The following is a 57,671-nucleotide window of genomic DNA, read 5'->3' as shown; positions in this document are numbered from 1 at the left end:
GCGTAAATCAAAGCAGCTACTACAATATTTAGAGCGGCGATGACTCCACCTTGCCAACTAGCGGTTGCGATAACAGCACCGATAATTGGTGGTGTTACCCAAGGCGGCATACTTGTACATGCCGGCATGAAGCCTGATACCGTAGCAAAGTACGCAATACTTACACTGACCATTGGAGCCAAGATGTAAGGTACGAACAAGATTGGATTAAGCACTAATGGTAAACCAAAGGCTAATGGTTCATTGATGTTGAAAATACCTGGTGCTGTTGCTAGTGAAGCAACTGACATATAAGGTTTATTCTTACGTCCAACGATAAAGATAGCAATTAGTAAACCGATTGTTACACCAGTACCACCCATGTTAACAAATGAGTCCATAAATGGTTTGTTAACGATATAAGGAATTTCCTTACCAGCCTTTAAAGCAGCAGCGTTAGCTTGAATAGCTGGAGCATTGATTGTTTGCATGAATGGTTCGATCATGTTGGCACCATGAAGACCAAAGAACCATAAGAATGGTGTGATGAAAGCAATCAATAGGGCAGTTGGATAACTATTAGCCATACCCATAAATGGTACTTGAACGGCCTTATAGAAGGCTGTAACTACGTTTTCGATGTGCATTGCATTTAGTAGCATTGTAACGAAAGCGAAGATTGTAACAGTGAAGATAGCTGGCAATAAAGCCGCGAAGGATTTAGAAACAGCAGGTGGAACTCCATCGGGCATTTTGATGTTGAACTTATCTACGCCAGATAAGCGTTTGAAGATTTCTGTTGAAATCAAACCAACGATCAAAGCGATGAAAAGACCAGCTGAATCCATTCCTTGAGCCCCTCCGACTGCAAAGAATGAAGCTAGTGAAACGATACCGGCAGAAATACTGTCAATATCATAAGTCTTAGCCAAGTTATGAGCGACAAGGAATGAAATTAGAATAGAAAGAATTGCAAAAGTACCATTCCAGATATTTCCCCCGAGAAGTGTCCAGACATAAGAATCGCCCAATTTTTCACTGAAAATTCCATTCATAAAGCTTTGGAATCCAGGAATTGGCAAGTTATTGATCAATACGGCAAAAGCACCAACGATCATTAGTGGCATTGTATATGCGAAAGCATCACGAATGGCAATTAAATGACGTTGATTACCAATTTTAGTAGCAACTGGTAAAAAATGCTTTTCCATGAAAGCAATAAATTTTTTCATTGTTAACCCCCCTTTTTTGAGTATGTTTAATTTATACCATTTTAATGTAAGGGGTTACAACGATATTTGTAACAACTTTTAGTTATCTTTGGCACGTGATAATGAAGAAGTTCTACGAATTAATTTTTCAATAAGGAACATAGCGGGAGTCTGAGAAGTCACATTATCGCTGTCAATCATTTGTTCCGTAGCGTAATAAGTTAAAACGTATTGACTCATTTTGGCAATTGTTGAAGTGGGATTATTTGTAATTGCGATTACCGGAATACCTTGTTTGATGAAGTTAGCAACGTATTTGATCATTACATGATTTTCCCCAGAAACAGAACAGACAATTAAGCAGTAATCATCGGCCTCATCTGGATTAGTTTTAATAATTGGATTATCAATTGGTTCCCGAATCAACAACGACATATTGATCAAACTAGAATAGGTGACTGAACCAAATTCGGCAAGGATACGAGAGGTCCCGGCTCCAATCCAGAGCACGTGCTTACAGTTGACTAAAATTTCAGCTACTTCGTCGATTTTATGGCTGTTATCATTGCTATCGGTTTCCGTAATGGATTGAATAATTTCGTTGGTATCTAAATCGGTTGGATAAGTTTTGGTAAAATTCTTGTTGCCCATGTGTAATTTGAGGCGTGTTTTGAATTCAGACCAACCCACGCATTCAAATTTTTGACAGAAACGCTGGATACTGGCAGTGCTACAATAAGTTTCATCCGCCAGGTCACGAATCCGCATGTAAATAACGTTGTCCATATTTTTAACGATGAATCGATAAATAATCATATCAGTTTCGGTGAGATCAGGAGTGTAATCAAGAAATAACATTTTTTCTACCAGCTTTACATTCGATTAAAAGTTAAATTGTACCTATTAATATAGTACCTTATTCTGTGATGTCATTTTTCGAAATCAACGAAATTATTATGCGATTGCTCACAGTCATTTTAAATCTCTACTATGGTTTATTGAGGGGATTTTTACTTAAGTTTGATTAAATATGTCACCCTCCGCAACAAGTCCGATTGGTCTGGAACGCTGTGGACACTGATTTGAGCCAATTGAAAATCACAATTGTCTCAAATACAGGTCTTTTACTAAGTGGGAAACCCACCAAGTAAAATTTCACGGCTGAGACCAATCGGACTTGTTACTCCAGGTTAAATAGAGGTCCTATTTAATATTCATTTCTCTAAATTTGAAAAATAGCGTCTATTTAGAATTCCACGATTTTTTTGAGAAAATTCTAAGTAGGCGCTATTAAATTCCAAATTCAAAAATTTTATATTGACTGGAATTAAGAGAGAATCATTGGAAGTCATCGGATTCAATCTTTTTTTTCAAAATAATACTTTTATCATGTCGAAAGGCACTAGGACTCATTCCATAGAATTTGTGGAATGCCTTACTAAAGTTGAAAGGATCTTTATAGCCTACAGAGTAAGATATTTCAGCAATTCCATAGTTACTATTCAAAAGGAGTAAACGGCTTTTTTTCATACGTAACTCTAAAATGAAATTTTGTGGAGACTTGTCGATGGTTTCTTTGAAAATACGATGTAAATAAGTACGGTTTATATCTAAATTTTCAGCTAACTGATTAATAGAAATATCGGTATCGTAATTACTTTCAATAAATTGACAAGCTTGTTTGAAGATCTGATTTTTAGTTGAAATACGATTGTTTTGTTTAGGGTATTCGCTAATTAGTAAATAAAGTAGTTTGTACGTTTCCGCGAGCATTAGTAAATCATTTGGAAATAGATCTGAATTATGAGAGAGGACTGATAAATGTAAGAATTGATCAATGAATTTTGAATTCTTTTTTAAAGTTAATGTGTAATTATCCATTAAAGTACTTCTACGCAAGTAGTCATCCACTTGTGTACCGCTTAAACCAATCCAAATATATTCCCATGGATCATTTTTATCAGAAAAGTAACTAACAGGGATTCCGCGGGGAATAATAAAACAATCATTCTTTGATAAATGGTAAGTATGGCCTTTAATTTGAAAGTCGCCGTGACCACTTAGGATGTAATGTAAAACGTAATTGTTCTTAATAGTAAATTTATTTGTGGCACCATCACCCATAGCCTGACCACAGAAATCAAAATTAACCTCGAATTGAACTTTGTTAAATTCAAAAAAATTTAATTGATTACCATGCATAATTTATTCCTCAAAGATTTTTGTCTACATTTTACCATGTATTGTCTACATCTAACAATTTCTAATCGTTAGTGGTGTTGGTACAATCAATTTATAAAGTTAAGCGCTTACAAATAAGGAGTATTAAGAATATGACAGATAAACAATTTTTTTGGGGCAATTCAGTCTCAAGTATGCAAACTGAAGGAGCCTGGAATGAGGACGGTAAAGGAATGTCGGTTTACGATATCCGAGAGGCCGGTGAAAATAGGTCAGACTGGAGAGTAGCCACTGACGATTATCATCGTTATAAAGAGGATTTTGATTATATGCAAGACTTGGGAATGAACATGTATAGATTCCAAATCTCATGGTCACGAGTAAATCCTAATGGTGATGGTGACTTTAATCAAAAGGGTATCCAATTTTACGACGACTTTATTGATGGACTTTTGGAACGTGGTATTACGCCAATGATATGCTTGTATCATTTTGACATGCCATTACATCTGGCTAAGAAATATAATGGCTTTGTCAGTCGAGAAGTTATGGAAGCGTTTGTCCGTTTCGCTAAAAGGATGATTGATCATTTCTCCGGAAAAGTGAAGTATTGGTTAACTTTTAACGAACAAAATCTATTTCATATGAGTGGAGCCTTTCAGGGAGCTGGATATCTAGATGGTGACCGAAGTTTAACGGAGTTATATAAGATTCAACATCATATGATGTTAGCTCATGCAATTATTTCAAATTATATTCATGAAAATACAGATGCACAAATCGGTGGTATGTTGGCGTATATGGAAATATACCCAGCCACAAGTAAACCTAAGGATGTTTTTTACGCCGAGAAGGCAGATGAATTTTACAACAAAAATCTATTACGATGTTTTTCTGAAGGTGAATACTCAGATGAAGTTCTTAAAGAAATGGGACGTTTTGGAATAAAAGATGTTATTAGAGATGGTGATTTAGATATTATGTCTCGAATGAAAAGTGATTGGATTGCCTTTAGTTACTATCAATCAGCAGTTTTAAATGCTGATGAATTAAACGATGATATTCCAGTATCTAAATACATGGATATTGGCTCAGTGAGGAATCCTTATTTGAAGGCAACTGAGTGGAATTGGCAAATTGATCCAATGGGATTTAGAACAGCTTTAGTCAAATTGCATTCGCAAACTGGTTTGCCTATTTTTCCGATTGAGAACGGAATTGGCGTAATTGAGAAGTGGGATGGAGAAAATCCAATTGATGATCTTTATAGAATTGAATATCATCACGATCATATTAAGGCAATGCAAGATGCAATGAATATAGATGGAGTACCAATCTTGGGATACCTTGGTTGGGGTTTAATTGATATTCTCAGTTCTCAAGGAGATATGCGTAAGCGTTATGGAGTTGTTTATGTAAATCGTGATAATCATGATTTAAAGGATTTAAAACGAGTTCCAAAGCGTAGCTACTATTGGTTAAAGAAAGTTATTAGTTCAAATGGAAAAGATTTAGAAATTGAAAATTAAAGGAGGAATTGAAGATGCTCGAAAAAAATTCTGCTGCTGATAGAAGTTCTAAATTTCAGGACAAAATGGTAGAAATTGGTGCTAAAGTTGGAAATCAGATTCATCTTCGTTCATTACGTGATGGAATGTCAGTTTTAATGCCATTATTCATTCTTGCTGGTCTTGGAGTATTAATAAATTTTGTTGTGATTCCTTATAGTGTTGGTGGTTTGAAAGGAATATTAAATATCTCTAATCCCGATGCGGTAATTGCTAAAATGCAAATATGGGGATCTACTATTTCTAGAGGTACTTTGGATGTTACTGGGCTATTGATGGCACCTTGTATTGGCTATGCAATGGCTAAGAATCGTGGGTTTTCCAATCCGCTCTCGGCTTCGGTTATAGCTTTGGTTTCATTGATTACATTATTGCCTTTAACTGTTAGCATTGTTCCTAACGGTAAGAAGATTGCTGTTGATATTGGTGGTGTTTTAACTACTAATGACCTTGGGTCTAAGGCCATGATTGCAGGAATTATCGTAGGTTTATTGTCAGCTGAGATATTTGTTAAATTAACTAAAATCAAAAAGATGAAAGTTAACTTAGGACCAGGAGTACCACCTATGGTTGCTGAAGCTTTCTCAAGTATGTTTCCAGCAATGATAACGATTAGTATTTTTGCTTTGATTTCTGCTATTTTACAAGGTTTTTTCAATACAGATTTAATTACTTTAATTGTAACGGTGATTCAAACACCATTGCGTTCTATTACAACCAGTTTGGCAGGCTACTTGTTCCTTTATTCATCAGGTAATTTATTATTCACAATAGGAATTCATCAATCAGTTATTACAGGAACATTCACTGATCCATTTCTCTTGATTAACCAAAATGAAAACATGGCAGCATTTGCTAGTCATGGACATGTTCCTAATATTATTACAACGGCCTTCCAAATTGTTTACCCACAAATGGGTGGTACTGGCGCAACAATTTCATTACTTTTAGCAATTTTTCTATTTTCAAGATATAAGGCCAGTCGTGATTTGGGTAAATTGGCACTAGCACCAGGAATGTTTGAAATTAATGAACCAATTATCTTTGGTTTCCCAATTATTTATAATTTACCAATGATCATTCCATTTATTCTTCTACCTATTTTTAATGCATTAGTGGGTTACTTTGCTACAAGTATTGGTTTAGTATCTAAGACAGTAGTAATGGTTCCATGGGTAACACCTCCAATTATTAGTGGCTTTTTAGCAACGGCTGGTGACTGGCGGACACCTATTTTACAGGTAATTTTGATTGTGGCTGGTGCCTTCATTTATCTTCCATTTATGCGAGTTAGTGAGGCTGTTTCGATGAAGTTAGCTCAGGAAAAACAGGAGAAAGAAGATCTAGAAAAGGCAGTAGTTGAATAAAAAGCAAAATGTAGAAGGGATACTGACAATGGCAATTTTAATAAATGAAGATAAAAAATTATTTACGCTTCAAACGCGAAATAGTACCTATCAAATGAAAGTAGGTAATTTTGGCTATCTTTATCATCTTTATTATGGAAAAAGAGTTGATCATCAAGATCTTTCTTACTTGCTCTACGATGGTCCTTCACACTTTGCACCATATCCTTACGAATCAACGAACCGAGTTGGTTCTCTAACTTTAATGCCTCAGGAATTCCCAACTGTGGGAACGGGCGACTTGGGTAGTGTGGCTCTGGATGTTGAGAATGCTGACGGTACTCGAATTATTGATCTGAAATATAAAGGTTACGAAGTTTTAGATGGAAAGTACAGTTTGACTGAATTGCCCTCATTTTATGCACATGACAATGACGCTCAGACTTTGAAAATCACCTTGGTGGATGTCGTTTCCGATATTGAAGTGGAACTCTATTATGGCGTATTTGAAGATAAAGATGTCATCACTCGAGCAGCCGTGATCAGTAACCTTAGTGAAAATGCAATCCAGCTTAAAAAAGCTCAATCCCTATCACTCGATCTTATTTCTGGTCAGTATGATTTAATCCATTTCCACGGTCGCTGGGCAGATGAACGTAATTTTGAAAGAGTCCCTTTGACTCATAATGTAACGACTTTTGGATCAAACTATGGCATATCGAGTGCTAAAGAAAATCCTGGATTCATTCTGCTAGATAAAAATACTACTGAAGAAAATGGCAACTGTTACGGATTTAATCTAGTTTATAGCGGCAATTTTCAAGCAACTGCTGAATTGGGTACCTTGGGTCAGAGCCGAGTTACGTTGGGGTTAGGTGATAACGAATTCTCATGGAAATTAGATCCGGGTGCTATGTTTGAAGTTCCCGAAGCCGTGATGAGTTTTTCTAGTGAAGGGTTAACGCAACTATCACATAATTTTCACGATGCTATTAGAGAAAATCTTTGTCGAAGTAGATACATCAGTGGACCACGACCAGTTTTGATCAATAACTGGGAAGCAACCTATTTTGACTTCACTGGCAAGAAATTATTAGAAATAGCGACTGCAGCTAAAGATATTGGTGCTGATCTTTTTGTTATGGACGATGGCTGGTTTGGTAAACGTTCAGACGATAATAGTTCTTTGGGCGATTGGTTTGTGAATGAACAGAAACTTGGATGCTCACTTAATGAGCTGGTATCCAAGGTCAATGCTTTAGGAATGGAATTTGGAATCTGGTTTGAACCGGAAATGGTCAATGAAGATAGTGAACTCTACAATGCCCATCCGGACTGGGTTTTGAATTTCCCTCACCGAAGACCATTGTTGAGTCGTGGTCAGATGGTTTTAGATATGTCGAATGAAGCAGTTCAAGATTATCTGTTTGATCGTATCTCTAATGTGCTGGATAGTGCCAATGTTAGCTATATTAAATGGGACATGAACCGTCCAATTACCGAGTGGTACTCCAAAGACTTGGCCGATAAACGACAAGGTGAACTCCAACATCGCTATGTTCTAGGACTTTATAAGTTATTAGGACGACTTACCCGGAGATATCCGGATGTTTTATTTGAAGGTTGTTCCAGCGGTGGAGCTCGATTTGATTTAGGAATGCTAGCTTATGAACCACAGATTTGGACCTCCGATAATACAGACGCTATCAATCGTTTGAAAATTCAGTATGGGACGAGTTTCTTCTATCCTATATCAACGATGGGTTCACATATTTCAGCCAGTCCTAATCACCAAAATGGACGAATAACACCATTTGAAACTAGAGCTAGTGTTGCGATGGCGGGAACGTTTGGCTATGAGTTAGATGTTACTAAGATGAGTGATGCGGACAAAAAACAGGCTAAAACTTATACTGATTTTTACAAAAAGATTCAAAAGATGACTTTCAACGGCGATTATTATCGTTTGGCCAGTCCTTTTGATCGAAATAGTGACATTGTCGCTTGGCAAATTGTTGCTAAGGATAGGTCGCAGAGCCTTGTTACTGTTGTGGCGACTGATGTTGTTGGCAATCCACCGTTCGTCTATATTAAATTACGTGGTTTGAAGGCCAATGCTAAGTATAAAATTCAGAATAATATTTATAGCGGCGATGCCTTAATGAATGCTGGATTAAAATTAACGCAGCCCAAAGGTAACTATCCTTCGGAACAGATTTATATTGAAGAAGTGAACGGCAAATAGTTTAAAAACAAAGAACTCAGTAACTTGGTCATAAGTTATTGGGTTCTTTTTGACCACTTGAGTTCAAAAAGTGACCGCATAAACCGATACTATATACATCAGATTGGGGATGTGGTGTAATACATCTAACGAAAGGGTTGTTCGATGTGAAAATAAAAGTAGATATTTCGCCGCAATACTCGGAAAAAGAGATTGTGATACATGCGAATAAAAATGATGATGAAGTTCAAGAAATCTTACATAACATCAAAGAGATTGAGACTAAATTTCACAGTTTAAATGGTTATTTGGATGAGACTGTCTATTCGTTGCAGCTCAAGAATATTCTGTTTTTTGAGACGAACGATCGAAATGTCTATGCCCACACTAAAGACAACGCCTTTTTGATTCATTATCGGTTGTACGAATTGGAACAGAATTTACCGGATAACTTTTTACGAATCTCTAAGTCGGCAATTTTAAATGTTGACGAGATTTTGTCACTGACTCGATCGGTGACTGGTAATGTTGTTCAGTTTCGAGATTCTTACAAGCAGATTTATGTTTCAAGACGATTTTTGAAAAAATTGAAAATCAAATTAAATCAAAGGAAGTTTTAACTATGAGAAATAGAAATGGGATCTTTTGGGGATTATTTCTGTTACTGAGTGCCGCCATTCTTGTTGTCAGCCAGTTACACTTAATCACTTACACGTTTAGTTTTTGGACAGTAGTCGCAACTATTTTTTTAGCTGCAGTTTTAATTAAAAGTTTAGTATACTTTTCAATTTCGGGGACAGTCTTTTCCTTGGCGTTCTTGGGAATTCTGTATGCGAAACCTTTAGGAATCACAGCCATCGTACCTTGGACGATTTTAGGGGCAGCATTGTTGATAACTATTGGTTTATCAATGATTTTGAATCCCTTTTTAAGAAAGCATCGTCCTTGGATGAATTATAGTAAGGGGTATACCAGAGGTCATCATGGTCCTTTTTTTAACTTTGACTACAGCTCTGAACCTGATATGAAAACTATCGATGAGCCGGATGTCGATGTGTATGTCAAAATGGGAAACAGTGTTAGATATGTGAAATCAGATGACTTCAAAACCGCCAATATCAACGTTAATATGGGTGAGGCAAAAGTTTATTTTGATCACGTAACCGTTAAAGATACGGCGATTATTAATGTCAATGTTTCTCTAGGCGGTGCTGAATTATACATCCCAAGTAATTGGAACGTTATCAAAGGTGTTAATAACAGTATGGGAAATATCACAGAAGCTGGCGTTCGTAATGTTGGTGAAGATAGTCCCGATGTTACAATTTCAGGATTAGTTTCTCTGGGAAATTTAAAAATTAGTTATATTTAGAAATAGAGTCGCAAATTTGCGACTCTATTTTCGTAAAACGGCAAAATATTAAAATAGAAAATCAGAACCAAGCGTCTATTTTTCAAAAATGTTAATCTAATATCATAAATGAATGACAAATAGGGGCAAACAGATGGAAAACTTCACGGTCTACAACGAAACGATTGACGAGTTACCGATTATCATAGATTTTCCTCACAGTGGGACATGGCTTCCCGACGAGGTTCGAAAAAAAGTTATTCCTGGCCGATTATTACCCAATGTTGATTGGTTCTTGCCAGACCTATATAACTTTTTACCACAGAATGGTTTTACAACATTGCAGAATAATGTGCATCGATATGTAGCAGATCCCAATCGTAGCCTGGGAATGATCAATCCTAAGGGGGATTATCGTTACGAGGTTGTTTACAGTAAGACGACTTTTGATAAGCCAATATATCAGAAAACATTATCACCAGATGAAGTCTATCAACGGATCGAAACTTTTTATAATCCTTATCACCATCAGTTGCAAAAATTAATTGATCATAAACTAGAGAAATTTGAAAAAGTATATTTATTCGATCTACATAGCTACGCAGAATATCCACACGAAGACGTCAAAACAGATGATGTAGTACTTGGCAATCGGTTTGATAAGACCTCTGATAGTAAATTACGTGAATTTATGACAGAGCAGTTCAATCAAAAGGGATATTCAGTATCCAACAATCATCCTTTTTCAGGAGGATATATCACTCCTCATTACGGTCAAAATCCTCGAGTAGAATCGATGCAAATTGAATTAGCATATCACATGTACGTTGAAAATCGTTATTTTGGTGAAGAAGAGCTTACAGGAGTTGATGTAGGGACATTCACAACTGCTAAAAATAGTCTGCAAAGTATCTTTATGGAATTACTCAATTACATTTTTTCTAAATAAAAATGCTCGTATTCTGTGTAATAACAGAGTACGGGCATTATTTTTATAGTAAGTGAATATTGTTTTCTTCGCATTTCTCACGTAAATCTTCAGGCCAAACAGCGGCTTGAACTTCACCAACGTGAGCTTTACCAAGTAACAACATGCAAAGACGTGATTGTCCAATACCACCACCGATTGTGTAAGGTAGTTCGCCGTTCAATAAAGCTTGGTGGAATGGCAATTTAGCACGATCTTCAGCGTGAGCCATCTTTAATTGTTCCTTCATTGATTCTTCAGAAACACGGATACCCATACTTGAGATTTCTAGGGCATGTTGTAGAGGTTCATACCAGAACAAGATATCGCCATTTAATTTCCAGTCATCATAATCAGGAGCACGACCGTCATGACGCTTGCCACTCTTCATAGGTCCACCGATTTGCATTAAGAAGACACAACCAAGTTCCTTACAAATAGCGTCTTCACGTTCTTTAGGTGTCTTATCAGGCCAGCGGTCTTCTAACTCTTGAGTTGTAACGAAGTGAATTTCGTCAGGTAGGTGATGAACGGCCTTAGGGAATTTGTACCAAACTTCATGTTCCATATGTTTGATAACTTTGAAAATTGTACGAACGGTGTTTTCCAAAGTTTCAGTTGTACGTTCATCTTTGGCAATGATTTTTTCCCAGTCCCATTGATCGACGTAGATTGAGTGAATGTTGTCGAGGTCTTCGTCTTTTCTGATGGCATTCATGTTAGTGTAAATACCTTCGTGCATATCGAAGTGATAACGTTTCAAAGCTAGACGTTTCCATTTTGCTAGAGAGTGAACGATTTCAATAGTTTCGCCAGGAATACCTTTCATTGTGAAGGAAACTGGTGACTCGACACCGTTAAGATTATCGTTTAAACCAGTGCCTTTTTCGACCATCATAGGTGCGGACAGACGAGACAGGTTTAGTTCCTTACCGAATTCATCTTGAAAAGTTTCACGAATGTATTGAATAGCTTTTTGTGTTTCTTTAACAGATAGTTTAGGATCGTAATCCTTAGGTATAATTAAGTCCATTTTAGTTTCCTCCAATTGTTTCTCATTTATGCAAAATAAAAAAGTCTTTCATCGCAGTTATTAAATTAATAATAACTGGGACGAAAGACTTTTCGCGGTACCACCCAAGTTGCCTATATAAAAATAGACCACCTCAATAAGAGCACAAACATGCTCCACCGATGGTAACGTACCGGTTAACGTCTGTACTTACTTTGACATGGTCATTTCAGCCAGAAACATAAGAAAGTGTTATTCGGAATTTCCATTTACTAGTTGGGTTCTCACCAATCCCAATTCACTGTTAGTGTGGAAAAACTTACTCTTCTTTCTTGTCGTTTTTTATCTTGTGACACTTATATTAGCATTAAATTTGAAAATGTAAAATAAAAATTTGATGAAAACTAATTTTAGAGTGACTAATTAAAATTGCTCTAATGTAGAGAAATTATTAAAGTTAATTGAATTAAATGGTTAAAACGTAAAGTCTAGAATCACGGTCAGGGTAAGGATAGTTAGCGTCAAAGTTTTCGGGAGTGACCTGTTGAAAGCCTTGCTTTTCGTAAAAGTAATGTGAGCGCGTTTCTTTTTCTGGTGTATCCAAAACGATACGGTGGAATGATTGGAGTTTGGCGTAGGACAATAAAATTTGATAAAGCTGAGCCCCTAGATGATGAGGTTGGCCACGATATTGTGGGTAAGTGAAAAACTTTTTTAAAACAGCAGTATTGTCATCCAAAGGTAAAAGAGCAATTGAGCCGACAATTTGATTTTTATCTAAGGCAATCCAGAAATTACCGCCAGTTTTTTGATAGTAAGTTGAAATTTTGAAGATATCGTCTTGTTCTGCCATTTTAATATTTAATTGGGCTTCGATATTTTGACAAAAATTGATTAAATCCACTAATTGTGCCTGATTTCGAGAATTATTTTGATAAGGAATAATTTGCATAGGGGGCCTCGTTTCTTGATGATGATTTAATTGTAATAGGAAACCCTTGATATGTATAATTGATATTATAGATAGCTTTTATCAAAATAATTGATAGTTAGGATAAAATCATGGATATACGTGAGTTGACCACTTTCAAAATGATATCGGAAACACATAATTTCTCAAAAGCAGCGGAATTATTAGGATACACCCAATCCAATGTTTCAATGCAGATCAAAAATCTGGAAGCAGAATTAGGAACTAAATTATTCGATTATCAGAAACGACAGGTTAAGATTACTCAAGCTGGGATAGAACTTTTACCGATGGTGGATAGAACTCTAGAAAATTTCTCTGAGATCAAGACTTGGAATCAACAAGCAGAACGAAAGGGTATTTTAAAAATTGCGGCACCGGAATCATTGACGATTTCGATGGTGGCACCGGCTTTAAAGAAATTCAGACAGAAATATCCCCAAGTTCAAATTGAGTTACAAAATGCTACCTGTCTTCATAATGAAGAAACTTTGTTACGTGGAGAAGTTGATATAGCTTTTATGATGTGGCCCAGTCGTCCTAGTAAAAAATTAATCGATCATGACTTGGGAGAACAAGAAATGGCTTTAGTGGTACCGATTGATAGTAAGGTTTCATTCCAAAAGATAATTGATGATAAAAATGCTCAGTTTATCATTAATGAAGCAGAGTGTAGTTATCGCAATCAGTTCGAAACTGCTGTTTGGCAACAACATCAACGTCAATTTCGAACGACCAGCTTAGATAGTATTGCGGCTATCAAAGCGTCAGTTATAAATGGGTTAGGATTCAGTTACTTACCATTGGCGATGGTAAAAGATGAAATAGAAACAAAAAAATTACAGGTTATTAAAACTGACATTGTAAATCACGTTCACGCCCATTTATTGACTAGAAATTATAAAGAAAGATCCAATTTGATTTCTGAATTTATTCAGATGTTTTAGAACAAAATAACCGTCATTCCAAAAGGAGTGACGGTTATTATTTTTACTGATTTTAAGCGATACCCATAAGTTGCCAAAGTGGAACACAGACGAGTAAGCCAACGATATTTAATAACATGTAACCAATAGACGATTTAGCCATGGCACCACGTGAAGCCATACTATCTTGAACAGCAGCACTACCTGTCAAAATAGGGGCATTCATGTAGGACAAGAGCCAAACATTAACACTAGTTGTTACGATGATAGCAATGATTGCAGGACTAAAACTCATTTGTGAGAAGAATGGAAGTAAGCCGATAGTGATTAAAGTACCTGTAGAGATCAAAGATACAACGACAAACTTACATAGATAAATAATGATTGGCAAAACAATAACGGTAATATAAATGTTTCCGATAATTGGAGAAATAGCTGGAGCAAGAATCTTTCTCAACCAAGTTGTTAAACCAGCGGATTGCATGACGTTACCTAAGGCCATAACAGTACCGATGAAGATGATAGTATTCCAACTCAAACGGGTTTTGAAATCTTCTGGAGTCAAAACTTTTAGAGCAACTAGAACACTGACACCAATGATAGCTGTAACGGCGGCCGGAATATTGAAGACGGACTCCAAAATCCAGAAGACAATAGCGACTAGAATAACAGCGGCGGTGATTTTTTCTTCACGTGACATTGGTCCTAATTCGGCTAATTGTTTGGAAATGAATTCCCGAGAAACAGGTTTATCATCTTTAGGTTTGAAGAGGAAGGTCAATAAGAAATAACCACCAATCAAAATAATGATAGTCCAAGGAATCATCATGACGAACCAATTACCCCAGTTCAATTGAGCTTGAGCTTTAGCAGGTAAGAGTCCTTTAAAAGCATAGTTTTGAGCTGTAGCACTCAAGAAGCTAGCTTCAGTAACGAAGAAGCCCCAAAGAGCAGCTAGAAATAAACCAGAACTACCTTTACCGAAAGGTTTATATCCTAAGGCATTGCTGATTCCTTTTGCAATTGGAGTACTCATGGCTGTTTTAGGATGAGCACTGGGAATCATGGGAGCAATAATTGTTCCGGCCGTGAAGAGGGCTAAAGTTTGGCCTCTAAAATTAGCCGGGAAGAAAGTCATAATTTTTAAAGCAATACGTTTAATTAAACCGGTTTTGGTAGCGGCGGCACCTAAGCCTAAACCACCAATGATGATCCACATTGTCGTTGTCGAGAAAATTTGATAGGCAACTTCGAATTTCACAGCACCTAAAACGACCCAAGAAGATAACATCAATAGACCAGTGGCAAAACTAGGAATAACGTTAAAAATCCAGAAGATATTAGCCGTAACTAGTGAAGCTAGAACAATCATACCTGCATGCGTTAGACCATGAGGAGTTGGAATAAAGAAAGTGATAATAACTCCAAGAACGATCCCAACTATGCCGGCAATTAACTTTTTATGTTTCATAGTGGGTTACCTCTTGTTATTTATTTTCGGATGCTAAAATTTCTTGATTAACTGGGAATTCTGGAACCTTGCCATTTGAAAAATCAATAATGGCTTGAGCAGCACCGAGTCCAAGAGCTTGGTTAGCTTCAACAGTTGTTCCGGCCATATGACTTGTTAGAACTGTATTCTTACTTGTGAAGAGTGGATTGCTTGGATCTGGAGGTTCAGGATTGAAGGAATCAATTGCAGCACCAGCAATAGTACCAGCATTTAAAGCAGCAGCTAGATCATTTTCATTAATGATTCCACCACGAGCCGAATTAATAATGAACGCTGAATCCTTCATAGTAGCTAATTCATTAGCAGTGATCATATTTTTAGTTTCAGGTGTTAATGGCATGTTGATAGAAAGAAAATCAGCTACTGGATAAATATCTTTTAAGTTCTTGTAAAGTTTAACAGGTGATTCTTTCAAATATGGATCGTAACCAACGACATTCATACCAAAGGCTTGAGCTAATTTAACTAACTCTCTACCAATCTTTCCTAATCCTAGAATGGCTAATGTCTTACCACGTAATTCGTTGCCGTTAAGATTGAATTGAGTAGAGAAACCAGGTAGTGAACCAATTTCAGCTAGTTCATCTTTCTTTTCGTGAATCAATTTATTAGAAGTTAAAATTCTTCTACTTAACATCAACATTGTTGTCATAACGTATTCAGCAACGGCAAAAGCATTGGCTCCGTTCACTTTAGCAACTAAAATATTCTTCTTAGTAGCTTCATCGACATCGACGTTATTAATACCAGTACCATTACGAGAAATGATTTTTAGATTTTCACCGGCATCAATCACTTCGGCGGGTAATTCGGATGAACGCATGATAACAGCGTAGGCATCTTTAATTTCTTTCTTCATAGTTTCAACATCTGTTCCAGCAGAAACGTGGACGTCAAAACCATTATCTTTAAGAAGTTGAATCCCTTTATCATCAATCTTTTCACTTAACAAAACTTTCCTCATATGTGGTGGCCTCCTATAAAGTTACGTATGTCACTAATTTAATTTCACAGATAATTATAGTTAATTTTTTCACTAAGACACAGTCACCAAATGGACCCCACACGAACTAAATATTACGTATAAAAACCTTGATAGCCTAATTTACTGGAATTTACAAGCGGTTTCAAAATTAAATTAATCAAAAATAAGAACAAAAAGTTCAGCAGGGGTAAATAAATGGACTGTGCATTAGTGAAAAACATAACTACAATTAATTTGAAAATAGTTGCACAAAGTAAATTGAATGGAGGAAAGACGATGAAGATTGTTAGCGTTGATATTATGAAGGTTCCAAGTGAAGATCCTAGTTTTAGTGGTAATGGTCAAGGATCAAAAGAAGATTGGTGTCCGTTAGTAATCAGAATTAACACGGATACTGATATTTCCGGTTTTGGTGAAGCAGGTCTAGCCTATGGAAAAGGTTGGCGTGGCGGTTTCGGTATGTTGCAGGACTTTAGCCAGGTTATTATCGGTGAAGATCCATTGAACATTGAGAAAATTTGGGACAAACTTTTCAATACTACATATTGGGGAATTGCTGGCGGTGTTGTAGTTAATGCAGCTATTAGTGCTATTGATATTGCTTTGTGGGATATCAAAGGTAAGTATTACAACACACCAACTTATGAAATCCTCGGTGGCAAAACTAATGATCATCTCAGAGCCTATGCTAGTCAGTTGCAATACAACTGGGGTGAACACATCGACAAGTTGAAGCTGATCACACCAGAAGATTATGCTGAAGTGACAAAGAAAGTTATGTCTGAGGGTTATGATGCTTTGAAATTTGATCCAATCATGTTGAGTGACCAACCAGATGGCGGTGGCGAATGGAATACTAAAGGAACGGTTTCCCAGCACGTTATTAAAGTGGCTTATGATCGTGTCAAAGCTATGCGTGAAGTTGGTGGCGATGATTTGGACATCATTATTGATATGCATGCTAACTCAGATACGACTTCTGCTATCAAGATTGGTCAAGCACTTGAAGACTTAAATATTCTTTATTATGAGGAACCAGTCAATACTTTGAATCCAGACAACACTTTGGAAGTTTCCCAAAAGGTTAATATTCCAATCGCTGCTGGTGAAAGAGTCTTCACTCGTTGGGGCTTTAGAAAATTCTTTGAAGATCGTTCTATTAAAGTCGCACAACCAGATCTCTGTTTAGCTGGTGGTATTTCTGAAGCCAAGAAGATTTGTGATATGGCTTATACCTATGACATCAACGCTCAAGTTCATGTTTGTGGAGGTCCAATTGCGATTGCGGCCGCTCTCCAAGTTGAAGCAGTAATTCCTAACTTCTTGATTCATGAAGTTTACCAACGTGCTATCAATGCTAAAGATCGTGCAACATGTAAATATGATGATTATCAACCAGTTAATGGCTTTATTGATATTCCCGACAGACCAGGTATTGGTCAAGAATTGAAACCAGAGGTCATTGCTAAGAGTAAGAAAGTAACTATTAAATAACGGAGGCTTTTAAAATGAAGGATAAATTTATTTTAGGTGGTTATACGGAAGATAGTTATACGCCCAACAATCAGTCAGACGGGATGTACGTTGCTACACTAGATACTGACGAAAAAAAGATTACCGATATTAGCTTATTGGCTAAAGTCGATAATCCAGCTTTCTTGAATTATTCAGATACCGACGGCAAAATTGCAACTGTTTTGACAAAAGATGGTAATCAAGGTGGAGTTGGAATCATCGATGCCAAGACTGGTAAATTAATTTCAGCTAGTTATTTACCTAAGAAACACGGATCTTATGAAGCTTACAATGCGGCTGATAATCTTTATTTCTGGAACGAATTGCCATATACAGTTCCTTCATATATTTCAATCGACAGCGAACATAAGGTTTTATTTGCCGCAAATTATAATACTAATGCTATTCATACTTTTAAAATGAATGATAACTATGAGATCACTGATAGTCATACTTATCCAATCGAAGGTCACGGACCACTAGTTGAACAAGATCACGCTCATATTCATTTTGCCAGAGAATTGCCTGATGGTAGATTGATTGTCTGTGGTTTAGGTTGCGATAAATTATTCATCTACGATGTTAACTTTGATACCGCCGAATTGACTTTGAAGTCAGCCTTTGATGCCAAGCCTGGATTTGGACCTCGTCAATTAGCCATTGCCAAAAAATCTAATTACATCTATGTTTTAGGTGAACTATCCAGCCGTGTCGGCGTTGTCGAATATAACCATGAAACTGGTAAATTGGAAAGAATCGCTGATTACTCTAATATTCCTGAAGGTTACGTTGGTCACAGTGGCTCAGCTGCAATCAGATTGTCACCTGATGAGAAATTCTTGTACATTTCAAATCGTGGACATGATTCAATTACCGTTTATAAGGTTTTGGATGGCGGCAAACATCTTGAGAAGATTCAAAATATTAAGACCGAAGGTGTTTTCCCACGTGACTTTAGTTTGAGCAAGAACGGTGATTTCCTACTTTGTGCAAATCAAAATACTAATGATTTGATTCTTTTCAATCGTGATACTAAGTATGGTTACCTAAGCATCGCGCAAACTGGCATTAAACATGATGCCTGCGTTCGTGTGCTTGAAGCTACTGATTTTCTAGCTTAAAAAAAGAGGCGAAATCAATTGAGATTTCATCCCTTTAGTTCAGAAATTAAATTTTTTAACGAAGGATTTTTATTATCTGGATGATACAGAAACGCTGAAGCGTAATATTTATTAACGTTATCAGTTATTTTAAGAAACTTGATCATTGGATTTTGAGCTTTTTCTTTAGATAAAAACGGACTTGGATAAAAGCCAACACCGTTATTAGCGGCAACCAGCATGTCGCGCTGCTCTAGAGATGAAACACGACTGATCTGTTCTGGCGTTAAGAAGCCATCGAATTTATCGAGAAATACTTCTCTTAAGTAATAAGATTCAGATGAACTGTAGTAAAGGACTTTCATATTTCTTATCTCATCTAAGCTCACTGAATCTTGTTGGCTGAGAGGGCTATTGACACTAACGCCAAGCATCAACTCACCTTCAGCTAATTTGATCATATCCATATCTTTGAAATCCGCACTTTCGCGAGACAAATTGTAATAGGGTGTAACTGCAAAGTCTAGGTTATTACGTTTTAGTAATTGGATTAAACGAATGCCACTTTCTTCTTTTAATTCCAATTTTATTTCGGGATATTTTTTCATAAAGGGTGCAATGATGGTTTCTAAAATGACGGTCTGATTGAGGGATGAAAAGCCGATTCGCAAAGTGGGCGTAGGTTTTTCATTGATCGTCTGCATTTTGGTTAAGGCATCGTTGTACGTGTTGACGATATCTTGTGCAGTAACGACGAATTGCTTACCAGCCTGATTTAATTTAGTACTATTTTTCTTTCGTTCAAATAGTGGGGTGCCGAGTTCATTTTCGATTTGATCCATTTGTTTTGAGACTGCCCGTGGAGAAAGAAATAATTTTTCGGCAGCTGATTTGAAACTACCATTTCTAGCGACAGACAAAAATGTTTTGAGTCGATTGATTTCCATTGCGACGATCCCCCCAATTAAAAAACTTTTACAACTAATATTATACATGAACAATTATTACTTCGATTAATCATTAATATACAAGGAGAAATTTTATGAGTATTCCAAAAATTGAAAAGATGGATGTATATCCTGTTGCTGGTTATGACAGCATGCTACTAAACCTAAGTGGTGCCCATGGCCCATATTTCACAAGAAATATTGTTGTTTTAACAACTGATGAAGGTCAAGTTGGTGTCGGTGAAGTTCCTGGTGGACAAAAGATCACTGACACGTTGAATCAATCAAAAGAATTGGTTATCGGTAGAACAATCGGCGAATATAAGGATGTTCTTTTGAAAGTTAAAGAGAAGTTCTCATATTTGGATAAAGGTGGCCGTGGTCAACAAACTTTTGACCAAAGAATTATGGTTCACGCACTAACAGCTATTGAAACTTCATTCTTGGATTTGTTAGGTAAACATTTCCACGTTCCCGTCGCTGCTCTATTAGGTGATGGTCAACAACGTGAGAAAGTCGGCGTTTTAGGTTACCTATTCTATGTTGGTGATACAAGTAAGACTGACATGCCATACTTACAAGATGATGACAATTCTAGTGACTGGGGCAAACTCCGTCGTAAACCAGCCATGGACCCAGAATCAATTGTTAAGTTGGCTCAAGCTGCTTATGATAAATATGGATTCAAGACTTTCAAACTCAAGGGTGGTGTCTTTGATGGTGAAGAGGAAGTTGCTGCTATCAAAGCACTTCACGAGGCTTTCCCAGAAGCCAAACTTGATTTAGATCCAAATGGTGCTTGGTCATTAAAACAAGCTGTTCACTACGCTGATGAATTGAAAGGTATACTTCATTATATTGAAGATCCTTGTGGTGGCGAGGATGGTTTCTCAGGTCGTGAAATTTTGTCTGAGTTCCAACAAATCACGCACATGCCTACAGCTACAAATATGGTTGATACTGATTGGCGTCAAATGTCACATGCCATTGCTTTGAACTCTGTTTCAATTCCATTAGCTGACCCACACTTCTGGACTATGGAGGGTGCTGTCCGTGTAGCTCAATTGTGTAATGAATTTAATTTGAATTGGGGAGTACATTCTAATAACCACTTTGATATTTCATTGGCCATGGTCGCTAATGCTGCTGCCGCTGCTCCAGGTCGTGTCTATGATGTTGATACTCATTGGATCTGGCAAGATGGTCAAAACTTAACTAAGAATCCATATAAGATTGAAAATGGTCAATTAACTGTTCCTAAGACTAATGAAGGTTTGGGAGTAGAAATTGATTTGGATAAGATTAAGAAGGCCAACGAATTGTATATTGAGAAAGATTTAGGTGCGCGTGACGATGCGAAAGCTATGCAATTCTTAATTCCAAATTGGAAATTTGATCCAAAGAAACCTTCAATGGTTAGATAAAAAAATATTATTCGTAATGTCTCGTAATTATCGGCTAATTTTTGGTAATTACGAGGCTTTTTTTATACTATATAAGGGAACGGTTGAATAAATTTTTTAATAATAGTACCATAGCAACTAACGTTTTAATTCAATTGGAAATTCATCGGAGGTCCTGTTTTATTTGGACCGGATAAGATGCTAGTTAGCTGAAAGCTACTAGTGTCTTATTTTTTTCAAAAGAATTAGAACTCTAATTAAAGGGGGTTCTTATGAAAGTCATAATGCCGTATATTAAACGCTATCGCAAAGATGTCTATATTTCGTTGATCTCAATCATTGCTTTAGTGTTTGCAACGCTTTGGCAGCCGCGATTATTGCAAGTAATCATGAATGCAATTTTGAAAGGCGACAATAAAACTATCATTCAACAAGGAATTATGTTGATTGCATTGGCAATAGTTGGTATTGCTGCCGGTATAGTCAATACGATTTACTCAGCTCATGTAGCCTTGGGGGTTGCGACTGATCTGCGGTCGGATCTGTATGAGAAAGTACAATCCTTTGCCTATGCAGATGTCGAAAAGTTTTCTGCTTCAAATTTAGTTGTCAGAATGACGAATGATATTAATCAAGTCCAACAAATCGTCATGGCAGCTTTTCAACAAGTCAGTCGTATTCCGTTACTATTTATGGGTGCATTTATCTTAGCGATGGTAACAATGCCACAACAATGGTGGGTTATTATCGCCATGATGGTTATTGTCATATCTGTCAGTTATTACACATTCCACAAGATGAGTCGATATTTTGCTGAAACTCAACAAGATATTGAAGATGTTAATACTGTTGCTCGAGAAAATCTGATGGGGATTAGGGTTGTTAAGTCCTTTGTGCAAGAATCACATGAAATCAAGAAATTCTCTGCTACTTCAGATAGATTGACTAGAGTTACAGCAAAGATTGGTTACACATTCGGTGTTTTGATGCCAATCTTCTTCTTAACAGCTAATATTGCGGTTGTTGTATCAGTTTACTTGGTTGGACAAAGTATAACGGTTTACCCCGGATACTTAGCTGCAATTACGAGTTTTATTTCTTATTTGATGCAAATTCTGTTCGCAGTTATCAATGGGAGTTTCTTAATGATGGGAGCTTCCAGAGCTAATATTTCCTTAGGACGTATTGGAGAAGTTTTGAAAACAGAACCAAGTATGTCATATGTTGAAGGAAAGCCTGATCCCGTTGAAGGGGACATTGAATTCGATCATGTAACTTTCACTTATCCAGGTGACGCAACACCTACTTTAAAGGATGTCAGTTTTACTATAAAAGCAGGGGAAATGATTGGAATTGTTGGAGCTACAGGTTCTGGTAAGACAACGCTGGCTCAATTGATTGCTCGTTTATATGATCCAGATTCAGGTTCCGTTAAAGTTGGTGGAATAGATGTCCGTCAGTTACCTGAAAAATCGTTACGTGAAACGGTGGCTTATGTATTACAGCGTTCAACGCTTTTCTCTGGTACCATTTCAGCAAACTTACGTCAGGTTAAGCGGAATGCCACACAGATGCAGATGCAGTGGGCAGCCAACATTGCTCAGGCGTCTGAATTTATTGAACGATTACCGATGACTTACAATGCGCCAGTTGAAGAGCGTTCCTCCAACTTCTCTGGTGGTCAACAACAACGTCTATCAATTACACGTGGTGTTATTGCACAACCGAAAATTCTGATTCTTGATGATGCTACATCGGCATTGGATGCTAGATCGGAAAAACTGGTTCAAGATGCTTTGGATAAAGATTTGACCGGTACTACAACAGTCGTTATTGCAGAAAAAATTTCTTCGATTTTACGAGCAGATCATATCCTGGTCCTCGATGAAGGAAAAGTCGTTGGTAACGGTAATCATAAAGAATTGGTTGCGAATAATTCGTACTATCAAGAGATTTATAATACGCAAAAAGCTAGAGAGGAGGGGAGATCATGAGTGATTTAAAAAATGCTGGTAGATATTATTGGCACTATTTGAAAAGATATTGGTTTGGATTTCTCATGACAACCATCCTGATTGGTATTTCCACTGCCTGTGTGGTTATCGCCCCTACCTATTTAGGACGTGCTGTTTCTGAATTAACGACTTATTTGCAACAGTGGACTAATACTTCAACACGTGCTAATGCTAGTCTAGGAACATTTAATAAGACTTTGTGGATTTACCTAGGTTTGTACTTGGGTGATGCTATAACAATTCTTGGCGCTGGGATGATTTTAGCCAGAATTACGGCCTATTCTACTGGAACAATGCGTGTAGGCTTATTCCGTAAAATGCAACGAATGCAGATCAAATACTTTGACTCCCATAGTGATGGGGATGTCCTAGCACGTTATACATCTGACCTAGATAATATCTTCAATGCAATGAACCAAGCATTAATTGATATTTTCTTATCAGTTGCTCAATTTATCGGAATTTTGATTGTTATGTTTAATCAAAATGTGACGATGGCTTGGGTAACAATGGGGTCAACACCAGTTGCTTTGATCATTGCAGTGTACGTCATGAAAAAAGCCGGCGTGGCTGTTAATCATCAACAAGATGATATTGGTAAAATGAATGGTTATATCAATGAACAAGTGACTGCTCAAAAAGTTATCATCACCAATGGTTTACAAAAGGACTCCGTTGCCGGATTTAAAAAACACAATGAAAAAGTACGTAAATCGGCGATGTCTGGTCAAATTTGGTCAGGTATCTTGAATCCATTGATGCAAGGGATGGCCTTACTTAACACAGCTATCGTTATCTTCTTTGGATCATGGTTTGCTTTGAATGGTACCTTATCGACTGGTGCAGCCTTAGCTTTGGTGGTTGTTTTCGTTAACTATGCTCAACAGTACTATCAACCAATTATGGCATTGACGAGTTTATACGGAATGATTCAATTGGCTATTACTGGGGCTCGTCGTGTCGATGAGGTTAGAAATCAACCTGATGAAGTTCAACCCGATGAAGGAAAGAAATTACCAGGAATTAAAGATGAATTGGATATTTCGGATGTTCACTTTAGCTATTTGCCAGGTAAAGAGATTCTGCATGGTGTATCTATTAAAGTTCACAAGAGTGAAATGGTTGCTTTAGTTGGTCCGACTGGATCAGGTAAGACAACAGTTATGAACCTCTTGAACCGTTTCTATGATGTCGATAGTGGAAAAATCACGATTGACGGTACCGATGTTCGAGATTTCTCACTAAAAGAATTACGTAAAAATGTCGGGATTGTTTTACAGGATCCACAATTATTCTCCGGAACAATTGCCGACAATATTCGTTTTGGAGATCCTGATGCCAGCATGGATAAAGTCGTTGCTGCCGCTAAGGAAGCTAATATTCATGATTTTGTTACTAGCTTGCCTGATGGTTATGAGACCAAGGTTTCAGATGAAAAGAATGTTTTCTCTGCTGGTCAAAAGCAATTGATGTCGATTGCCAGAACAATTTTGACTGATCCACAATTTTTGATTTTGGATGAAGCTACTTCTAACGTCGATACTGTTACAGAAGCTAATATCCAAGCGGCGATGGATCGAGTGCTTCAAGGTAGAACTAGTTTTGTAATTGCTCACCGACTTAAGACAATTTTGAACGCTGATAAGATTGTTGTCTTGAGGGATGGAAATATTATTGAACAAGGTAACCACGACGAATTGTTAGCTGAAAACGGCTTCTATGCTGAGTTGTATCATAATCAAATGGTTACAGATTAAATTACGTAATGAAGTCTTTCAAATTTTAAATTTGGAAGGCTTTTTTGTTTGATCATCATTCTTGACAAGTCTATTTGAAGTGTAAAAATGTTATTTTTACTGGAACCTCGTAAACTGGAGAAAAGGTTAGGGGTAAGGGAGATGAAAAAGAAACGTCAAATTCTAATCAGTATACTTTTTAGTATGATGCTAATTTTCACCGCCACGAGTTTCAATAAAAATAGTTCTGAGGATAAAATTTTGTCCAAAATAGTACCTGTAACAATTACCGCAAAGGCTGCAGTTACGCCATATCACACGCCCACAGCTGATCCGATAATCCTATTATTTATTTGGTTGACCTCGGGTTATAATTTGCAACCTGAAAATCAATATTCGTATGTAAATAATCCTAAAACTTTGTACACAGACTCAGGTCGCTCAGTTGTGGACGCACTTTTAGGCCTACTATCGAGTCCACACTACACTTGGTATCAGTCAACTGATGGGCAGAATTGGACTCAAATGTCACAGACATCTAAGGAATTGACAGTGACGCCAAGTAAAGTCGGAACAGTTTATTATCAACAGATGACTCGTTGGTATGGTTTAATACCAGGCTTATTGGATACCATTGTATATTCCAAAGTAGCTTTTATAACGACTTTTCCCAATCCAATTGCAGCTACAGATTTGAGTGTAAAAGCTAATGATAAATATTTATATAATAATCAATCTAATGCTGTGACAACCTATGTGACAGGAACGCCGACTCCAGTTGATGCTACGGGAAATATTGTTTGGAAAGTTGATAATACGAGTTTAGCGACTGTCGATAGTAGAACTGGCTTAGTGACTGCGAATAAAAACGGTGAATCTGGGACAGTACGGGTAACAGGAACAATGGCCAATACTGATGGAACCAGTGCCAGTGGTTTCGTTGATATTAAAATTGGTGGAGGTCTAGATGATCAGACGGTTGATGAGGGGCAAAAAACTAACTTTACGATTCAAGGGACATTTGATGAAGAACCAACTAATGTTGTTTGGCATAAGGTTGATACTTCTGGTAAGGATACGGTCGTAAACAATAACAATAGTGAACCTTTGATTTATACGACACCAGACACAGTTTACGCTGACAATGGAACCAAATATTATGCTGTTCTGACAGTGACGAGTGGCGATAGTACGACTACTGTTACTACAAATAAAGCTAATTTGACGGTTAGAAAAAATATTGTTCCTGACGTTTCAATTAATAACACTATTTTCAATAATAGTTATGAAGATCATAATAGTGAAAATACAACAATAAGTAATGTTGCTGAAAATGATAAAGTGATGCACCAAATCAATATTAAAGATGGAAATCTGAATTCAGCGTTGACGAGAGCAGAAGTAGAAATTAAACTTCCTAAGACTTCACAAGTTGACGGTATTAAAGTGAATGGTCAAGATTTTTCAGATTATACGAATGTGACAGATCCTGATAATTCGCAGGGATCAGTTTTGACTATACGTAATTTAAATTTCGCAACTACTAAAGATTTCACTATTGAAATTAATTCGACCGTAGGAAAAAATGAAGCTTTGTCATTTGACTCCGTCGTGAGTGTTAACGGCTATGATACTAACGGTAAATTGCTGGGAAGATATTTACCCGGACAAGAGTTGAAGTTGAATTTTGCTGACAATAGTATCAGTCTGCAGGCGAAGGATTGGAACTATAAGACGATTAACTCTCACACAACAAGTTCCTTGCTTGATAGGGAAAAAGTTGAAGGCAGCCATTTAGAAGTTGTCGATAAACGCCGTAATAAGCAAGCCTTAACTTTATATTTATCGCAGAAGGAGCCGTTTAAATCTGATGAAAAAATTTTGAATTCAGAAATGCGTTATTATCAGGCTAATGGCAATTATGAAATCTTGAATGAAAATGGAACTTTGGTTTCTGAAACAATTGCTGATGAGACACTTGATTCGGTTACTTGGTTAGATCATGAAGGACCTAAGTTGTATATTGGCAATGGCGTACACAAAGCAGGTGTCTATACGGCAAAACTGGAGTGGTCGCTAGTTGAATCGGTTAAATAAAAGCTAAAAAGAGCCTTATCCTACTCGCGTTGACTAGGACAAGGCTCTTTGCGTTTGATGCTTAATGAATTATCAATGTAATGAAATTATAGAACAATTTCAAACCATAAAGGATAATTACAGCGCCACAGATCATATTGATAGTCCGTAAAACCTTGGCGTTAAATTTATCCTTGAACTTAGCGATAACAAGATTCAAGCCGATAAACCAAACAAATGAGGCGATGACGACACCGCCAATGAAGATGGGATAACTATTGACCGGTAATGTGACTTGAAAAGCCCCCAACATCAGTGATCCATCAATGATTGCTTGTGGATTGAACCAAATCAATACGAAAGCTGATGAAATGGTTTTAAACATGGTTAATTCAGTTTCTTTACTGCCGATTTCTGTTGCTTCTGTTCGAAGAAGATTGATGCCCATGTAAATTACAATCAAACTTCCAAAGAGAAGAATAGCTAATTTTAGCCATTCGAACTGTTTCATGATTGCTCCGATACCGAAGAAGCAAGCGATTGATAAGGTAATATCAAATAAAGCTACAAAAAAGGCAGCGAGATATGAACGGCGTCGTGACTGAGTTAACGCATTATTGATCACAAATAAATTTGCTAAACCAATCGGCGCTTCAATCGCGAATCCCATAGTTAGTCCTTGTAGAAAAAAGTTCATATTTTTTACCTCCCTTGCCAACCAAATTAAGGTTTATAATTTAAGCACAGTAATGATTATATAAGTGTTTTTCAAAATAGTAACCAACCAAGTTAATTATATAAACCCAACCAAAAGGAGCACAAAATGAGAAGAGAATCTCCAGTCGTAATAGATTGGCAACCAAATAAAAAAGATACTATGCCAATTTATCGCCAAATCGTAAAGTATATTTGTGATAAAGTCGCCAGTGGACAGTGGCAGATCGGCACTAGATTGCCGTCACAACGGGATTTAGCCAAAATGTTTCACGTGAATCGTAGTACTATTTCCACGGCCATTGATGAGTTGACTTCATACGGGATTATTTCTGGAAAGTATGGCGCAGGCACCCAAATTATCAGTAATACTTGGTCATTGATGTTGCCAACGGCCTTGAATTGGAAAAAATATATTTCCGCTGGCTATTTTCAAGAAAACACGCGACGTATTCAACAAATCAATCATTGGGAATTTGCTCCAAAGATAACCCGTTTAGGGACAGGTGAACTGGATCCTCGACTCTTCCCTAGAAAAATGTGGTCGGAAATCATGCAAAAACTGAGCACCGAGATTACTTCACTAGGGTATGCCGAACCTTTAGGTTTATTAGAATTACGAATGGCGATTGCTAAACACATGCAAAAGTTGGGTATAGATGCTGGAGTGAACAATATTTTGATCACTTCTGGTGCCTTGCAGGCGTTGCAACTGATTGCTTCCTGTTTGTTAGAAGATGGCAGCACTGTTTTCACAGAAGCACCGAGTTATTTGAAATCACTTCAAACATTTCAATCCATGGGATTAAATTTGGACGGAATACCCATGGATTCAGAAGGGATGGAGTATTGGCGCATCGAAAAGAGATTGAAGAACACCGAATCAGTTTTATACACTATCCCGACTAATCATAATCCAACCGGTACCACTATGTCCGATTTCAGACGTCACGAATTGATGGAATTTTGTATACAAAATAGACTTCCAATCATAGAAGATGGAGTCTATCAGGAATTATGTTTTGATGAGCAGCCAACCGCCTTAAAAGCCATGGATAAAAACGGAATGGTCATGTATTTAGGCAGTGCTTCAAAAGCCTTGGCACCAGGGTTAAGAATTGGCTGGGTCATCGCATCTGAACCAGTTATCCAGCGATTAGGAGATACCAAGATGCAGATGGATTATGGAGCCAGTTCCTTATCACAATTGGTGTTCGCTGAATTTTTGAATAGTGGTTTGTATGACGAATATTTGGTGGATTTGAAGAAGGAATTAAAGAAACGTCGAGACAATGCGTTGAAAGTTTTGGAAGATAATTTCCAAGGAATCGCCACTTGGAATCGACCTATCGGTGGCTTTTATATTTGGCTGACATTTAAAAACGATATTGAAGTTGAGGATTTGTTTGAGAAAGCCTTGGATGTGGGGATTCTTTTGAATACTGGAGATATTTATGATTTTAAAAAGAGCCGATCTATTCGGTTGTCCTTTGCTTATACTACTTGTGAGGAATTTAGTGTCGCTATGGGAAAATTAAGAATGCTCTTATGAAGTAGGATAACTTTTATAATGTTTCTCGTCTAAGGTGTATTATATGATTACTGTTTAATAAAATTGAATGTCAATAATTGTAAAAATTTGGAGATAAAGCATGGAATCTGATGGTAAAAAAAATATAAATGATGAGGATGAATATTCGGAATTCATAAGTGATATACGAAATTCTGAGAATAATAATTCTTTGTTCTTTTTTGTTGGTGCAGGTGTATCAATATCGCAAGGTTATCCTACATGGAATGACTATGTTAGTCAGTTAATTGAATATTGGAAGTATCATCTTTCTGAACTGTATAAAAAAGACATAGCGAATGGTAGTAACACTAAGAAGATTTCATTTAAACAGTTAGAGTTATTGGATGAACTTAAGAAGTCTTCAATGTCAAATAAGAGAAAAGTTGACTTTATAGATACGTTGATACGAAATATCTGTGATGAAGTTTCTAATAGTGATACACAAATTAGTGAGCAATACTACAGATCTGCAGCACTAGGATTTGAGAAATTTCTGTTTCTTAATGTGGAGCCTATAAAAATAGTGAATGATATACTGAATGAGCTTTTAAACATAAGATCTACTTTTATAACTACAAATTATGATTCTCAAATAGAAGGATGTTATAGAGAAAAATTTGGGATAAAACCCGAAGTAATAATGGACTTTCATGATGATTTCACTAAAGAGAATGTGCACAAAGTTATACACCTTCATGGTACGCCTTTAAGTAACCCTCAATATTTTATAAATTCATCTGAAGGATACTCAAAAATTTATTATGATTCATTGGATAAATATAAAGAAAAAATTGCGGAGTTATTTAAGCAAAAAGTCAATCCTATAATAATATTTATTGGATGTAGTATGGAAGAAGACGAAGTATTATCCCTATTTGACCTGAAAAATAAAAAATATAAATATTATTCACTTATGAAGTATGATAAAAAAACTCCGGAATTAAGCAAATTTACTAAGGAATATTATGAATGTAGCAAGAATATAAAATATATTTGGTATGGAAACGAATATGGTGATTTACCTATATTTATTAGACAAATGTTAGAGGATAAAGATAGTAGAGTTATGGATAGCATGACACCAAAAGATATGGAAAATATATTGATTGGTGAAAATATGGTAGATAAAACTTCCTTTGTAAGTGTAATAAACAAACAATTATCTATAGGAAATTCACATGTCCTAGACTCAGCTTTTAGTAAGTATGATAGTTTAGATTCAAATAGGGTTATGAGAAATATAAATATGTCATTTGAATCTAGTCTAATAAATAAGGACTTCTATAGTGTTACGGCTTATATTCCAAATTATTGGAAACAAATTGACAAATACTTTAATGAATTAGATATTAATGGCAAATCTATAGTAATTGATTATTTGGAGGATTATTCCATTAATGGCTTTTCTCTTTCCGAATACATGATAAGTATTCTGTTAAATAATTCATCTCAGAAAGGCGAAGATTTTAGAATAGATTATTATGAAAAGTTTCTTAGAGGTATATATTCTAATGAATATTATGATTTTAGAGTCGAATCACAGGATTTAAATGCTTTATGGCTTATAGATCATGTGTCTAAAAATCATAGTGTATATCTAGGATTCATTGATAAACAAACTTTTGGGTTTAATGAAACTTTATTTGAAAAATTAATTCAAAATTTAGATTCGATGGATAAAACATTAATGCTTTATGATTATCGTTATTTAATCGATGAAACGGGAGTCGGATTACTTAAATACTTAATAGAAAAAGACAAATTGAATCTTACTGATGGACAATTATTGAGGTTTAAGAAAGCAAAAATAGTTCAAAGAATTTATTGTAATTTAATTTTGAATGGATTTAGAGTTCCAAAAGAAACAAGAGATGAAATCGTGAGAAATATTAGCGAAACATACAAATTTTATGGCAAGGAAATGAATATATTTCTATCGAAATATAAGAAAAACTATGATAAGAAATCTGATTTTTATATTGATGGTATTTATTCTGACTCAAAGTTAACAATTAATGAATATAATAATTTTTTACCTATAAGAATTTCAAAGAGTAATGAAGAGATTGATAGGCTTATATCAAAACTAAAAGAAGTTACCTTTAAAAGTAATGCGGATATACAAATTGACATAATGGATCAAGATAATGAAATAGATAAGTCTTTAAGCAACTCGAAAATATGGATAGAGAACAAAGATGGAGTTATTTACTTTCTGAATGGATTGATCAATGACGATGAATTAAGAAAAACGTATAGAAGATCAATCATGAAATCAGTAATTTATGGTTATAGTACTGATCATATAAAACCTGAATTCATAAACAATTATTTTGATATAGAAAAAAGCAATAATAAAGATATATTTGATTTTTTGGATGAGGAATTATTTACAGAGATTATAAAAAAAGAAGACTTTGATAAAATTGAAGGTCGCTTTATGTCCTTTAAAATGAATGAGTTAAATACAAAGAACAATAACACCGATATTATAGAGAATGGGAACATAAATTTAGATGAATTTATAAATACTGATCTGGGCCACTACACTCAAATTATTAAACAAATTTCTACAGATGATTTGAAAAGAAATGAAACCTTAATAAAATCGAAAATAGGATCTGTAGATAATAAATATAGACCTTATTTGAAGGGAATGTTTATTGAATTGTTTGATGATGAAATTGATTTTGAGTCAATAAATACATTTTTGGGCTTTTCTCATAATTATAGATTTGTTTTAAATGGTGAGTACGTTAGAAAATTTTCAAATTTGGTAAGAAATTGTTTTTTTGAAAATAAAATAAGAGATAACTTTACGATATATAATATGAGTATAGCGCTGGTTGAGAATATTGATCCATTAGAAAATAATCAACATATTGTGACTTTAAACAAAAAGCAAAGTGAATTTGATGAACAAATATTCAAGCGTATATTAAATTTATTCTTTAAAAAGAAAATTAAGTCAAAATTTAAAGGCAATTGGGTAGAATTTTTTTTAAGGGAATGTGGGTATACTCAATCTCTCATTAATTTTATAATATATTCTGCTAATGATATCGATATTAGTAATTTAAGAATATTAAAAGATTTACTTAAACAGAATATGAATAAAGAATTAAGTAAAGTCAGAAGTACCTCTTTTTATAGTATTCAAAATATGAATTTGTTGGATGTAGAAAAAATAGATATTATTATTGATTTGTTAGAAATACTGCTCCAAGAAAATGTTATGAAGGAGGATACTTATTTTATGAGTTCAATGAATTCCTTTTTAAAGACGCTAAAATCGGATAGTTTAGATAAACAAATAAATAATGTGATAGATATTTTGACGAGATTTGTTCCTTCAAGTGAGATAGAGGAATTAAAACGTGAATATTTATAAATTGTTCTCAAGAAATGGATCCACTTTGGAATGTTAACCGTATATTAGCCGTTAGGTTATTCTTCAGTCAAAAAATGATACAATCCCAAATCCAATTCATGTTCCAATCGAAGGATAAATTCAACTAATTTGGTTGGCTTACCATCGCTGTTTTTTTCAACAATATCTTTTGCAGTAAGAATACGTGCGGAACCAAGATAGTAAAAGTCCTTACCATCAATTCTATCGTTGTTAGATTTTCTCACGAACAGCTGAATCATCTCAAAGCCTTTATGTTTGAGAATTTCACTCTCGGCCGTGCTAGACATTGAACGTCCACTTTTAGAAAATAAAGGTAAGGTTGAACGATCGGAAAAGGTATTTTCATATACCATCTTATTTTGAACTTTCACAGTTTTCTTTAAAGATATAAAAACAGGCAGAAAACGTCCATCATCCCTTAAGCCGTAACCACCAATATTTATATAATTAGGCTCATTTTTCCAGTTCAATATCTTGATAATGTCAGGACGGTAATATTTTTCACCAATGGTAAATCGATTACGATAGATTGCTGGATTCTGACGTACATCCCAAAGTTTTGCATCTAAGGCATCTTCAAAATATATTTCAAAGTCTGGAGATTGTAATAACTGTTGAAATTTGGAAGTGAATTCCCATTTATCACCAGTGCAATCAACCAGTGCAACGTGTCCGTATTTCTTTTGTTTCACTTTGGCAAAGTATGTAAAGTCTAAAACAGAGGCCACATTATTCAAGGTTTCTTCGTCACAAAAAATATTTTGAGATTGAAGTCCAGATAAAATTTCTTTATCGGTTAAAGTATGTTTGATCAATAACTGTTTCAATATCCAAGCCTCAACAGGACGTTTGGATACAGTAATTTCCGCAGAAATGAATTTTAAAAATGAATGTTGTTCTTTAGTAAGTGATTTTGAGAACTTATCTTCAAATTTTGCTTGCATGTCATAAAGAGTGTCGAATTTACTGATGATATCAGGAACATCGACACTACCCATCTTGGCAAAATCCAGTAACATGGGTGAACGTAATCCAATCTTGTCTTTGAGGCTCTGATAAGCAGCTTTAAAACGTTTCATATCATTTAAACGAGCTTTTGAAACGGCGTCGAGAATTCTTTTACGTGCGACTTCTTCAAAATTAATCGTCGAAACGCCTGAGATGCTGGGACTAATTATTTGTTTACGGATTTTCTCTTTGTTACTGGTATGTGAGCGGTCAAAAGCCATGGGAATCATGTAATTCTCATCATAATTACCGATAAAATCCAGAATTGTGACGTATTTTTTATTATTGAACTTACGTAGACCTCGGCCTAATTGTTGGAGGAAGATAATACTGGATTTTGTGGGACGCATCATGACAATTTGATTGAGAATGGGGATGTCGACACCTTCATTAAAAATATCAACCGTAATAATATATTGCAGTTCACCCTTAGTTAACCGGTGAACTGCTTTTTCACGTGCTTCAACGGTATCTTCTGCGGAAACAAACTGAGCGTTGATACCTTTATCAGTGAGTTTAACTGCGAGTTCACGGCCTTCGGTGACACGACTGACAAAAATTAGACCGTGGACATCATTGCCGCGAGGTCCGTAATAGTTGGTTTTATCGATTATATAATTGACACGCTCATCAGACACTAGATACTTGAGACTAGTCTTATCATCGATGACTTCACCATTTTTTTCGTAGTCAGTGATACCGATATAGTGAAAGGGCACCAGTAAATCGTGATCCAGCGAGTCCAAGAGTGAAATTTCGTAGGCCAGATGGTAGTCAAAGTATTCATAAACGTTGGTTCCGTCAGTTCTTTCAGGGGTAGCGGTCATCCCCAGCATAAATTGAGGCTTATAAAAATTCATCAACCGCTGATACATTGACTCCTTTTCACCGGGGAGATTTTGGCTAACTCGATGGGCTTCGTCAATAACAATGTAGTCGAAAGCGTCGGCGCCGAGTTGTTCACAAACTGATTTCTTAGAAATCATATTAACCGTCGCAAAAAGGTAGCGAGCGGTCACTTCTTTTTGATTACCACTAAGAATTCCATAATCGCTGTCAGAGCCACCCAAAATCTCTCGAAAACTAGACATGGCTTTACGTAGGATTTGTTCCCGATGCACAACAAATAAGAGTCTTTTTGGTTGAAATTGTTGCACATCAAAAGCTGCCAAGTAAGTTTTACCGGTACCAGTTGCGGCAACGACTAGACCTTTTTTAGCGTGTTCACTATCTCGCAAGTATTTGAGTGCTTCTAGAGCAGGCTTTTGCATTTCGTTAGGAACAATTTTACCTGATGAGTCAGGGGCCCTTTTAACTCGATGATTAGAGTAATTTGGTTGCCAGTTTTGACGATAATTATCTATCCACACCGAAGTTAACGGAATGGCTTGTTCCCAAAGGCTAGTTAGTTCATTTTTGACATTACAAATAACGTCCCCACGTTCAGTTGAAGTGATACGCAAGTTCCATTCAAAATTCTTTTTCAGAGCGTTTTGAGTTAAATTGGAACTTCCAATGAGCGCACTTTCATAGTCTTCATGGTCAAAATAATAGGCTTTAGTGTGAAAACCATCTTGATCCAAAATTCTAACGTCAAGATTAGGGATTCGCAACAAATCTTCAAAAACTTTAGGATTATTGAAACCAAGATAGGTTGAGGTAATAAGTTTTCCGCGAATACCGTGTGTAGCAAGATCTGCCAGAGTACTTTTAAGATCTAATAGACCACCTGAAGTGACAAAGGCAACAGCGATAGTAAATGATTTAGCGCTGCGTAGTTCGTCTTCTAAAGTTTCGAGAACGGTGCCATTCTGATTGGTTATTAGTGCTGGCTGATAACGTGATAATGACTGAATTGAATTGTCTAGGAAACCAAAATTTATTCCCTGGTTAATTTCGTAATCAATGTCCATATGTGAGTCCTATCTTTACATTATTTATAATGATTAACTTGAATTTTACTAATTCCAATAGACAAGTATATCAGAACCATCTCGATTATCTAATGTACAATAAAGAGTAGAGGAGGTGCAGTTTTATGAGTCAAACTAATTATTTCATAATAGATTCCAGTTCCAGCATTGAACACAATGATGTCGACTTCAAATATTATAGCTACCAAAACCGCAACAATAATCAATTACATAAGGGTGATTTAATCATTTATCGTCGCTCCGGCAGTGCATCGGAGTGGGGTAATGAATTTTATCTTTATGGCGCTGGTAGATTCGGCAATGTTGTGAGACACGATTCAACTACTGGTAACGATATTGTCGCAATTGAAAATCCTTACCTGTTTTCACATCGACTCATGAAACAAAATTTACGTACCTTCGATTGGACGTTTCGAAAATTTAAGGGTAAATGGTCTAATTTTTTCAACATGAACGGAATTACACAGATAAATGAGCACGACTACCTGGGATTGTTGGAACGTCAAAAAAATATGGTAACTGAACCAAAACTGTCAGATACAGAAGAATTGTTGGCGGTAAAGTGTTATCAAGCTGAAAAGAATGAACTTTACTTTATCAACGATGAAGCTAAAGGTGTAAAAACTTACGATGCAGTGCAAAAGTTTTTCGCGGATAAAGTAAAGTTTAATTATCATTATAAATCGGCGGTAGCGGGTCCGGTTGATGAGGATGATTTGGTAGTAGCGAGAATTGTCCCTTGGGCAGTTAATAAGAATATCCGTTTAGATCCACGCAATGGTATTAGTTTTTCTAAAACACTTGCCAAAGCCTTTACCTCGGGGTATTTCACCTTTAACGATAAAGGCCATATTGTCATTTCTGACATGGCTGCACATGATGCAGAAACTAATAAATTATTAAATAAATATAAAAATAGAAAAATACATATGAACTACCAATATTCTCCTAATAAAGAATATTTACAATATCATCGAGAACATGTTTTCAAAAGATAACCCTATTGACGAATAGAATACTTACTTGTATTATATGAACAACAACTTTTAATTAAGTCCAGTGAGACTTGGAAAGTACAATCGCTTATGGGGAAACCCTAACTAACTTTCTTTGTCGCACTGGCAAGGGAAGTTTTTTTATATCTTGAATTTTTAATCAGATCCAGAGAGGTCTCAAAGGTTCAGTCTAAATAATCAATCTAAGACAAAACTTGAGGGATGCTGGATAAAGCATCCCTTTTTCTGTCTCAAATATTGTGAAAGTTTGGAGAATATTATGAAAAGATATCTAGTTTTTGAAGATGGTACATATTTTGAAGGTAAGGCCTTCGGTAGTGATGTTGAAACAATTGGTGAGTTAGTTTTCACAACTGGTATGAGTGGATACCAAGAAGCTATCACTGACCAATCTTACAACGGTCAAATTATCAATTTTTGTACACCGATGATTGGTAATTACGGAATTGCTAAAAAGTTTAATGAATCACCAAAGTCATACATCAAAGGTGTTTTGGCTCGTGAGATTGCTGAAGTCGTGGGCAATTACCAAAGTGAAATGACTATCGACCAATTCCTCAAGGAAGAAGATATTCCTGGAATTTACGACATTGATACACGTGCCATCACTTTAAAAATTAGAAAAGCTGGGGCTTTGAAAGCTGCCATTGTCGACAACTTGAATTCAGGTTTGATTGACCAAATTGCAGACTGGCAATTAGATAGGAATCAGTTGGATAAGAGTATTACTGAAACTTCACAAACATTTGCCGGCCATGGTAAACACGTTGTCATGCTGGATTACGGATACAAACAAAGTATCGTCGACGAATTACAAAAGCGTGATATCAAAGTCACAGTTGTCCCGGGAAATACTTCGGTAGAAGATATCGAAAACTTGAAACCAGACGGGATTTTGTTGAGTAACGGACCTGGAGATCCAGTCGATCATACTGATATTTTGGACAATATTGTCGAACTAGAAAAGAAGTATCCCATCTTTGGAATCTGCATGGGACACCAACTACTTTGCCTAGCTAACGGTGCGAAAACTTTCAAGATGAAATTTGGACATCGTGGTTTCAATCATCCTGTTAAAAATTTGGAAACAGGAAAAATTTATTTCACTTCACAAAATCACGGTTACGCAGTTGACCCAGAATCCGTTGCTGACACTGACTTGAAAGTGACACAAGTTGAATTGAATGATCAAACGGTTGAAGGTGTTGAACATACTAAATACAATGCTTTCTCAGTTCAATTCCATCCTGATGCAATGCCAGGGCCACACGACGCCGACTTTATTTTTGATAAATTTTTGGAAAGACTAAACAAATAGCTGGAGGAAAAATTAATTATGCCAAAGAGAACAGACCTTAAAAAGATTATGATCATCGGTTCTGGCCCAATCATTATTGGACAAGCTGCCGAATTCGACTATTCAGGAACTCAAGCTTGTTTAGCTCTTAAAGAAGAAGGCTACGAAGTTGTTTTGATCAACTCTAATCCTGCTACGATCATGACTGACAAGCACATCGCTGATAAAGTTTACATCGAACCAATTACTTTGGAATTCGTAGAAAAAGTTTTGGTTAAGGAACATCCCGATGCCATCTTACCAACATTGGGTGGTCAAACAGGTCTGAATATGGCTGTGCAATTACAAGAATCAGGTATTCTTGATCAATTAGATATCGAAATTATTGGAACTAAATTGAACACAATCAACGAAGCCGAAGACCGTGAAGAATTCAAACGTTTGATGCAAAGATTGAACGAACCAATTCCGGCTTCAAAAACAGCTTATACATATCAAGATGCAAAAGATTTCACTGACCAAATTGGTTTTCCTGTAATCGTTAGACCAGCTTTCACAATGGGTGGAACTGGTGGTGGTGTCGCACATGACGCTGTCGAATTAAAAGAAATCGTTGAACGCGGATTAAAAGTTTCGCCATCAACTGAATGTTTGATCGAACAAAGTATCGCCGGTTTCAAAGAAATTGAATTTGAAGTAATGCGTGATAGCAATGACAATGCTTTGGCCGTTTGTCATATGGAAAACGTTGATCCAGTGGGAATTCATACAGGAGATTCAATCGTTGTTTCCCCAATCCAAACGCTATCCGATACTGAAGTACAAAAGTTACGTGACGTTTCACTAAAAATTATCCGCGCCTTGAAGATTGAAGGTGGTTGTAACGTTCAACTAGCCATCGACACAAAGACTAGCAACTATTACATCATCGAAGTAAACCCACGTGTCAGTCGTTCATCAGCTTTGGCTTCCAAGGCAACTGGTTACTCGATTGCGAAGATTGCGGCGAAGATTGCCGTTGGATTAACATTAGATGAAATCACCAATCCAATTACAGGTAAGACCTTTGCCCAATTTGAACCAGCATTGGACTACGTTGTCTGCAAGATTCCACGTTGGCCATTTGATAAGTTTTCAAAAGCTGACCGCACAATTGGTACACAAATGAAAGCTACCGGCGAAGTAATGGCCTTAGGTCGTAACTTTGAAGAAGCACTCCAAAAAGCTGTTCGTTCTCTAGAAATTGACCAGCACGATCTAATTATGGATTCGCTCAAAGACAAATCGACCGAAGAATTGGAAGAATACGTTCAAATCCCTAAGGATGACCGTTTGTTCTATTTAGCCGAATTGTTGCGCCGTGATGTTTCCTATGAAAAAATCAATCAACTAACAGCCATCAATCCATTTTTCTTAGCCAAAATGAAGAAAATCATTAACTTCGAAACAGAATTGACGAATGGGACATTAACGAAGGAGATTGTAACTGAAGCTAAACGTTTAGGTTACTCGGATCGAACAATTGCTCGTCTGAATGATTTGCCAGAAGATGTTATCCGTTCATACAGGATTCAGAGTGAAATTTTGCCAACTTACAAGACGGTTGATACTTGTGCCGGAGAATTTGAAGCGGAGACACCATATTTCTATAGTACTTATGAAACTGAAAATGAATCAGAAAAAATGTCTGATAAATCCGTTCTGATTTTAGGTTCAGGTCCAATCAGAATTGGACAAGGTATCGAATTCGATTATTCAACTGTCCACTGTGTCAATGCCGTTCAACAAATGGGGTATAAAGCAATTGTTATCAACAATAATCCTGAAACAGTTTCAACTGACTACTCAATCGCCGATAAATTGTACTTCGAACCACTAACCCTAGAAGATGTTTTAAATGTCTGCGACTTAGAAAAACCAATTGGCGCAATTGTTCAATTTGGTGGTCAAACATCAGTTAATTTAGCAGAACCGCTAAAAGAGAATGGTATCAAGATTTTAGGTACACAAGTTGAAGATATCAACCGTGCTGAAGATCGTGATCTCTTTGACCAAATCATCAAGAAACTAGAAATTCCACAACCAATTGGTGGCACAGCAACTTCCGCAGCCGGTGCGTTAGAAATTGCTCAAAAAATTGGTTATCCAGTTTTGATTCGTCCAAGTTATGTTCTAGGTGGACGAGCAATGGAAATCATCAAGTCAGACGATGAATTGAACAAGTATATGAAAGAAGCCGTACACGTATCAAACAACCATCCAGTTTTGATCGACAGTTACTTAACAGGACGTGAATGTGAAATTGATGCCCTAAGTGATGGTGAAAATGTTCTATTACCAGGTATCATCGAACATATCGAACGTTCTGGAGTCCATTCCGGAGATTCAATGGCCGTTTATCCTCCCCAAAATATTCCCGATTCAGTACAAGATCAAATTGTCGAATATGCTAAACGCTTAGCCAAAGAATTGCATTGTGTGGGAATCATGAACATTCAATTCGTTATCCACGACAATCAGGCTTACGTGATAGAAGTAAATCCACGTGCCAGCCGAACAGTACCATATTTAAGCAAAGTTACCGGAATTCAAATGGCCAGAATTGCAACAAAATTAATCTTAGGAGCCAACTTCAATACCCTAGGATTAGAGCCAGGATTAGCACCAGAATCACGCTTGATCCACGTTAAAGCTCCAACATTCTCCTTCAACAAATTAAATGACGTCGATAGTGCTTTAGGACCAGAGATGAAATCAACCGGAGAAGTTATGGGATCAGGAATTGACTATACCGAAGCCTTGTACAAAGCCTTTGAAGCCACCAACCAACATATCAAAGACGCCGGAAATGTTTTGATCACAGTCAATGACTCCGATAAGAAAGAAGCATCAACCCTAGCCAGAAGATTTGAAGAAGTAGGCTTCCAAGTACTAGCTACAAAAGGAACAGCCGATTACTTTAACAAATTAGGACTCAGAGCCAAAATAGTACCAAAAGTTGGCGAAACGGATAAGGATATTATCTATGACATCACCCACAATAAAGTACAATTATTGATCAACACAATTGGAGACAAACGAACACATACATCAGACGGCTATATCATCAGACAAAATGCCGTCTTGAATTCAGTGCCACTATACACATCATTAGATACAGCCGACGCTATTTTGAAAGTGTTGGAGAAAAGATTTATCGGTGTGAATGCATTATAGAGAGAGCGAAGCAGGGGCGGTCAGCTCCCGAGGATTAAGACTACTTATCTCAGTCGGCAAAGAAGTGCCGGCAGAGATAAGTAGTCTTAACCGGAAGGAGTTGCCCTGCTCTGCAGCTCGTTTCCACTATAAAGCATAGAACAATGATTATTTTCAACAGAACGATTATTAATTTGAACTAAGTTAAAAGGCCTCTTATCGAACGGAAATCGCAAGATTAGGGGCCCTTTTTATAAATAATAAAGTGTAATTGGAAATTTCAAAGAATGTGAATGGGGTAAAATTTTGAGTAATATAAACTATGACGGTGATATGCTGAATTATCTGGATACTTTGGGTGAAGAGCCATTTTACAGTATTGATGAGATGATTGATATCTTTAAAAATGATGGCAAAGTACACGAATCACTGGGTATGATAAGTACTTTTGAATTATTGGAAAGATGCAAAAAATATGAGATTCCTTATAAAAAGGCAAGACGCAAAGTAATTATATGGGACATCTTAGAAAGATCGCATTCTAATTTGACACGTGGCCATTTTTTACATGAACTCTTAGAAGTTAATGAGTACACGAATGACGGTAGTAGCTATATAGTTATGGAATTTGAAGATGAAGATAATAAGAAAGTAATCTTGCATCTAGATGATGAGAAAAAATACCATGAGATTTTCGATGATTATCTCGTTGCGACGAAGATAATTAATAACGGTACAAGTGATTTTAGTATTGAATTTCATTGTAATGCTTTTGATACTTTTAATTACACAAAGGTGATCACAAATTTAGATACGGGATTTAGTAAAAAAGTTAATAAATATCGTATCAGTCCTTTTAATCAAGAGGGAATGTTATGGCTTGTGAATAGTTTAGAAGAAATAGATGATTCTTTTTATACTGTCAAAGAACAAAGGGCTAGATATGATACATATTTTGATTCAACAGAGGATATTGAACTATAGATAAGAAAATTTCAACAAAGGAAAGCCGCTCCCAAATCAACAGGGAGCGGCTTTTTAAGTTACTTATTAACAATTTCAATTTTACTACGGCCATCACCAAGCTTCTTAATCAAAACCTGTTGACCAATAGTCTGTTTCATAGATTCAATATGACTGATAACACCAACCATACGATTTTGCCCGATAGTTTCCAAAGCGGTCATCGATTTTTCAAGTGTTTCATCATCCAAAGAACCGAAACCTTCATCAACAAATAAGGCATCAATTTGAACACCATTAGAAGATGATTGGACAACTTCACTCAATGAAAGGGCGATAGAGAGGGCGGCGATAAATGTCTCACCACCAGATAACGTGTCCGAAGAACGAGATTTACCAGTTTCATTATCAAAAATATTAATATCCAAACCGTGATCACGTATTTTATCGCTAGGGTCATTCGATAATTCAAAAGTATAACGATTGTTAGAAAGCAGATTAATAAAGTGGTCGTTAGCGTAATTGAGAACTTTCTGCAAATAGTTTTGAACAACAAAAGTCTCTAATTTCAGCTTACTGCTGTTGTTACCTTGACCATTTACGATGTTGTACAAGTCGGATAATTGACTGAATTTCTTAGCAAAGTCGCCTTGTTTAGCGATGATTTCTTTGATACGATTCAAGTTCCTTTGGGCATCTTGGAAAGTTCTTTTGGCGTTGGCTACTTGAGAAATTAATTCATCCTTTTTAGCTTGCAAGTTTGTCAAAATTTCTTTGAGAGCCGACAAGTCAGGCTTTTGTTTGTCGGTCAAAGTGGTAGATAATTCTTCAATTCTCTTTTCCAAACGTGTTTTTTCCTGTTTGTAATTAGAAATTTTGATTTGTAAATCAGAAAGGAGACCGTCATTTATTTCTTCTAGCCAGTCACGCAAAATCTTCGGATCATCGGATTTAGCAGTGGGGTCAGATAATGCAGAATCAATCTGCTTTTGTAATTTGTCGATGGAATTTTTTTGATCGGCTAACTGTTTTTCAACATCCGCAAATTGAGTTTGGTTGTTGGAATACTTGAGCTGACTGTCTTGAGCAGTTTTTTGTGTGTCCGCCAATTGCTTTTGATAATCTTCAACAGCCGTATCCAGTTGCTTAATTTCTTTAGCAATTTCTTTACTAGAGCGAGATTCCGTCCCAACTTTAGTAAGTGTCTGTTCGAGATCACTTTCGTTAGCTTTCAGAGAAGATTTCTTAGTGGCTAAAGCTAATTTGAGCTCAGTCTGTTTTTCGGCGGCGACTTTATTAGTATCCAGTAATTTGTCGATTTCCACAGTTAACTTATTAGCAGCTGTTAATTGTTCGTTAAGTGAATCAATGGCTTTTTCAAAAACCTTCTTTGCGGCAGTCATCACGAATTCATCATTGAAAGTTAACTTGGATTTGGCAATCAATTCTTGATAGGTATCTGATAATTGTTGGTTAGCATTATTTAGAGTGTCTTCAGCAGTATCAAGTTCATCGGTTACTTGAGCAATGTTTTCGTTTAAAGTTTCAACTTCTTTTTGGGCAGAAGCAAAACGATTTTGTGACTTATCAACTTGTTCCATCGAAGCCTTGAGTTCAGTTTCGTCTGCATCAACGGTTTTAACCATACCCGAGTGGTCAGTAGACCCACAAACAACGCAAGGTTCTCCGTCAACTAGTTCCTTTTGAAGTTGAGCAATCATCAGGGCTTGACGATGCCCCTTTTTCTCTTGGAAATCAATCTGAGCTTGTTGTAATTTTTCTTCTTTAGTCTGAAGTTTTTCTTTTAATTCATTTAAATGTTTTTGAAGACGTTGAACTTCTTTCTTAGCACTCAGTTGATGGTTTTCCAGTGGCGTGAGCGTTTCAACAAAGTTATCTTTCTCATTTGTGATGGCGTCCTTTTGTGTTTGCAGTGTATCACTGTCGGTCAATTGGGCCTTTTTAGCTGCAATTTTTTCAGTAACTTGTTGAAGTTCCTTATCTTGAGCGGATAACTTATCTTGTAAAGTAGCTAATTCAGGTTTTTGATCAGCAATTTCTTGTTTAAGTTTTTCGATACGTTCAACGTCAGGAATTAAAACAGCCAATTTCTTACTTTCAATAGTTTTCTGATCAAAGATATCCTTTTGAGCCGTAAGTTCCTGATTCTTTGTTGTAGCCAATTGATAATCTTTTTGAGAAATTTCCATTTGAGCCGCTAATTTTTGTTTGCGGTCACTGATATTGCTTAATTCGGTAGTTTTACTATCTAAATCACGGACAATATCTTTCAAACTGTCAGCCCATTGTAATTCGGCAACGTGTTTTTGATTGGCAGAGATGTCAGTTTTTTTATTTACAATAGTCAGCTGGTAATCCTGTTTAGCAGTATCTAAGTCAGTGAATTGCTTGTCTAAATCCTTGGCCGTTTGAAAATTTTTATCAGCTGTTTGAACTTGTCTATTAATTTCATCAGTCTGTTTTTCTACTTTATTGAAGTCCTCATGTCGTTTTTCGACGAATTCTTCGAGGAGGACCATTTTTTGCTCATCAGCCTCGTGACTTAATTGTTCTTTTTCTTCGTCAGTCCAATTATCGGAATCCATTTGAGCAGCTAAATCAGTAGCAAAGGCTTCATTTTTCTTTTTGTCAGTAGTGTAGAGATCTCTTAATTTATTAGCAAAGTCAGAATAAAGCTGTGTACCAAAAATCTTTTTTAGGATGGCTTCCTTGGCATCTGTTTTTGACTTTAAAAATTCGGAAAAATCATTTTGAGGTAACAGAATAATCTTCTTAAATTGTTCTGCCGAAAGGTTGAGGATTTCAGCAATGGCAGTACCGACATCGCTAGGTTTAGCAGCTATACTATCAATCTCGGTTCCGCCGACTTTATCCACAATTGCTAATTTGGCAATTGGTTTTTTATCCACAAGATTGTCACCACGTTGACTTTTTAGCCACTGTTCAGGACGGCGAACAATTCGATAAAGATTATTTCCCTGTTCAAAATAGAAAGTTACTTCGGTTGCTTTATCGATGGGGGCAAATTGACTGCGCATTTCTCGAGCATCACGGCCATCAGTTGTAGTACTGCCGAAGAGGGCAAAGGTCATGGCATCAAAAATCGTTGATTTACCAGCACCAGTATCACCACCGATAAGAAAAATCGGTGCTTCATCCAATTTTCGAAAGTCGATACTAGAATCTTCATGGGGTCCGAAATAATTCATCTGTAAGTAAATAGGTTTCAAAATTATTTCTCCTTTCTTAAATCAACAAAAATTTTATCCACAATTTGTTTTTGAGTCTTGGATAAATCATTTCCAGTTATGCTGTGGAAAAATTGGTCAACTGTTTCATCTGGACTCAATTCACTAATGTTTTGCACAGCTTGAGTCTGTTTATCTTGATAAATATTCTCATAGTCGAGCTCGACAATGGTTCCGTAAATCTCTTGTAATTGAGCACGAACGTTGATGTGCTTGCTGCGGTCAAAATTCTTCACAGTGATAGCAAACCAGGCTGTATCGATTGGCTGTTTTTTATAAAAAACAGGATCGGTTAAGGTATCCCAATCTTCTTGCAACACAATTAAGTCAGTGTGAGGTTTGATTTCCTTAAAGGTACGGGTGATTTTATCGTCATTGATCTCAACAATATCGACACCTTTGCCCTTATTTTTGATGCGAGCTTCTTTGACATTGAACTTCACAGGACTACCAGAATAACGGATTGTTTCACTTGGAGAAGCGAAGCGAGTATGAATGTGGCCCATCATAACATAGTCAAACATGTTAAATTGATCAGCCGTCAAATTGGCTAGGCCACCGACAGTGGAAGTAGTCTCGCTAGTTAGTTCGATCTTCGTATCCTTATTTGGCGTGACCGCAAAGTGAGTGATGAGTAAGTGCTTCTTATTAGGATCAAACTTCTTTTTGATGTCTTCTAAAACCAGATTCATAGCATCAGTTATCGTATGAATTTTTTGAGTATCTTCTTCAGGAACACCTTGTTGATGGTAGTAAGCTCTGACATCCATTGGATCAAAAAATGGCAACATAAAGATTTGAGCTTCAGGAGTCTCAATAGGAGTGAAGGCTTCACTGACTAAAGTGTTGAGGTGGAAATTATTGTATTCCATCCATTCACGACCGTAATTCAAACGTTTAGCGCCATCATGATTTCCGGAAATAGCGTAAATAGGGAAGTGATGGTCGATATTCATTTCTTTAAACATTTCATTTAAAGTTGTGACGGCATCAACGTTAGGAATGGCACGATCGTAAATATCACCCGCAATGACAATACCGTCGACGTGTTCTTCTAAAGCAATTTTTAAAATTTGTTGGAAAGCGGCTTTTTGTTCATCAAGCAATGAGTAGCCGTTTAGAGTCCGACCAATGTGCCAGTCGGCAGTATGTAAAAGTTTCATATTATTCCTCCGTAAAGATTATATTCTACTTCCTTTGTACGTCGAAAAATTGTTTTTAGCAATATTAAATTACGAAAGGATTTTTAATTCGTATTTGTCTTTTGGAATTGAACGGAATAAAAAAGTGAGTGCTAAGGTTCTAGTACTCACTTTTTTGGTTCATATGTGGTTTTCTTCTGTTCTTAATAACCATGGTTTTGTGCAGAATAGTGGAAATGAGTTCCACAAGCCAGATCCCTGTGCTTTGCCTGACTTCACGAACTGTCTGCTTCGCAGCTAATTCGCAAAGTCTTGCAAATGCTCAGAATCTAAGCGGGCTTGTTCCACTCTCTAATGGAAATGAGCTACGCAGGGGCAACTCCTTCCGGTTAAGTCAACTTTCTCTGCCGGCGCTTCGCTGCCGACTGAGAAAGTAGTCTTAATCCTCGGGAGCTGACCGCCCCTGCTTCGCTCTCTGCTCTAATCGTTCAGATTGTAACGTAACTTCATATGTTCTGAACCCATTGTAACCATGTCTCCGAGTAGCTTAGTTTGTTTCTCAAAGGCTACGTCGGCTAATTTCTTATTAGCTTCTTCAAGATACTTTTCGGCATCGTTTTGGTTGGCGATTTCCTTGTCGGTATCATTTTGAATCTTGCGATATGTACTCATGGCATCTAGTTCATAATCGTTTCTCATATCAACGTATAGATCGTAATCTGTATCGCCTAATAGGGCTGTGGTACAGCTTAACCAGTACATGTTGTTCATGTCGAATTTGCCTGTGGCATTCTTGTATTGTGCTGGTGTGTCGTTTACGTTGGCATAGAATGGTACTACGGTATTAAAGGTATTGGCACCGTATGCTAACCAGTGAATTCCGGCAATTTCTGCGGGAACGTTATTTCTGATTTGTAGAATATGAACGTCGTGGTTTCTGTTGATACCAATTGGTCTGAAGAGCTTCTTTTCAGCTTCGGTACCTGATCCATAAACGTCATACTTAGTATTTTCAAAGTGTGAGCTCAAGACGAACTTAACATCTTCGATGGAAATCTTACGGTTGGCGTGGCAGATGAATGGTAGGTCTTGGTTCATTGGATCATCTGGTGTGTCGTCAGGGCTGAAGAATTTTTGTCCAGACCAAGCACGAGGGTTGTTGTAGACGGTATCTTTAATTGATGAACTACCCAAGATATGTCTTAAGTTATATTGATCGAAATCAGGATTCAAATTGTTTTGATCAATAAGGTCTTTCAAATCAGCTGAACATAGTGTGTCAGTTGAATCAAAGTCGAAATTGTCGATGTTCATACGGTTGGGTGCAACTACATAAGCATCATCAGGAATACGAACAGCTGCCCAGTGATGTCCACCGATTGTTTCTAACCACCAAACTTCTTCGTTATCGGAAAAAGCAATTCCGTTTGGTTCGTAAGTTCCATACTTTTCTAGCAAAGCACCAAGACGTTTAACACCATCTTTAGCACTGTGGATGTATGGAAGAACTACGGTTACAAGGTCTTCTTCACCAAGTCCGTTTTCAACGAATGGGTCCAAGCCTAAGACGCGTGAGTTAGTAGTAATAGTTTCGGTCGCTGACATAGCGATGTTTTCGCTGTTAATACCGGCTGCGGGCCAGATTCCGTTTGTCAAAATTGAGTTAGGAATTGAAGTGTAACGTAGAGGGTTATCAGGCAAAGATACGTTGACTTTACTGATAACTGAAGTGTAATCCTTAGGTTGATCTTCGGGATTAACTACTACAAAACGTTGAGGATCAAGTGCTTCGTGACCATCATCGTTTCTAGAAATAATTGTTGAACCATCAATAGAAGCTTTTTTACCAACTAAAATTGATGTACATGAACCTTTAATACGCTTTTCCATTATTTAAATCGCTCCCTTTATGGTTATTGATAGTTTAATTATAACTGGTTTGACTGGTGAAACCAAATGGACTAATTATTGATCTGTGCATACGTATCATAATACTCATTAATGATTGTGTGGGTAAAAGTTTTGATTTGTTCAGATATCACTACTTCTGGCTTAACTAATAAGGAGTGAATCTGATAAATAAAATACTCTTTTAAGTACTGTTCTCCTTTTTCCAGACTTATTTGATTAGTTCTGACATTATCCAAAATGCCATGAATATTGATTTGATTTTGGAAAAGTAGGAATTCTGCGGAAACATCATTAATAATCAATTGTTGCTGTTGGGCGGCTTGATAATATTTTTCTAAAGCTTGGAAATATTTTTCGTAGCCGTGACTAAATTGACGATACATTTGTGGATAAGCTTGTTTTAATTCAGTTTTGAACAATTCTGTGGTCGAACCCATCAATAAGAGGGAATTCAAAATAGTTGGTAGTAAATTCTCATCCGCAACTTTTGTAGGGATGGGATTTTTTTGTAGAAATTCTAAGTGTCGTTGAACAACTGATTGGACGATCTCATCTTTATTTTTAAAGTAGATATAGAGTTTGGCACGACTGATGCCGGCCATTTTTGCTAAATCTACCATTGAAAAGTTATCGAATCCTTGTATGAGAATGATGTGGTTAAATTTGATAATTAATTCTTCTTTTGGTGTCATGCAATAATACCTCCAAAAATAATTATAACATTTGTTTGACAAAATAGACACTTAATAGTATTATTTGTCTAAATTAAACAAACAGAGGACATAAATTATGAAAAAAGTTATTGTAACAGGTGGTACAGGATTCGTTGCAGGATGGGTGATCGTCGATTTTCTTAATGCAGGATATGAGGTCAGTACTAGTGTGCGCTCAATGAAAAAAACAGATCATTTAGAAAAGGAAATTGCTGGAGAGGTTTCTAAAGATGAAATGAAGAATCTTAGTTTCTTTGAGGCTGATCTAACTAGCGATAAGAATTGGGTAGAAAGTATTAAAGGTGCTGATGGCGTGATCCACGTAGCTTCACCAATGGGGAATGGAATTCAAACGGTTGAAGAATTGGTTAATGTTGCCAAGAATGGAACACTTACAGTTCTAAAAGCAGCTAAAGCAGCTGGCGTTAAGCGAGTAGTAATGACTAGTTCACAGGCAGCATCTACTCCTGAAAGTGGTAGTACCGCCGTTTTGGATGAGAGTTTTTGGACGGATGTTAAGAATCCAGATTTAGATCCTTATCGTATTTCAAAGGTTGAGTCTGAGAAAGCTGCTTGGGAATATGACAAAGAAGAGGGTATGGAATTGACAACAGTACTTCCAGGTGCAATCTTTGGTCCTATTTTGTCAGATAAAGCGGTCAGTTCTAATCGAATTCTGTTACAAATGTTAAACGGATTGCCAATGACACCACATGTTCCGTTAGAAATTTCGGATGTTAGAGATTTAGCCAGGCTGCACCGATTAGCCTTTGAGAATCCCGTTGCTATTGGAAAAAGATACCTAGCTGCTTCTCAAGTATTACAGATGGCAGATGTAGAAAAGATTTATCAGACTAATTTCCCATATAAAAAAATTAAAATCAGAATGATGCCTAATACAGTGACTAAATTATTAGCGCGCTTCGTTCCTAGCTTGCGTGCATTAGTACCAATGTTGGATCGTAAATATCGTCATACGACTGCCGCTGCGGAAAATGATTTGGGCTGGACACAACATAAACCAGAAGAAACAATCATGGATGCAGCTAAAACTTTGATTAAATTAGGACTTGATAAATAATTTTGAAAAAACAATTGACCTAGACCACACTCTAAGTACTATTGTTAAATCGTTGAGAAAAACGAAAGGAACTTAAAAACTTATGAAACAACTAAATATTGGTAACACAAATTGGAAAGCATCAGCTGTTGCATTAGGAATCATGCGCATGGAAGCTTTATCAGCTAAAGATGCAGCCAAAACACTTGAAGCCGCTGTTGAAAGTGGTATTAACTATATTGATTCAGCCGATATCTATGGTATGGGTAATTCCGAAAAAGTTTTCGGACAAGCTATGAAAGAAGCAAACATCTCACGTGATGATGTCTATATTCAATCAAAAGGTGGAATCGTCTTTGATCCAGCTCGTAGTCACGGAAGTTTTGTTTTCGGTAAAAGATATGAATTCTCAAAGAAACATATCATTGAAGCCGTTGACGGAATCCTAGATAGAATGCAAATTGATTATCTAGATTCATTCTTATTGCACCGTCCAGATCCATTGATGGAACCAGAAGAAGTAGCCGAAGCCTTCGACGAATTGCAAAGAGATGGAAAAGTAAGACACTTCGGTGTTTCCAACTTCAATCCCCAACAATTCCAAATGCTACAAGAAGCCGTTGACCAAAAATTATTGATCAATCAATTACAATTCAGTATCGCCCACACAGGAATGATCGATTACGGCATGCACACAAACATGACCGATGCTCGTTCTATAAATCATGACGGAGGACTATTAGAATTCTCCAGAAGAATGGGAACAACAATCCAAGCATGGTCACCATTCCAATATGGGATGTTTGAAGGAACCTTCATCGGCAGTGACAAATTCCCAGAATTGAATGCTAAGTTACAAGAATTGGCAGACAAGTATGGAGTAAGTAAGAATGCCATAGCAGTAGCATGGATCTTAAGACATCCAGCAGGAATTCAAGTGTTGATAGGAACAATGAATCCAGAACACGTAATTGATAGTGCAAAAGGTGCCGATGTGGAACTTACTAAACAAGAGTGGTACGACGTATACTTCGCAGCAGGAAATGACTTGCCTTAGAGAGTGGAACAAGCCCGCTTAGATTCTGAGCATTTGCAGGACTTTGCGAATTGGCTGCGTAGCAGACAGTTCGTGAAGTCAGGCAAAGCACAGGAATCTGGCTTGTGGAACTCGTTTCCACTATAAAGCAGAGAAGCATGGTTATTTAAAAATAGAAGATAACCAGTTAAGAAAAGAACCATGGTTATCTAATCCAGAATCCAAGCATCAAGAAAAAATACAAAAAACCGCTAAACTCTTTTTTTGAGTCTAGCGGTTTTTAAATTATTTAGGTAAATCGATTCCAGCACCAGTAATACCAGAAAGATACTTCTCTAACAAAACATTTTTAACATGGAACTGGGCGCCAGGCTTAGTATAAGTAGCGACCTGAATAACCAAAGTGCCATCAGGTTGGTTGGAGAATCCCACAATATAAGGTTTCTTAGTAATCTGTAACTTCGCCAAATCCAAATCCTGATTGATCTGGTTAATAATCTTAGTGATCTCTTCAAAAGGAGCAGCACTAGAAACTGGAATTTCCATTAGAGCCTGCATATTATTACGGGATTTATTGCTGACGACAGTGATATTGCGGTTAGGGATGTAATTCAGCGTGCCGTCGACACTTTGAATTTGAGTTGTTCGGATACCAACATAAGTGACCTGGCCTTCGACATTATTAACTGTGATCGTATCACCGACACTAATTTGTTGCTCCAAAAGGATGAAAAAACCATTGACCATATCGGAAACGAATCCTTGGGCTCCAAGACCAATAGCCAAACTGAAGATCCCGGCACCAGCAATCAATGTGCCAACAGGAATTCCAATCGCTGATAGTAAAGCGTAGATCCAGAAAAATAATAGGATATATTTAAAAATATTGAGAACTAGAGTATAGATTGTATCAAGCTTTTTAGGGGAAATACCGCGCTTATAATTACGCAGACCAGTTTTAAAGATATGACGAATAATCTTTTTACCGATCCAGTTGATCAAAAGTAAGACGACTGTTAATAGGATCAATTGAAAAACGACCGAAGCAACGTGTTGTAAAACTGATTCCCAGTCGACCTTCAGAAACATTTTTTTAATAAGAGTATTTAAGTTAAGGGATGTGTTCAAAATTTCAGTTCCTTTCAAAAAGTAGCTGAAATAATGATAGCATAAACGAAAAAGCAGCTAAACTGGTCATTAACCAATTTAGCTGCTTTAACTTAATTTAAATAACTCTTAGGAACAAAGTCTTCAACTGCAACGTATAGTTTATCAGACAAATCTTTGTATAATTCGTGTTCGCCAGTTTGCAGTGTGAAGTTCAGATTGTCGCAAGATTCGATCAATTTAATTGCGGCAGCAATCTTTAAATCATCGTGTGAATAGTCGATATCGCTTTTTCCTGTAACGGTGATATCTAATGTCGGCTCATTTTTTCCTAAAGTGTAGTCTTGAATGTTTTCTGTTATCAAAATATATGCCCTCAATCTTTGTATTTCGTTAGGATACACAAGATAACACAGAATAAGTTACATTTATAGACTAGCATACAGATTGTAAATATTGAGTTATAAATGTTGATATATCAAGGATGCTTGTAACTCTAGCTTTTAATTAGGTCATTATATCGGTATAACTAAAGAAAAAGGAGCTGAACGAATGGACTTTGGAGCGCAGATAAAAAAATTACGTACTAGTAAAAATTTGACACAAGAACAATTGTCACAAAAGTTGAATGTTTCACGACAAACAATTTCCAGTTGGGAGAATAATCGTAACTTACCAGATTTAGAAATGGTCGTTACGATTGCCAAAACGTTCCAATTGTCTTTAGATCAGTTAATCCTGGGAGATAAAACGATGACGACAAAATTAATGAATGATAGTAGCGAGGTTAGAAAAATGCGAATTAACTTATATGTAACTATAATTACCATTTTAGCCGGAGTAGGTTGCTTCGTACTATTCAATATGATTGGTTCAACCTTAGATGGTAACGGCGTTTTGCATGAACCATTTTTCCTAGTTCCCATTGGATATCTATTCTTACTAATGGGACTGATCAGTGGATTCATCTACCTATTTAGAAAATTACGTAAACGAAACTAAGATATTTCACTACGCAAAATGTGTTCCATAGCTTTATTGTGGGCCAGCTCGTCGATCAATTTATCCAAATAACGAATTTCTTGAATCAGTGGATCTTGGATGTTCTCCACGCGAATACCACAAATAGACCCTCGGATTAATGTAGTATTCTCGTTGATATGTGGGGCATTCTGGAAAAAGCTAGCTAGACTGGCGCCACTTTGTATTTGTTCCAATAACGTTTGATCGTTATAACCAGTTAACCAATAGATTATCTGGTTAACTTCGGATTGTGAGTGACCTTTGCGTTCGACTTTTTTGACATAAAGTGGGTAGAGATCACGAAATGCCATTTGGGTGATGTCTTTCTTCTTCATAATTACCTCCATTAACCTTTTTAGTTAGTGTAACAAAATAAAGTGAGTTAGGTTGTGGTTCGAACTCGGGTGCGAGGTTAATATCAACTGACATGGTTTAAGTATGCCGTCGTTCGCAGAAAATATGTGGGCCACTGGAACGTGGTGGACACGGCTTGAAGCTAATAATTTTGCACTTCGCGCAAAATTATGGATCTCCAAGTCCGGTCTTCTACTAACCTTGCTTTGCAAGCTAAGTAGAATTTCACCACTTAGGGCCCACATATTTTCTGCGGACGACTATATCTCGGGTTCTAAAATTATTGATTAAAATTGCAGTGTTTGGATAACTATTGGTTTCTTATGATGAGATAGATATTGCATATAGTCAGGAGCAATAAGATCGATTGGTCTCAGCCGTGAAAGCATATTTAACAATTTATCGGCTATTAAAAAAGTTTGGCTAAAATACAGATTAACGAAATAACTTTAAGTCACTACTGTCTAATATTTAAAAACTTACAAACAATAGAAATACTCTTTAGTCCGGAGCAAAAATTGGGAATGCGTTCAGCTATGAGATTATTGTTACCGGCTATGCCGGTTACAATAAGGCCGACTTCGAAGATCCATTATTTTGCGCAAAGCGTAAAATAATTAGCTCCGAATCGCGCCCATAGCGTTCCAACAGCATTCCCAATTTTTGTGGAGGACGGCATCATCAGCAACTATAACCAAATTTGAATAAGAAAAGTGAGTTAACGCCTGAACTTTGATTTAGTATGGTAAAGTAGATTTACTCAGACAATAGAAGGGAAACAAAAATATGACATATCCACAATTGGATTTAGAAAATGCTACTGGTAGTGTAGCAACGATTAAAACAAATCACGGGGTAATCAAGGTTCAACTATTCGATGAATTGGTTCCTAAGACAGTTAAGAACTTTATCGAATTGGCCCAAAAGGGTTACTACAACGGAATTATTTTTCACCGTGTGATTCCTGACTTCATGATTCAAGGTGGAGATCCTACTGGTACTGGTGCTGGTGGTGAAAGTATCTACGGTGCAAGCTTTGAAGATGAATTTAGTGACCAATTGTATAACCTAACGGGTGCTCTATCAATGGCTAATGCCGGTCCTAATACTAACGGTAGTCAATTCTTTATCGTTTCAAACGAAAATATGCCTAAGCGTATGATTAAGGAAATGGCTAGTGCTGGTTATCCTGAAGAAATTATTGCTGCTTACAAGAATGGTGGTACTCCTTGGTTGGATCATCGTCACACTGTCTTTGGACAAGTTATTGAAGGTATGGACGTGGTTCAAGAAATCAGTCGTGCTAAACGTGACGGTAATGACAAGCCTAAGGAAGATGTTGTTATGGAAAGTGTTGAGATCAGTAAGTAAGACTTGTTTCTTGGAGAAATGAAGTTGTTAGTTCTTGATAGGTATTTTTAAAATAAGAATTCTTGAGAAAAACTAGATTGATGGGATGTTCAATTTTGAATCCTGGAAAATCTAGTTTTTTTAATTTCCCATTTTTAACTTCATCACTGACGAGTGATTCATAGATGAAAGTCACACCGGAGATCTGTTTGAGTAATTCGATGATGGTGTTGGGACTGGCTATTTCCATTACTTTGTTGAAGTCGCTGATCTTGTAATTTTGTGTAGCTAACCAATTTTCGAAAATGTTGCGGCTGCCTGAGCCGGGTTCTCTGATGAGCAATGTTTGATTAAAGAGGTCTTCGATTGTTGAGATATGAAGTTGTTGTGGGGAAATACAGACGAAGTTTTCTTTTTGTAGGAAAAAGGAGTCGAATTCGTCGGTGTCAAAGTTACCTTCAACTAAACCAAAATCAATCTTCCCGTCACGAATGTTTTGCAGAATGTGGTCGGTATTCTTAATTTCGGTAGTTGAGATCTCAATTTTATCGGTTATATGATTGAGAAACTTTGGTAGAAGGGTGGAACTGAGTGACAGTGTGCAACCCATGTTAAATTTAGCGGGTGTTTTTAATGAATTCAGAACCTTTTCACTTTCAAACTCAACTTGTTTAGCGTAGTCAGCTAATTTCTGACCAATATCGGTTAAGTGGATTCGATTGTGATCACGAATAACCAAAGAGAGATTCAATTCATTTTCGAGCGAGGTTATTTGTTGAGAAACGGCTGGTTGAGTGATAAATAATTCTTGGGCAGTCTTGGTGAATGAGTTGGTATCAGCTAAGACGACCAGGGTTTGATAACGTTTATCTAACATAATGGCTCCTTTGATAAATTTTGCTTATGCAAAACTAATAAATACTAATTTTTACTTATGCTAATTATATATTATCCTCTTTAACAGGGAGGATTCACTTATGTATTTAAAATTTTTTGAAAAAAGCTTCTATTATGCATTCTTTATGACCTTATTATGTTCAATAGTCGGTAGCTTCTTAGGTGGGCTACCATATTTAACCGTAATCGGTGCGTTAGTTCTTTCATTGATGCTGGGAATGATGTTTCAACTATATCGTCCAGCGATTCAAAAAGCAGAAAGTGGGATTGGGTTCATTTCCAATAAGTTTTTACGCTTGGGGATTATCCTATTAGGATTCAAGTTGAATTTAATCGATTTGGCACACGCTGGAGTGAAGACGATTCTCTTCGCGATGGTTATCGTCAGTGGAATGATCGTATTGACTTATAACATTGCTAGAAAATTTGGTGTCAGCAAACGATTGGCTATTTTGACTGCCAGTGGAACTAGTATTTGTGGTGCTGCCGCTGTTATGGGTATTTCACCACAGATCAAAGTTTCTAAAGAGCAGGAAGCCGCTAAGCATAATGATGAAGTATTGGCTGTAGCAATCGTAGCTATCTTGGGAACGGTATTTACTTTAATTGAAATTGCCATCAAGCCACTATTGCATATGACTTCAATGCAGTTCGGAGTTATGGCTGGTGGTTCACTGCATGAAATTGCCCATGCGATTGCAACAGGTAGTGCTGGTGGGTCAGTTAGTTTGAGTGCTGCAATCATTACTAAGTTGTCTCGAGTATTACTATTAGCACCAGCCGCTTTAATAATTGGTATTTGGTATCAACATCAGGATAAAACTAATGATGGTGAAAAAGGTAAATTACCGATACCTTGGTTTATGGCAGGATTCTTATTAGCTAGTGTGATTGGTACCTTTGTTCCTATGTCTGCTGGTTTATTGAACTTGCTAGTTAAGTTAGCTTATTTAGTTCTAGGAATGGCAATGGCTGCTTTAGGGATGAGTGTTAATTTTAAAGCCTTTCTAAGTAGTGGTCGAAATGCGGTATTAGCTGCATTGTCAGCTTCAGTGATTTTATTGACCTTTGCTATTGTAGTAAGCAAAACATTCTTCTAAAATGCGTACTTTCCTCATTGGAGAGTGCGTTTTTTGTTTGTTGAGGAAATTTTAAAAATCAATTGACCAGTTTGGTAACTGTGATAATGTAAGATACATAATGTCATATCGAAGTTATATCCGCTAACTAATAGGAAGAAACAGAATCAGTTTTAATTAATTTACAGAAAATTGAGAAAAATAATAAAAAGGGGTTGCAACGTCGTAACTGAACGGGTAATATATATCTTGTTGTTGCGACAGAGCAACGGCGTCAACGCTTTGGAGCTTAATTGCTTCTCCGTTGATTCCAAATTATTTTAAAGAAGTGCTTGACATGTTCTTGTTACTTCGATATGATAATTAAGTTGTCTGTTGGATGACTTCTAACTCTTATCAATTCGTTGATAATTAGTTAGAAAAAATTATTTTAAAAAGTTCTTGACAAGCTTTTGTCTCCTTGATAGAATAATTAAGTCGCTGATGAGCGTAAGCGCTTAATCAGCTGGTAGACCTTTGAAAACTGAACAAAGTTTTAACACTAAAATTGTGTAGGCCAACATTTATTTGTTGGATTTACAACGAAGTCAATT

General features: G+C 36.6%; 42 protein-coding genes and 1 other annotated feature (1 of these 43 running past the window's edge). Of the genes, 24 read left to right on the top strand and 18 right to left on the bottom strand.

The features are described 5' to 3' along the window. The 3 genes from U8526_RS08770 to U8526_RS08760 form a co-directional block, all read right to left on the bottom strand. Window positions 1–1,211 carry the 5' portion of a PTS sugar transporter subunit IIC gene (locus tag U8526_RS08770; protein ID WP_334341587.1) on the bottom strand. Its footprint begins 67 nt before the window's first position, so only the first 1,211 of its 1,278 coding nucleotides appear in the window; it begins with the start codon at window positions 1,209–1,211; its stop codon lies off the left edge, out of view. Window positions 1,212–1,289: 78 nt separating this feature from the next. Next, window positions 1,290–2,048 (bottom strand): MurR/RpiR family transcriptional regulator, encoded by a 759-nt coding sequence (locus tag U8526_RS08765; protein ID WP_334341586.1) that lies wholly within the window; start codon window positions 2,046–2,048, stop codon window positions 1,290–1,292. A 480-nt stretch (window positions 2,049–2,528) separates the two neighbouring features. After that, complete coding sequence (locus U8526_RS08760; RefSeq protein WP_334341585.1) at window positions 2,529–3,392, bottom strand: AraC family transcriptional regulator; 864 nt, start codon at window positions 3,390–3,392, stop codon at window positions 2,529–2,531. A 131-nt stretch (window positions 3,393–3,523) separates the two neighbouring features. On the opposite strand from U8526_RS08760, the gene U8526_RS08755 reads away from it, so the two are divergent. From U8526_RS08755 to U8526_RS08730, 6 genes are all read left to right on the top strand, one after another. Beyond that, window positions 3,524–4,900 (top strand): glycoside hydrolase family 1 protein, encoded by a 1,377-nt coding sequence (locus U8526_RS08755; protein ID WP_334341584.1) that lies wholly within the window; start codon window positions 3,524–3,526, stop codon window positions 4,898–4,900. Between the two features lie 14 nt (window positions 4,901–4,914). Continuing rightward, window positions 4,915–6,306, top strand: coding sequence for a PTS sugar transporter subunit IIC (locus tag U8526_RS08750; protein ID WP_334341583.1), 1,392 nt, complete (start codon window positions 4,915–4,917; stop codon window positions 6,304–6,306). 28 nt (window positions 6,307–6,334) lie between these two features. After that, window positions 6,335–8,530, top strand: a complete 2,196-nt coding sequence (locus tag U8526_RS08745; RefSeq protein WP_334341582.1) for an alpha-galactosidase — start codon at window positions 6,335–6,337, stop codon at window positions 8,528–8,530. Window positions 8,531–8,676: 146 nt separating this feature from the next. After that, complete coding sequence (locus U8526_RS08740) at window positions 8,677–9,129, top strand: LytTR family DNA-binding domain-containing protein (RefSeq protein WP_334341581.1); 453 nt, start codon at window positions 8,677–8,679, stop codon at window positions 9,127–9,129. A 2-nt stretch (window positions 9,130–9,131) separates the two neighbouring features. Beyond that, complete coding sequence (locus U8526_RS08735) at window positions 9,132–9,881, top strand: LiaF transmembrane domain-containing protein (protein WP_334341580.1); 750 nt, start codon at window positions 9,132–9,134, stop codon at window positions 9,879–9,881. 133 nt (window positions 9,882–10,014) lie between these two features. Beyond that, the gene (locus tag U8526_RS08730; RefSeq protein ID WP_334341579.1) at window positions 10,015–10,809 is read left to right on the top strand and encodes an N-formylglutamate amidohydrolase; all 795 of its coding nucleotides are present in this window, start codon (window positions 10,015–10,017) and stop codon (window positions 10,807–10,809) included. A 43-nt stretch (window positions 10,810–10,852) separates the two neighbouring features. Here U8526_RS08730 and asnA read toward each other — a convergent pair whose 3' ends face one another. Then, complete coding sequence (asnA, locus tag U8526_RS08725) at window positions 10,853–11,860, bottom strand: aspartate--ammonia ligase (RefSeq protein ID WP_334341578.1); 1,008 nt, start codon at window positions 11,858–11,860, stop codon at window positions 10,853–10,855. Between the two features lie 73 nt (window positions 11,861–11,933). Further along, window positions 11,934–12,184, bottom strand: a binding site (T-box leader). Between the two features lie 121 nt (window positions 12,185–12,305). After that, on the bottom strand, window positions 12,306–12,791 hold the full coding sequence (locus U8526_RS08720) for a GNAT family N-acetyltransferase (protein ID WP_334341577.1): 486 nt from the start codon (window positions 12,789–12,791) through the stop codon (window positions 12,306–12,308). 110 nt (window positions 12,792–12,901) lie between these two features. On the opposite strand from U8526_RS08720, the gene U8526_RS08715 reads away from it, so the two are divergent. Beyond that, the gene (locus U8526_RS08715) at window positions 12,902–13,756 is read left to right on the top strand and encodes a LysR family transcriptional regulator (RefSeq protein WP_334341576.1); all 855 of its coding nucleotides are present in this window, start codon (window positions 12,902–12,904) and stop codon (window positions 13,754–13,756) included. Between the two features lie 52 nt (window positions 13,757–13,808). Here the strand turns inward: U8526_RS08715 and U8526_RS08710 are convergent, their stop codons facing one another. Beyond that, window positions 13,809–15,206: an SLC13 family permease gene (locus tag U8526_RS08710; protein ID WP_334341575.1), complete on the bottom strand. Its 1,398-nt coding sequence runs from the start codon at window positions 15,204–15,206 to the stop codon at window positions 13,809–13,811. A gap of 16 nt (window positions 15,207–15,222) precedes the next feature. Continuing rightward, the gene (locus U8526_RS08705) at window positions 15,223–16,212 is read right to left on the bottom strand and encodes a hydroxyacid dehydrogenase (protein WP_334341574.1); all 990 of its coding nucleotides are present in this window, start codon (window positions 16,210–16,212) and stop codon (window positions 15,223–15,225) included. Window positions 16,213–16,509: 297 nt separating this feature from the next. Here U8526_RS08705 and U8526_RS08700 point away from each other — a divergent pair, with 297 nt between their 5' ends. Next, complete coding sequence (locus U8526_RS08700) at window positions 16,510–17,727, top strand: mandelate racemase/muconate lactonizing enzyme family protein (RefSeq protein WP_334341573.1); 1,218 nt, start codon at window positions 16,510–16,512, stop codon at window positions 17,725–17,727. A 14-nt stretch (window positions 17,728–17,741) separates the two neighbouring features. Further along, window positions 17,742–18,869: a lactonase family protein gene (locus tag U8526_RS08695; RefSeq protein ID WP_334341572.1), complete on the top strand. Its 1,128-nt coding sequence runs from the start codon at window positions 17,742–17,744 to the stop codon at window positions 18,867–18,869. A 26-nt stretch (window positions 18,870–18,895) separates the two neighbouring features. Here the strand turns inward: U8526_RS08695 and U8526_RS08690 are convergent, their stop codons facing one another. Beyond that, window positions 18,896–19,795 carry a LysR family transcriptional regulator gene (locus U8526_RS08690; RefSeq protein ID WP_334341571.1) on the bottom strand — a complete coding sequence of 300 codons (900 nt, stop codon included), beginning with the start codon at window positions 19,793–19,795 and terminating at the stop codon, window positions 18,896–18,898. A 95-nt stretch (window positions 19,796–19,890) separates the two neighbouring features. On the opposite strand from U8526_RS08690, the gene U8526_RS08685 reads away from it, so the two are divergent. The 4 genes from U8526_RS08685 (at window position 19,891) to U8526_RS08670 (ending at window position 27,046) form a co-directional block, all read left to right on the top strand. Next, window positions 19,891–21,219 (top strand): enolase C-terminal domain-like protein, encoded by a 1,329-nt coding sequence (locus tag U8526_RS08685; RefSeq protein ID WP_334341570.1) that lies wholly within the window; start codon window positions 19,891–19,893, stop codon window positions 21,217–21,219. A gap of 251 nt (window positions 21,220–21,470) precedes the next feature. Next, on the top strand, window positions 21,471–23,192 hold the full coding sequence (locus U8526_RS08680; RefSeq protein WP_334341569.1) for an ABC transporter ATP-binding protein: 1,722 nt from the start codon (window positions 21,471–21,473) through the stop codon (window positions 23,190–23,192). After that, entirely contained in the window at window positions 23,189–24,970 is a 1,782-nt protein-coding gene (locus U8526_RS08675) for an ABC transporter ATP-binding protein (RefSeq protein WP_334341568.1), read from the top strand. The genes U8526_RS08680 and U8526_RS08675 overlap by 4 nt, the downstream gene beginning before the upstream one ends. A 141-nt stretch (window positions 24,971–25,111) precedes the next feature. Continuing rightward, entirely contained in the window at window positions 25,112–27,046 is a 1,935-nt protein-coding gene (locus U8526_RS08670; protein ID WP_334341567.1) for a hypothetical protein, read from the top strand. Window positions 27,047–27,107: 61 nt separating this feature from the next. Here U8526_RS08670 and U8526_RS08665 read toward each other — a convergent pair whose 3' ends face one another. Beyond that, complete coding sequence (locus U8526_RS08665; protein ID WP_334341566.1) at window positions 27,108–27,722, bottom strand: LysE/ArgO family amino acid transporter; 615 nt, start codon at window positions 27,720–27,722, stop codon at window positions 27,108–27,110. Window positions 27,723–27,848: 126 nt separating this feature from the next. Between U8526_RS08665 and U8526_RS08660 the strand changes: the two genes are divergently transcribed. Beyond that, window positions 27,849–29,291, top strand: a complete 1,443-nt coding sequence (locus U8526_RS08660) for an aminotransferase-like domain-containing protein (protein WP_334341565.1) — start codon at window positions 27,849–27,851, stop codon at window positions 29,289–29,291. 100 nt (window positions 29,292–29,391) lie between these two features. Next, window positions 29,392–32,703: an SIR2 family protein gene (locus U8526_RS08655; RefSeq protein WP_334341564.1), complete on the top strand. Its 3,312-nt coding sequence runs from the start codon at window positions 29,392–29,394 to the stop codon at window positions 32,701–32,703. A 56-nt stretch (window positions 32,704–32,759) separates the two neighbouring features. Here the strand turns inward: U8526_RS08655 and U8526_RS08650 are convergent, their stop codons facing one another. After that, window positions 32,760–35,645 (bottom strand): DEAD/DEAH box helicase, encoded by a 2,886-nt coding sequence (locus U8526_RS08650; RefSeq protein WP_334341563.1) that lies wholly within the window; start codon window positions 35,643–35,645, stop codon window positions 32,760–32,762. Between the two features lie 125 nt (window positions 35,646–35,770). Here U8526_RS08650 and U8526_RS08645 point away from each other — a divergent pair, with 125 nt between their 5' ends. The 4 genes from U8526_RS08645 to U8526_RS08630 all read left to right on the top strand — a co-directional run bounded on the left by U8526_RS08645 (window position 35,771) and on the right by U8526_RS08630 (window position 42,158). Further along, window positions 35,771–36,664: a hypothetical protein gene (locus tag U8526_RS08645; protein WP_334341562.1), complete on the top strand. Its 894-nt coding sequence runs from the start codon at window positions 35,771–35,773 to the stop codon at window positions 36,662–36,664. 277 nt (window positions 36,665–36,941) lie between these two features. Continuing rightward, a complete protein-coding gene (locus tag U8526_RS08640; protein WP_334341561.1) occupies window positions 36,942–38,000 on the top strand; it encodes a carbamoyl phosphate synthase small subunit in 1,059 nt (352 codons plus the stop codon). Between the two features lie 18 nt (window positions 38,001–38,018). Then, window positions 38,019–41,195, top strand: a complete 3,177-nt coding sequence (carB, locus tag U8526_RS08635) for a carbamoyl-phosphate synthase large subunit (protein WP_334341560.1) — start codon at window positions 38,019–38,021, stop codon at window positions 41,193–41,195. 285 nt (window positions 41,196–41,480) lie between these two features. Further along, a complete protein-coding gene (locus tag U8526_RS08630; RefSeq protein ID WP_334341559.1) occupies window positions 41,481–42,158 on the top strand; it encodes a hypothetical protein in 678 nt (225 codons plus the stop codon). A 59-nt stretch (window positions 42,159–42,217) separates the two neighbouring features. On the opposite strand, the gene U8526_RS08625 is transcribed toward U8526_RS08630, so the two are convergent. The 4 genes from U8526_RS08625 to U8526_RS08610 all read right to left on the bottom strand — a co-directional run bounded on the left by U8526_RS08625 (window position 42,218) and on the right by U8526_RS08610 (window position 49,151). Continuing rightward, window positions 42,218–45,388, bottom strand: coding sequence for an SMC family ATPase (locus U8526_RS08625; protein ID WP_334341558.1), 3,171 nt, complete (start codon window positions 45,386–45,388; stop codon window positions 42,218–42,220). Between the two features lie 2 nt (window positions 45,389–45,390). Next, the gene (locus U8526_RS08620) at window positions 45,391–46,569 is read right to left on the bottom strand and encodes an exonuclease SbcCD subunit D (protein ID WP_334341557.1); all 1,179 of its coding nucleotides are present in this window, start codon (window positions 46,567–46,569) and stop codon (window positions 45,391–45,393) included. A gap of 459 nt (window positions 46,570–47,028) precedes the next feature. Continuing rightward, window positions 47,029–48,438, bottom strand: coding sequence for a C69 family dipeptidase (locus tag U8526_RS08615; protein WP_334341556.1), 1,410 nt, complete (start codon window positions 48,436–48,438; stop codon window positions 47,029–47,031). A gap of 71 nt (window positions 48,439–48,509) precedes the next feature. After that, the gene (locus U8526_RS08610) at window positions 48,510–49,151 is read right to left on the bottom strand and encodes a TetR/AcrR family transcriptional regulator (RefSeq protein ID WP_334341555.1); all 642 of its coding nucleotides are present in this window, start codon (window positions 49,149–49,151) and stop codon (window positions 48,510–48,512) included. A 97-nt stretch (window positions 49,152–49,248) separates the two neighbouring features. Between U8526_RS08610 and U8526_RS08605 the strand changes: the two genes are divergently transcribed. Together U8526_RS08605 and U8526_RS08600 are read left to right on the top strand one after the other, a co-directional pair. Then, window positions 49,249–50,253 carry an NAD-dependent epimerase/dehydratase family protein gene (locus tag U8526_RS08605; RefSeq protein WP_334341554.1) on the top strand — a complete coding sequence of 335 codons (1,005 nt, stop codon included), beginning with the start codon at window positions 49,249–49,251 and terminating at the stop codon, window positions 50,251–50,253. An 82-nt stretch (window positions 50,254–50,335) separates the two neighbouring features. Continuing rightward, window positions 50,336–51,289, top strand: a complete 954-nt coding sequence (locus U8526_RS08600) for an aldo/keto reductase (protein WP_334341553.1) — start codon at window positions 50,336–50,338, stop codon at window positions 51,287–51,289. A gap of 264 nt (window positions 51,290–51,553) precedes the next feature. Here the strand turns inward: U8526_RS08600 and U8526_RS08595 are convergent, their stop codons facing one another. Both U8526_RS08595 and U8526_RS08590 read right to left on the bottom strand, forming a co-directional pair. After that, window positions 51,554–52,396 carry a mechanosensitive ion channel family protein gene (locus U8526_RS08595; RefSeq protein WP_334341552.1) on the bottom strand — a complete coding sequence of 281 codons (843 nt, stop codon included), beginning with the start codon at window positions 52,394–52,396 and terminating at the stop codon, window positions 51,554–51,556. 92 nt (window positions 52,397–52,488) lie between these two features. Beyond that, window positions 52,489–52,740: a hypothetical protein gene (locus U8526_RS08590; RefSeq protein WP_334341551.1), complete on the bottom strand. Its 252-nt coding sequence runs from the start codon at window positions 52,738–52,740 to the stop codon at window positions 52,489–52,491. A gap of 187 nt (window positions 52,741–52,927) precedes the next feature. Between U8526_RS08590 and U8526_RS08585 the strand changes: the two genes are divergently transcribed. After that, on the top strand, window positions 52,928–53,377 hold the full coding sequence (locus tag U8526_RS08585; protein WP_334341550.1) for a DUF3955 domain-containing protein: 450 nt from the start codon (window positions 52,928–52,930) through the stop codon (window positions 53,375–53,377). On the opposite strand, the gene U8526_RS08580 is transcribed toward U8526_RS08585, so the two are convergent. Next, window positions 53,374–53,733: a DUF2200 domain-containing protein gene (locus U8526_RS08580; RefSeq protein WP_334341549.1), complete on the bottom strand. Its 360-nt coding sequence runs from the start codon at window positions 53,731–53,733 to the stop codon at window positions 53,374–53,376. The genes U8526_RS08585 and U8526_RS08580 overlap by 4 nt on opposite strands. Before the next feature lie 805 nt (window positions 53,734–54,538). On the opposite strand from U8526_RS08580, the gene U8526_RS08575 reads away from it, so the two are divergent. After that, the gene (locus U8526_RS08575; RefSeq protein WP_334341548.1) at window positions 54,539–55,123 is read left to right on the top strand and encodes a peptidylprolyl isomerase; all 585 of its coding nucleotides are present in this window, start codon (window positions 54,539–54,541) and stop codon (window positions 55,121–55,123) included. On the opposite strand, the gene U8526_RS08570 is transcribed toward U8526_RS08575, so the two are convergent. Continuing rightward, window positions 55,113–55,979 (bottom strand): LysR family transcriptional regulator, encoded by an 867-nt coding sequence (locus U8526_RS08570; protein WP_334341547.1) that lies wholly within the window; start codon window positions 55,977–55,979, stop codon window positions 55,113–55,115. The two genes, U8526_RS08575 and U8526_RS08570, sit on opposite strands and share 11 nt — an antisense overlap. A gap of 100 nt (window positions 55,980–56,079) precedes the next feature. Here U8526_RS08570 and U8526_RS08565 point away from each other — a divergent pair, with 100 nt between their 5' ends. After that, window positions 56,080–57,099, top strand: a complete 1,020-nt coding sequence (locus U8526_RS08565) for a YeiH family protein (RefSeq protein ID WP_334341546.1) — start codon at window positions 56,080–56,082, stop codon at window positions 57,097–57,099. Window positions 57,100–57,671 lie beyond the last annotated feature (572 nt).

It is taken from the genome of Companilactobacillus sp. HBUAS56275, from assembly GCF_036913655.1.
GTDB lineage: Bacteria > Bacillota > Bacilli > Lactobacillales > Lactobacillaceae > Companilactobacillus > Companilactobacillus pullicola.
Note: the sequence above shows the minus strand (reverse complement) of the source record. Positions and strands in the feature narration are given on the sequence as shown.

Excerpts from the sequence above, each read along its gene's own strand:
- U8526_RS08600 (WP_334341553.1), top strand. The coding sequence starts at position 50,336 with ATGAAACAACTAAATATTGGTAACACAAATTGGAAAGCATCAGCTGTT.
- U8526_RS08575 (WP_334341548.1), top strand. The coding sequence starts at position 54,539 with ATGACATATCCACAATTGGATTTAGAAAATGCTACTGGTAGTGTAGCA.
- U8526_RS08620 (WP_334341557.1), bottom strand. The coding sequence starts at position 46,569 with ATGAAACTTTTACATACTGCCGACTGGCACATTGGTCGGACTCTAAAC.
- U8526_RS08565 (WP_334341546.1), top strand. The coding sequence starts at position 56,080 with ATGTATTTAAAATTTTTTGAAAAAAGCTTCTATTATGCATTCTTTATG.
- U8526_RS08660 (WP_334341565.1), top strand. The coding sequence starts at position 27,849 with ATGAGAAGAGAATCTCCAGTCGTAATAGATTGGCAACCAAATAAAAAA.
- U8526_RS08670 (WP_334341567.1), top strand. The coding sequence starts at position 25,112 with ATGAAAAAGAAACGTCAAATTCTAATCAGTATACTTTTTAGTATGATG.
- U8526_RS08570 (WP_334341547.1), bottom strand. The coding sequence starts at position 55,979 with ATGTTAGATAAACGTTATCAAACCCTGGTCGTCTTAGCTGATACCAAC.
- U8526_RS08585 (WP_334341550.1), top strand. The coding sequence starts at position 52,928 with ATGGACTTTGGAGCGCAGATAAAAAAATTACGTACTAGTAAAAATTTG.
- U8526_RS08705 (WP_334341574.1), bottom strand. The coding sequence starts at position 16,212 with ATGAGGAAAGTTTTGTTAAGTGAAAAGATTGATGATAAAGGGATTCAA.
- U8526_RS08685 (WP_334341570.1), top strand. The coding sequence starts at position 19,891 with ATGAGTATTCCAAAAATTGAAAAGATGGATGTATATCCTGTTGCTGGT.
- U8526_RS08735 (WP_334341580.1), top strand. The coding sequence starts at position 9,132 with ATGAGAAATAGAAATGGGATCTTTTGGGGATTATTTCTGTTACTGAGT.
- U8526_RS08710 (WP_334341575.1), bottom strand. The coding sequence starts at position 15,206 with ATGAAACATAAAAAGTTAATTGCCGGCATAGTTGGGATCGTTCTTGGA.
- U8526_RS08695 (WP_334341572.1), top strand. The coding sequence starts at position 17,742 with ATGAAGGATAAATTTATTTTAGGTGGTTATACGGAAGATAGTTATACG.
- U8526_RS08730 (WP_334341579.1), top strand. The coding sequence starts at position 10,015 with ATGGAAAACTTCACGGTCTACAACGAAACGATTGACGAGTTACCGATT.
- asnA (WP_334341578.1), bottom strand. The coding sequence starts at position 11,860 with ATGGACTTAATTATACCTAAGGATTACGATCCTAAACTATCTGTTAAA.
- U8526_RS08690 (WP_334341571.1), bottom strand. The coding sequence starts at position 19,795 with ATGGAAATCAATCGACTCAAAACATTTTTGTCTGTCGCTAGAAATGGT.
- U8526_RS08655 (WP_334341564.1), top strand. The coding sequence starts at position 29,392 with ATGGAATCTGATGGTAAAAAAAATATAAATGATGAGGATGAATATTCG.
- U8526_RS08715 (WP_334341576.1), top strand. The coding sequence starts at position 12,902 with ATGGATATACGTGAGTTGACCACTTTCAAAATGATATCGGAAACACAT.
- U8526_RS08650 (WP_334341563.1), bottom strand. The coding sequence starts at position 35,645 with ATGGACATTGATTACGAAATTAACCAGGGAATAAATTTTGGTTTCCTA.
- U8526_RS08675 (WP_334341568.1), top strand. The coding sequence starts at position 23,189 with ATGAGTGATTTAAAAAATGCTGGTAGATATTATTGGCACTATTTGAAA.
- U8526_RS08680 (WP_334341569.1), top strand. The coding sequence starts at position 21,471 with ATGAAAGTCATAATGCCGTATATTAAACGCTATCGCAAAGATGTCTAT.
- U8526_RS08580 (WP_334341549.1), bottom strand. The coding sequence starts at position 53,733 with ATGAAGAAGAAAGACATCACCCAAATGGCATTTCGTGATCTCTACCCA.
- U8526_RS08700 (WP_334341573.1), top strand. The coding sequence starts at position 16,510 with ATGAAGATTGTTAGCGTTGATATTATGAAGGTTCCAAGTGAAGATCCT.
- carB (WP_334341560.1), top strand. The coding sequence starts at position 38,019 with ATGCCAAAGAGAACAGACCTTAAAAAGATTATGATCATCGGTTCTGGC.
- U8526_RS08610 (WP_334341555.1), bottom strand. The coding sequence starts at position 49,151 with ATGACACCAAAAGAAGAATTAATTATCAAATTTAACCACATCATTCTC.
- U8526_RS08745 (WP_334341582.1), top strand. The coding sequence starts at position 6,335 with ATGGCAATTTTAATAAATGAAGATAAAAAATTATTTACGCTTCAAACG.
- U8526_RS08615 (WP_334341556.1), bottom strand. The coding sequence starts at position 48,438 with ATGGAAAAGCGTATTAAAGGTTCATGTACATCAATTTTAGTTGGTAAA.
- U8526_RS08760 (WP_334341585.1), bottom strand. The coding sequence starts at position 3,392 with ATGCATGGTAATCAATTAAATTTTTTTGAATTTAACAAAGTTCAATTC.
- U8526_RS08665 (WP_334341566.1), bottom strand. The coding sequence starts at position 27,722 with ATGAACTTTTTTCTACAAGGACTAACTATGGGATTCGCGATTGAAGCG.
- U8526_RS08755 (WP_334341584.1), top strand. The coding sequence starts at position 3,524 with ATGACAGATAAACAATTTTTTTGGGGCAATTCAGTCTCAAGTATGCAA.
- U8526_RS08750 (WP_334341583.1), top strand. The coding sequence starts at position 4,915 with ATGCTCGAAAAAAATTCTGCTGCTGATAGAAGTTCTAAATTTCAGGAC.
- U8526_RS08640 (WP_334341561.1), top strand. The coding sequence starts at position 36,942 with ATGAAAAGATATCTAGTTTTTGAAGATGGTACATATTTTGAAGGTAAG.
- U8526_RS08765 (WP_334341586.1), bottom strand. The coding sequence starts at position 2,048 with ATGTTATTTCTTGATTACACTCCTGATCTCACCGAAACTGATATGATT.
- U8526_RS08605 (WP_334341554.1), top strand. The coding sequence starts at position 49,249 with ATGAAAAAAGTTATTGTAACAGGTGGTACAGGATTCGTTGCAGGATGG.
- U8526_RS08645 (WP_334341562.1), top strand. The coding sequence starts at position 35,771 with ATGAGTCAAACTAATTATTTCATAATAGATTCCAGTTCCAGCATTGAA.
- U8526_RS08720 (WP_334341577.1), bottom strand. The coding sequence starts at position 12,791 with ATGCAAATTATTCCTTATCAAAATAATTCTCGAAATCAGGCACAATTA.